General features: G+C 73.5%; 60 protein-coding genes, 1 tRNA gene, 1 pseudogene and 2 riboswitches (2 of these 64 running past the window's edge). Of the genes and pseudogenes, 22 read left to right on the top strand and 40 right to left on the bottom strand.

Going from position 1 to position 55273, the window contains the following annotated elements; all coding sequences use genetic code 11:
- On the top strand, positions 1–181 hold the final stretch of the coding sequence (locus H1D33_RS09395; RefSeq protein ID WP_181568442.1) for a DUF4180 domain-containing protein. It extends 188 nt beyond the left edge of the window; only the last 181 of its 369 coding nucleotides appear in the window; its start codon lies beyond the left edge, outside the window; its stop codon occupies positions 179–181.
- 111 nt (positions 182–292) lie between these two features.
- Here the strand turns inward: H1D33_RS09395 and H1D33_RS09390 are convergent, their stop codons facing one another.
- Together H1D33_RS09390 and H1D33_RS09385 are read right to left on the bottom strand one after the other, a co-directional pair.
- Complete coding sequence (locus H1D33_RS09390; protein ID WP_181568443.1) at positions 293–1135, bottom strand: SDR family oxidoreductase; 843 nt, start codon at positions 1133–1135, stop codon at positions 293–295.
- Positions 1136–1176: 41 nt separating this feature from the next.
- Positions 1177–1947: a lysophospholipid acyltransferase family protein gene (locus H1D33_RS09385; protein ID WP_181568444.1), complete on the bottom strand. Its 771-nt coding sequence runs from the start codon at positions 1945–1947 to the stop codon at positions 1177–1179.
- Positions 1948–2122: 175 nt separating this feature from the next.
- Between H1D33_RS09385 and H1D33_RS09380 the strand changes: the two genes are divergently transcribed.
- Together H1D33_RS09380 and cydB are read left to right on the top strand one after the other, a co-directional pair.
- On the top strand, positions 2123–3535 hold the full coding sequence (locus H1D33_RS09380) for a cytochrome ubiquinol oxidase subunit I (protein ID WP_181568445.1): 1413 nt from the start codon (positions 2123–2125) through the stop codon (positions 3533–3535).
- Positions 3536–3548: 13 nt separating this feature from the next.
- Complete coding sequence (gene cydB / locus H1D33_RS09375) at positions 3549–4547, top strand: cytochrome d ubiquinol oxidase subunit II (protein ID WP_181568446.1); 999 nt, start codon at positions 3549–3551, stop codon at positions 4545–4547.
- A gap of 76 nt (positions 4548–4623) precedes the next feature.
- Here the strand turns inward: cydB and H1D33_RS09370 are convergent, their stop codons facing one another.
- The 3 genes from H1D33_RS09370 to H1D33_RS09360 all read right to left on the bottom strand — a co-directional run bounded on the left by H1D33_RS09370 (position 4624) and on the right by H1D33_RS09360 (position 6726).
- Positions 4624–5316, bottom strand: a complete 693-nt coding sequence (locus tag H1D33_RS09370) for a hypothetical protein (RefSeq protein WP_181568447.1) — start codon at positions 5314–5316, stop codon at positions 4624–4626.
- A 72-nt stretch (positions 5317–5388) separates the two neighbouring features.
- On the bottom strand, positions 5389–5847 hold the full coding sequence (locus H1D33_RS09365) for a peroxiredoxin (protein WP_181568448.1): 459 nt from the start codon (positions 5845–5847) through the stop codon (positions 5389–5391).
- Between the two features lie 45 nt (positions 5848–5892).
- Positions 5893–6726, bottom strand: a complete 834-nt coding sequence (locus H1D33_RS09360) for a patatin-like phospholipase family protein (RefSeq protein WP_307755385.1) — start codon at positions 6724–6726, stop codon at positions 5893–5895.
- A gap of 75 nt (positions 6727–6801) precedes the next feature.
- On the opposite strand from H1D33_RS09360, the gene H1D33_RS09355 reads away from it, so the two are divergent.
- Positions 6802–7530: an SDR family NAD(P)-dependent oxidoreductase gene (locus H1D33_RS09355; RefSeq protein ID WP_181568449.1), complete on the top strand. Its 729-nt coding sequence runs from the start codon at positions 6802–6804 to the stop codon at positions 7528–7530.
- A 52-nt stretch (positions 7531–7582) separates the two neighbouring features.
- Here the strand turns inward: H1D33_RS09355 and H1D33_RS09350 are convergent, their stop codons facing one another.
- Complete coding sequence (locus H1D33_RS09350) at positions 7583–7708, bottom strand: MFS transporter small subunit (RefSeq protein ID WP_281370372.1); 126 nt, start codon at positions 7706–7708, stop codon at positions 7583–7585.
- On the bottom strand, positions 7705–9123 hold the full coding sequence (locus H1D33_RS09345) for an OFA family MFS transporter (protein ID WP_181568450.1): 1419 nt from the start codon (positions 9121–9123) through the stop codon (positions 7705–7707). Before H1D33_RS09345 ends, H1D33_RS09350 begins: the two co-directional genes overlap by 4 nt.
- A gap of 139 nt (positions 9124–9262) precedes the next feature.
- On the opposite strand from H1D33_RS09345, the gene pdxY reads away from it, so the two are divergent.
- The 4 genes from pdxY to H1D33_RS09325 all read left to right on the top strand — a co-directional run bounded on the left by pdxY (position 9263) and on the right by H1D33_RS09325 (position 13520).
- Positions 9263–10114, top strand: coding sequence for a pyridoxal kinase PdxY (gene pdxY / locus H1D33_RS09340; RefSeq protein WP_181568451.1), 852 nt, complete (start codon positions 9263–9265; stop codon positions 10112–10114).
- Between the two features lie 93 nt (positions 10115–10207).
- The gene (locus tag H1D33_RS09335; RefSeq protein ID WP_181568452.1) at positions 10208–10660 is read left to right on the top strand and encodes a helix-turn-helix transcriptional regulator; all 453 of its coding nucleotides are present in this window, start codon (positions 10208–10210) and stop codon (positions 10658–10660) included.
- 5 nt (positions 10661–10665) lie between these two features.
- On the top strand, positions 10666–11079 hold the full coding sequence (locus H1D33_RS09330) for a VOC family protein (protein ID WP_181568453.1): 414 nt from the start codon (positions 10666–10668) through the stop codon (positions 11077–11079).
- Between the two features lie 80 nt (positions 11080–11159).
- Positions 11160–13520: an ATP-binding cassette domain-containing protein gene (locus tag H1D33_RS09325; protein WP_181568454.1), complete on the top strand. Its 2361-nt coding sequence runs from the start codon at positions 11160–11162 to the stop codon at positions 13518–13520.
- Positions 13521–13627: 107 nt separating this feature from the next.
- On the opposite strand, the gene H1D33_RS09320 is transcribed toward H1D33_RS09325, so the two are convergent.
- The gene (locus H1D33_RS09320; protein WP_181568455.1) at positions 13628–14497 is read right to left on the bottom strand and encodes an aminoglycoside phosphotransferase family protein; all 870 of its coding nucleotides are present in this window, start codon (positions 14495–14497) and stop codon (positions 13628–13630) included.
- 98 nt (positions 14498–14595) lie between these two features.
- On the opposite strand from H1D33_RS09320, the gene H1D33_RS09315 reads away from it, so the two are divergent.
- Positions 14596–15591 (top strand): tyrosine-type recombinase/integrase, encoded by a 996-nt coding sequence (locus H1D33_RS09315; RefSeq protein WP_307755384.1) that lies wholly within the window; start codon positions 14596–14598, stop codon positions 15589–15591.
- Here the strand turns inward: H1D33_RS09315 and H1D33_RS09310 are convergent.
- Entirely contained in the window at positions 15588–16616 is a 1029-nt protein-coding gene (locus tag H1D33_RS09310; RefSeq protein ID WP_181568457.1) for a beta family protein, read from the bottom strand. The genes H1D33_RS09315 and H1D33_RS09310 overlap by 4 nt on opposite strands.
- A 481-nt stretch (positions 16617–17097) precedes the next feature.
- Between H1D33_RS09310 and H1D33_RS09305 the strand changes: the two genes are divergently transcribed.
- Both H1D33_RS09305 and H1D33_RS09300 read left to right on the top strand, forming a co-directional pair.
- The gene (locus tag H1D33_RS09305) at positions 17098–17748 is read left to right on the top strand and encodes a hypothetical protein (protein WP_307755383.1); all 651 of its coding nucleotides are present in this window, start codon (positions 17098–17100) and stop codon (positions 17746–17748) included.
- Positions 17745–17826, top strand: a riboswitch (ZMP/ZTP riboswitch). It overlaps the preceding gene by 4 nt.
- A gap of 13 nt (positions 17827–17839) precedes the next feature.
- Positions 17840–18732, top strand: a pseudogene (locus H1D33_RS09300) (bifunctional 5,10-methylenetetrahydrofolate dehydrogenase/5,10-methenyltetrahydrofolate cyclohydrolase).
- Positions 18733–18738: 6 nt separating this feature from the next.
- On the opposite strand, the gene H1D33_RS09295 reads toward H1D33_RS09300, so the two are convergent.
- A complete protein-coding gene (locus H1D33_RS09295; RefSeq protein WP_307755382.1) occupies positions 18739–19515 on the bottom strand; it encodes an endonuclease/exonuclease/phosphatase family protein in 777 nt (258 codons plus the stop codon).
- A 166-nt stretch (positions 19516–19681) separates the two neighbouring features.
- Between H1D33_RS09295 and H1D33_RS09290 the strand changes: the two genes are divergently transcribed.
- Both H1D33_RS09290 and H1D33_RS09285 read left to right on the top strand, forming a co-directional pair.
- Positions 19682–20464 carry a sulfite exporter TauE/SafE family protein gene (locus H1D33_RS09290; RefSeq protein ID WP_307755381.1) on the top strand — a complete coding sequence of 261 codons (783 nt, stop codon included), beginning with the start codon at positions 19682–19684 and terminating at the stop codon, positions 20462–20464.
- 383 nt (positions 20465–20847) lie between these two features.
- On the top strand, positions 20848–21258 hold the full coding sequence (locus tag H1D33_RS09285; protein ID WP_307755380.1) for a GNAT family N-acetyltransferase: 411 nt from the start codon (positions 20848–20850) through the stop codon (positions 21256–21258).
- Here the strand turns inward: H1D33_RS09285 and def are convergent.
- A complete protein-coding gene (def, locus tag H1D33_RS09280) occupies positions 21238–21747 on the bottom strand; it encodes a peptide deformylase (RefSeq protein ID WP_181568458.1) in 510 nt (169 codons plus the stop codon). The genes H1D33_RS09285 and def overlap by 21 nt on opposite strands.
- A 10-nt stretch (positions 21748–21757) precedes the next feature.
- On the bottom strand, positions 21758–22255 hold the full coding sequence (locus tag H1D33_RS09275) for a MarR family winged helix-turn-helix transcriptional regulator (protein ID WP_181568459.1): 498 nt from the start codon (positions 22253–22255) through the stop codon (positions 21758–21760).
- 50 nt (positions 22256–22305) lie between these two features.
- Here H1D33_RS09275 and pip point away from each other — a divergent pair, with 50 nt between their 5' ends.
- Positions 22306–23253: a prolyl aminopeptidase gene (gene pip / locus H1D33_RS09270; RefSeq protein ID WP_181568460.1), complete on the top strand. Its 948-nt coding sequence runs from the start codon at positions 22306–22308 to the stop codon at positions 23251–23253.
- A gap of 18 nt (positions 23254–23271) precedes the next feature.
- On the opposite strand, the gene H1D33_RS09265 is transcribed toward pip, so the two are convergent.
- On the bottom strand, positions 23272–24462 hold the full coding sequence (locus tag H1D33_RS09265) for a chorismate-binding protein (RefSeq protein WP_181568461.1): 1191 nt from the start codon (positions 24460–24462) through the stop codon (positions 23272–23274).
- 123 nt (positions 24463–24585) lie between these two features.
- On the opposite strand from H1D33_RS09265, the gene H1D33_RS09260 reads away from it, so the two are divergent.
- A complete protein-coding gene (locus H1D33_RS09260; protein WP_013286363.1) occupies positions 24586–24786 on the top strand; it encodes a DUF5999 family protein in 201 nt (66 codons plus the stop codon).
- A 94-nt stretch (positions 24787–24880) separates the two neighbouring features.
- Here H1D33_RS09260 and gcvP read toward each other — a convergent pair whose 3' ends face one another.
- Both gcvP and H1D33_RS09250 read right to left on the bottom strand, forming a co-directional pair.
- Entirely contained in the window at positions 24881–27706 is a 2826-nt protein-coding gene (gcvP, locus tag H1D33_RS09255) for an aminomethyl-transferring glycine dehydrogenase (protein WP_181568462.1), read from the bottom strand.
- 73 nt (positions 27707–27779) lie between these two features.
- A riboswitch (glycine riboswitch) is annotated at positions 27780–27870 on the bottom strand.
- 57 nt (positions 27871–27927) lie between these two features.
- A complete protein-coding gene (locus H1D33_RS09250) occupies positions 27928–28770 on the bottom strand; it encodes an NAD-dependent protein deacetylase (protein ID WP_246411511.1) in 843 nt (280 codons plus the stop codon).
- A gap of 167 nt (positions 28771–28937) precedes the next feature.
- Here H1D33_RS09250 and H1D33_RS09245 point away from each other — a divergent pair, with 167 nt between their 5' ends.
- Positions 28938–29588, top strand: coding sequence for an NAD(P)H-binding protein (locus H1D33_RS09245; RefSeq protein ID WP_181568464.1), 651 nt, complete (start codon positions 28938–28940; stop codon positions 29586–29588).
- Positions 29589–29640: 52 nt separating this feature from the next.
- Here H1D33_RS09245 and H1D33_RS09240 read toward each other — a convergent pair whose 3' ends face one another.
- The 15 genes from H1D33_RS09240 to H1D33_RS09170 form a co-directional block, all read right to left on the bottom strand.
- Positions 29641–30315, bottom strand: coding sequence for a DivIVA domain-containing protein (locus H1D33_RS09240; protein WP_246411513.1), 675 nt, complete (start codon positions 30313–30315; stop codon positions 29641–29643).
- A complete protein-coding gene (locus H1D33_RS09235; protein WP_181568465.1) occupies positions 30315–31472 on the bottom strand; it encodes a globin domain-containing protein in 1158 nt (385 codons plus the stop codon). The genes H1D33_RS09240 and H1D33_RS09235 overlap by 1 nt, the downstream gene beginning before the upstream one ends.
- A gap of 2 nt (positions 31473–31474) precedes the next feature.
- Positions 31475–31864: a group I truncated hemoglobin gene (locus H1D33_RS09230; RefSeq protein WP_181568466.1), complete on the bottom strand. Its 390-nt coding sequence runs from the start codon at positions 31862–31864 to the stop codon at positions 31475–31477.
- Positions 31865–32287: 423 nt separating this feature from the next.
- The gene (locus H1D33_RS09225) at positions 32288–32854 is read right to left on the bottom strand and encodes a MerR family transcriptional regulator (RefSeq protein WP_181568467.1); all 567 of its coding nucleotides are present in this window, start codon (positions 32852–32854) and stop codon (positions 32288–32290) included.
- 204 nt (positions 32855–33058) lie between these two features.
- Positions 33059–33523 carry a bifunctional nuclease family protein gene (locus H1D33_RS09220; protein WP_091056860.1) on the bottom strand — a complete coding sequence of 155 codons (465 nt, stop codon included), beginning with the start codon at positions 33521–33523 and terminating at the stop codon, positions 33059–33061.
- A 211-nt stretch (positions 33524–33734) separates the two neighbouring features.
- Positions 33735–34436 (bottom strand): transcriptional regulator FtsR, encoded by a 702-nt coding sequence (ftsR, locus tag H1D33_RS09215; protein ID WP_181568468.1) that lies wholly within the window; start codon positions 34434–34436, stop codon positions 33735–33737.
- 50 nt (positions 34437–34486) lie between these two features.
- Positions 34487–34939 (bottom strand): oxoglutarate dehydrogenase inhibitor Odhl, encoded by a 453-nt coding sequence (gene odhI / locus H1D33_RS09210; RefSeq protein ID WP_007071101.1) that lies wholly within the window; start codon positions 34937–34939, stop codon positions 34487–34489.
- Positions 34940–35156: 217 nt separating this feature from the next.
- Entirely contained in the window at positions 35157–35537 is a 381-nt protein-coding gene (gcvH, locus tag H1D33_RS09205) for a glycine cleavage system protein GcvH (protein WP_181572820.1), read from the bottom strand.
- A 55-nt stretch (positions 35538–35592) separates the two neighbouring features.
- Positions 35593–36576, bottom strand: a complete 984-nt coding sequence (locus H1D33_RS09200) for a DUF881 domain-containing protein (protein WP_181568469.1) — start codon at positions 36574–36576, stop codon at positions 35593–35595.
- Between the two features lie 10 nt (positions 36577–36586).
- Positions 36587–36919, bottom strand: a complete 333-nt coding sequence (locus H1D33_RS09195) for a small basic family protein (protein WP_007071104.1) — start codon at positions 36917–36919, stop codon at positions 36587–36589.
- Positions 36916–37863 (bottom strand): DUF881 domain-containing protein, encoded by a 948-nt coding sequence (locus H1D33_RS09190; RefSeq protein ID WP_181568470.1) that lies wholly within the window; start codon positions 37861–37863, stop codon positions 36916–36918. Before H1D33_RS09190 ends, H1D33_RS09195 begins: the two co-directional genes overlap by 4 nt.
- On the bottom strand, positions 37860–38495 hold the full coding sequence (clsA, locus tag H1D33_RS09185; RefSeq protein ID WP_181568471.1) for a cardiolipin synthase ClsA: 636 nt from the start codon (positions 38493–38495) through the stop codon (positions 37860–37862). The genes H1D33_RS09190 and clsA overlap by 4 nt, the downstream gene beginning before the upstream one ends.
- A gap of 308 nt (positions 38496–38803) precedes the next feature.
- Complete coding sequence (locus H1D33_RS09180; protein WP_181568472.1) at positions 38804–39274, bottom strand: MarR family transcriptional regulator; 471 nt, start codon at positions 39272–39274, stop codon at positions 38804–38806.
- Between the two features lie 48 nt (positions 39275–39322).
- Positions 39323–40510, bottom strand: coding sequence for a PP2C family protein-serine/threonine phosphatase (locus H1D33_RS09175; RefSeq protein WP_181568473.1), 1188 nt, complete (start codon positions 40508–40510; stop codon positions 39323–39325).
- 80 nt (positions 40511–40590) lie between these two features.
- Positions 40591–41337, bottom strand: coding sequence for an SAM-dependent methyltransferase (locus H1D33_RS09170; RefSeq protein ID WP_181568474.1), 747 nt, complete (start codon positions 41335–41337; stop codon positions 40591–40593).
- Between the two features lie 128 nt (positions 41338–41465).
- Here H1D33_RS09170 and H1D33_RS09165 point away from each other — a divergent pair, with 128 nt between their 5' ends.
- The 3 genes from H1D33_RS09165 (at position 41466) to H1D33_RS09155 (ending at position 43082) form a co-directional block, all read left to right on the top strand.
- Positions 41466–42347, top strand: a complete 882-nt coding sequence (locus H1D33_RS09165; protein WP_181568475.1) for a universal stress protein — start codon at positions 41466–41468, stop codon at positions 42345–42347.
- A gap of 64 nt (positions 42348–42411) precedes the next feature.
- Entirely contained in the window at positions 42412–42621 is a 210-nt protein-coding gene (locus H1D33_RS09160) for a phosphatidylethanolamine-binding protein (RefSeq protein ID WP_107157833.1), read from the top strand.
- The gene (locus H1D33_RS09155; protein WP_181568476.1) at positions 42618–43082 is read left to right on the top strand and encodes a hypothetical protein; all 465 of its coding nucleotides are present in this window, start codon (positions 42618–42620) and stop codon (positions 43080–43082) included. The genes H1D33_RS09160 and H1D33_RS09155 overlap by 4 nt, the downstream gene beginning before the upstream one ends.
- Positions 43083–43087: 5 nt before the next feature.
- On the opposite strand, the gene H1D33_RS09150 is transcribed toward H1D33_RS09155, so the two are convergent.
- Positions 43088–43294, bottom strand: coding sequence for a hypothetical protein (locus tag H1D33_RS09150; protein ID WP_181568477.1), 207 nt, complete (start codon positions 43292–43294; stop codon positions 43088–43090).
- Between the two features lie 126 nt (positions 43295–43420).
- Here H1D33_RS09150 and H1D33_RS09145 point away from each other — a divergent pair, with 126 nt between their 5' ends.
- Positions 43421–44074 (top strand): hypothetical protein, encoded by a 654-nt coding sequence (locus tag H1D33_RS09145; RefSeq protein WP_181568478.1) that lies wholly within the window; start codon positions 43421–43423, stop codon positions 44072–44074.
- A gap of 10 nt (positions 44075–44084) precedes the next feature.
- Here H1D33_RS09145 and H1D33_RS09140 read toward each other — a convergent pair whose 3' ends face one another.
- From H1D33_RS09140 to fdh, 9 genes are all read right to left on the bottom strand, one after another.
- A complete protein-coding gene (locus H1D33_RS09140; protein ID WP_181572963.1) occupies positions 44085–44270 on the bottom strand; it encodes a hypothetical protein in 186 nt (61 codons plus the stop codon).
- A gap of 66 nt (positions 44271–44336) precedes the next feature.
- Entirely contained in the window at positions 44337–44534 is a 198-nt protein-coding gene (locus tag H1D33_RS09135; RefSeq protein ID WP_091574389.1) for a hypothetical protein, read from the bottom strand.
- A gap of 45 nt (positions 44535–44579) precedes the next feature.
- Positions 44580–45380, bottom strand: coding sequence for a hypothetical protein (locus H1D33_RS09130; RefSeq protein WP_181568479.1), 801 nt, complete (start codon positions 45378–45380; stop codon positions 44580–44582).
- Between the two features lie 30 nt (positions 45381–45410).
- Entirely contained in the window at positions 45411–47174 is a 1764-nt protein-coding gene (gene selB, locus H1D33_RS09125) for a selenocysteine-specific translation elongation factor (RefSeq protein WP_181568480.1), read from the bottom strand.
- 4 nt (positions 47175–47178) lie between these two features.
- Positions 47179–48471, bottom strand: a complete 1293-nt coding sequence (gene selA, locus H1D33_RS09120) for an L-seryl-tRNA(Sec) selenium transferase (RefSeq protein ID WP_181568481.1) — start codon at positions 48469–48471, stop codon at positions 47179–47181.
- A 21-nt stretch (positions 48472–48492) separates the two neighbouring features.
- Positions 48493–48588 (bottom strand) — tRNA-Sec (locus H1D33_RS09115).
- Between the two features lie 45 nt (positions 48589–48633).
- Positions 48634–49785: an NrfD/PsrC family molybdoenzyme membrane anchor subunit gene (nrfD, locus tag H1D33_RS09110; RefSeq protein WP_181568482.1), complete on the bottom strand. Its 1152-nt coding sequence runs from the start codon at positions 49783–49785 to the stop codon at positions 48634–48636.
- Positions 49782–50828, bottom strand: a complete 1047-nt coding sequence (locus H1D33_RS09105) for a 4Fe-4S dicluster domain-containing protein (protein WP_181568483.1) — start codon at positions 50826–50828, stop codon at positions 49782–49784. Before H1D33_RS09105 ends, nrfD begins: the two co-directional genes overlap by 4 nt.
- The gene (gene fdh / locus H1D33_RS09100) at positions 50821–54147 is read right to left on the bottom strand and encodes a formate dehydrogenase (RefSeq protein ID WP_181568484.1); all 3327 of its coding nucleotides are present in this window, start codon (positions 54145–54147) and stop codon (positions 50821–50823) included. Before fdh ends, H1D33_RS09105 begins: the two co-directional genes overlap by 8 nt.
- A 331-nt stretch (positions 54148–54478) precedes the next feature.
- Here fdh and H1D33_RS09095 point away from each other — a divergent pair, with 331 nt between their 5' ends.
- Positions 54479–54805 (top strand): hypothetical protein, encoded by a 327-nt coding sequence (locus tag H1D33_RS09095; protein ID WP_181568485.1) that lies wholly within the window; start codon positions 54479–54481, stop codon positions 54803–54805.
- A protein-coding gene (locus H1D33_RS09090; protein ID WP_181568486.1) for a nucleotidyl transferase AbiEii/AbiGii toxin family protein crosses the window boundary here: on the top strand, positions 54802–55273 show its 5' portion. Its footprint extends 179 nt past the window's final position; 472 of the gene's 651 nt are visible here — the first part of the coding sequence; its start codon is at positions 54802–54804; its stop codon lies beyond the right edge, outside the window. The genes H1D33_RS09095 and H1D33_RS09090 overlap by 4 nt, the downstream gene beginning before the upstream one ends.

The following is a 55273-nucleotide window of genomic DNA, read 5'->3' as shown; positions in this document are numbered from 1 at the left end:
GGAGGTCATGCAGAAGTTCGTCAACTACCGGCTGCGCCTGGTGGTCGTCGGCGACATCTCCGCGCACCTGGCCGAAAGCGGCGCGCTGCGCGCCCTGGTCGCCGAGTCGAACCGCCACGACCAGGTGTGGTTCGTCCCCGACCTGGCCGCCCTCGACGTGCGCCTGGCCGCCGCCCGGTAACCCCCACGCGATCTTGCACTTTCGGCCCTCGTTATGAGGCGGTTCCGCCCGATACGCCCGGGCAGCAAGTGCAAGATCGCGGCGGCGGCGACGGGGACGGGGGTGCGGGGGTCAGCGCAGCCAGCCGGCGGTCAGGGCGGTCACGCCGAGGCCGTCGGTGTCGGCGAGCTTCACCGCGACGAACTGGCGGGCGGCGGTCGAGGTCTGCACCCGGGGCGCGGGCTCCGGGTCGGTGAGCGTCGCCACCACTGCCGCGGCGGCCTCGGCGGGGGACTGGGCGGCGGCGAACGCGGCGGCGCTGCGTTCGAGGTACGCGCGCAGCGCCGGCCCGTACGGCCCGGCGGCGGCGACCGCGGTGTCCCGGTCGAGCCCGACGTTGGCGACGAACTCGCTGGCCACCGCGCCGGGTTCGACCACGCAGACGCTGACGCCCACGGTGGCCGCGAGCGGGGCCAGGGACTCCATGAACCCCTCGACGGCGAACTTCGCCGCGCAGTACGCCTCGTTGAACGGCTGTCCGACGACCCCGCCGACGCTGGTCACGGTGATCAGCCGCCCGTTCGCGGCGCGCAGGTGCGGCAGGGCGGCGCGGGTGACGTGCAGGACGCCGAAGAAGTTGACCTCCATGACCGCCCGTACGTCGTCGACGGTCTCCTGCTCCAGCGTGCCGACGTGTCCGGCGCCGGCGTTGTTGACCACCGCGTCGAGCCGGCCGTGGCGGTCCACCACGTCGGCGACGCAGGCGGTGACCGAGGCCTCGTCGACGACGTCGAGCCGGCGTACCTCCAGCAGGTCACCGACCCCGGCGGCGTCGGCGGCGTCACGCAGCGGGCCGGCGCGTCCCGGGTCGCGCAGCGTGGCGACGGTGCGCCAGCCGGCGCGGGCGGCGCTTACTGCGGTGGCCAGGCCGATGCCGGTGGAGGTGCCGGTGATCAACACGACGGGTGCGCTCACGCCTGCCACGGTCTCACCCCGGCGGCGCCCGCGCCCGGGGTTCAGCCGGTTCGGTGCCGCCGGTGCGCGCGGCTGGGGTCGACCGGGCGGCCCGGGTCGACGTGGCGGGGCCGGTCGGGCTCGTGCGGGCGCAGCGGGGCCAGCGTGTCGGTGATCGCGTCGATGATCCGGTCGGTGGCGTGCCGGGCCGCGCCGGGCACGCCGGGGCGCAGGTCGCGCAGGGCCACCGGGGCGCCGAAGTGCACCCGGATCACCGGGCGGCGGCGCAGCGCCCGGGCCAGGCCGCGCAGCATGCCCTTGGGGGCGCGGTAGGGCAGCACCTCGTGCGATCCCCACTGGGCGACCGGGACGACGGCGGCGCCGCTGGCGAAGGCGAGCCGGGCGGCGCCGGTCTTGCCCCGCTCGGGCCACATGCCGGGGTCGAGGCCGATACGGCCCTCGGGGTAGACCAGCACCACCGAGCCGCCGGCCACCGCCTCGGCGGCGATCTCCAGGGAGCGGTGCACGGCGGTGGTGCCCCGGTCGACGCGGATGTGCCCGGCGCGGCGCATCAGCGCGCCGAGCACCGGGGCGCGGAACAGTCCGCCGGTGGCCATGATCCGGGGGGCGACCCGCCGGGCGCGGCAGGCGGCGGCGAGCACCACCGGGTCGAACGGGCTGATGTGGTTGGCCGCCAGGATCAGCGGCCCGCGGCGCAGGTCGGCCGGCACGTCGCCGGTGACCTCGAGGCGGCCGATCAGCGCCACGACGGCGTGGGCGAGCATCTGCGCGCCGCGCCAGAGCAGCGGCGCGCGCCAGGGGGAGGTGTCCATCAGTGGTGGATGGTCGCACGTCGCCAGGTGATCCCCGGGCCCGGGACGGGCCCTCCGGCAAAGGTGATCAGGGTCATTGGTCCCGGGTCGGTTCGGGACCTGCGGCCCTCACATTCTTACTACGACGCCGAGTAGTATTTACTACGTCTCGTAGTACGAAGGCTGGGGGTTTCAGGTGGACGCGTTGGACGTCGCCCGCTGGCAGTTCGGTGTCACCACCGTCTACCACTTCTTGTTCGTGCCGCTGACCATCGGCCTGTCCGTGCTGGTCGCCATCCTGCAGACGATGTGGCACCGCACCGGCAACGAGCGCTACCTCAAACTCACCAGGTTCTACGGCAAGCTCTTCCTCATCAACTTCGCGATGGGGGTGGTCACCGGCATCGTGCAGGAGTTCCAGTTCGGCATGAACTGGAGCGACTACTCCCGCTTCGTCGGCGACATCTTCGGCGCGCCGCTGGCGATCGAGGCGCTCGTCGCGTTCTTCCTGGAGTCCACGTTCATCGGCCTGTGGATCTTCGGCTGGGACCGGCTGCCCAAGCGGCTGCACCTGGCCGCGATCTGGGCCGCCGCCATCGGCACCAACCTGTCGGCCTACTTCATCCTCGCCGCGAACTCGTTCATGCAGAACCCGGTCGGCTTCCGGATCAACCCGGACAGCGGCCGCGCCGAGCTGACCGACTTCGTCGCCGTGCTCACCAACAAGGTCGCGCTGGTCACCTTCCCGCACACCCTCGCCGGGTCGTTCCTGGTCGCCGGGTCCCTGGTGGTCACCGTCGGGCTGTGGCACGTGATGCGCAACCGCGGCAGCGCCGACACCGGCGCCTACCGCTTCGCCACGAAGTTCGGCTCCTGGGTGGTGCTGGTCTCCTCGGCGCTGGTCGTGCTCACCGGCGACATCCAAGGCAAGATCATGACCGAGGTGCAGCCGATGAAGATGGCCGCCGCCGAGGGCCTCTACACCACCGAGAGCCCCGCCTCGTTCTCCGTACTCACCGTCGGCAGCCTCGACGGCAGCCGCGAGGTCTTCGCCCTCAAGATCCCCTACCTGCTGTCGTTCCTCGGCACCGGCGACCCGAACGGCACCGTGCAGGGCATCAACGACCTGCAGGCCCAGTACGCCAGCCAGTACGGCCCCGGCAACTACGCCCCGATCATCCCGGTCACCTACTGGAGCTTCCGCTTCATGATCGGCTTCGGCCTGGCCGCCGCCGCGATCGCCCTGCTGGTGCTCTGGAGCCAACGCAGGGGCCGCACCCCCACCAGCCGCTGGCTGCTGCGCGCCGGCCTGGTCATGCCGGTGCTGCCACTGCTGGCCAACTCCTTCGGCTGGATCTTCACCGAGATGGGCCGCCAACCGTGGATCGTCTTCGGCGAGATGCTCACCCGCAACGGCGTGTCCCGCAGCGTCTCGCTGACCGAGGTGCTCACCTCCTTCACCGCCTTCACCCTCATCTACGCCACCCTCGCGGTGATCGAGTTCAAGCTGCTGGTCCGCTACGCCCGCGCCGGCGTGCCGGACGTCGACCCGCAACCCGCCGACGACGACACCGACGACGCCGAGCGCCCGCTCGCGTTCGCCTACTGACCCGGAGCCCACCGTGGAACTGACGACCGTCTGGTTTCTCCTCGTCGCCGTGCTCTTCACCGGCTACTTCATCCTCGAAGGCTTCGACTTCGGCGTCGGCATGCTGCTGCCCGTGCTCGGGCGCGACGACCGGCAACGCCGCGTCCTGATCAACACCATCGGCCCGGTGTGGGACGGCAACGAGGTGTGGCTGATCACCGCCGGCGGCGCCATGTTCGCCGCGTTCCCCGAGTGGTACGCCACCCTGTTCTCCGGCTTCTACCTGCCGCTGCTGCTCATCCTGCTCGCCCTGATCGCCCGCGGCGTCGCCTTCGAATACCGGCACAAGCGCCCCGAGGCGTCCTGGAAACGCCGCTGGGACCAGGCCATCTTCGCCGGTTCAGCGGTGCCGGCCGTGCTGTGGGGCGTGGCGTTCGCCAACATCTTCCGCGGCGTGCCGCTGGACGCCGACCACGAGTACGTCGGCGGCCTGCTCGACCTGCTGCACCCGTACGCGCTGCTCGGCGGCCTGACCACGCTGGGCCTGTTCCTCACCCACGGCGCGGTGTTCCTCGCCCTCAAGACCACCGGCGACATCCGCGAGCGCGCCGGCGCCCTCGCCGTCAAGCTCGGCGCCGGCACCGCCGTGGCCGCGGTGGCGTTCCTCGGCTGGTCGCTGACCATCCGCTCCAGCGCCGCCGCCGTCGTGCTCGCCGCCGGCGCCGCGCTCGCCCTGCTCGGCGGCCTCGCCGCGGCCCGGGTACGCCGCGAGGGCTGGGCGTTCACCGGCACCGCCGTGGCCATCGCCCTGGCCGTGGCCACCCTGTTCGCCGCGCTGTTCCCCAACGTGCTGCCGTCCACCGCCGACCCGGCCGGCACACTCACCGCCGTCAACGCCGCGTCCACCCCGTACACCTTGAAGATCATGACCTGGGTGGCGGTGGTGTTCACCCCGATCGTGCTCGCCTATCAAGGTTGGACCTACTGGGTGTTCCGCCGCCGAATCGGGGTACAGAACATTCCGCAACACTGATGGACCTGTGGGCGCAGGGGTACGCGGGGCCGGTGCGAGGGGGTCGCACCGGCCCCGCGGGGCGTCCGGACCCCGCTCAGCGCGCCTCGCGCAGCTCCGCCAGCCGCGCCTCGATCTCGGCCAGCTCGGCGCGCAGCTTCTCCGCCTGCTGCTCCGCCTCGGCCCGCTCGGCGGCCAGGATCTGCTCCACCGCCTCCTGCACCCCCGGCACGTCCACCAGCGCCACCATCCGCAGCGCCTCCGCCGGCTTCACCACGTACGGCCGCGCGAGGGCCTTCGTGCCCTGCTGCGCGGCCACGGTCCACTCACCGTCGGCGTAGGCCAGCGTCACGGTCAACCCGGCCGGGCTCTTCGCCTTCGCCGCCTTCACCGCCCGCTTCGCCGGCTTCGGCTCCGCCTGCTGCTGCTCCACCTTCGGCTCCTCCCGCCGCGGCGCCGGCACCCGCGGCGTGTCCAGCACGAACTCCGGCTCCGCGACCGCCGGCGCGCTCGGCGGCTCCGGCTGCGGCTTCGCCTCGGCGGCCGGCTTACGCCCGGCGCCCCGCGGCGCGATCGCCACGTCGGCGGGGGAGAAGGGCAACTCGTCGCGGCCGAAACGCACCACCACGAACTCCTCCGACGCCGCCGGGTCGGTCAACTCCACCACCTGCCCGAGCTGCCCGGCCATCTGCCCGGCCGCCTCGGTGAACACCACCCGCGGTTTGCGGCCCGCCGCCAACGACTCACGGATCTGCTGGACCTCGTCAGTGGACAAACCCTGAACCGCCATCACGCCACGCCCTCTTCCGTACACCTGTCTGATTGCCGCCCTTGATACCAGGCCGGGGCGACAGCGCGACGATCAACCCCCGAGCGCCCGCAACGCCGCGTCGGCGTGCTCGTTCATGCTCAGCTCGCTGTGCACCACCGCCAGCACCCGCCGGTCCGCGCCGATCACGAACGTCATCCGCCGGGTGCTCAACGCGCCCAGCGGCAGCCGCCGCCGCACCCCGAACGCGTCGGCCACCGCGCCGTCGACGTCCGACAGCAGCGGATAGTCGAAGTCGTGCCGGCGGGCGAACTCCGCCTGCCGCTCCACCGCGTCGCGGCTGATCCCCACCCGCGTCGCGCCCACCGCCGTGAACTCCGCCGCCAGGTCCCGGAAATGGCAGCTCTCCGCCGTGCACCCACGGGTCATCGCCGCCGGGTAGAAGAACAACACCACCGGACCCGCGGCCAGGAACTCCGACAGCCGCCGCGGCGTGCCCGTCTGGTCCGGCAGCGTGAAGTCCTCGACCAGGTCACCGACACCGACACCCACCACAGACCTCCCACACCTCACGACCGATGCGGTGAGCCTAGGCGATCACACCCACACCGCCGCCACCTCGTCGGCCACGACCGCGGCCTGCGCGAACCCGGCACGCGCCGACGCTGCCCGCCGCGTCGGGTCCAGCACGTTACGCCCGATCGCCGCGCGCGCCGCCCGGTCCGGCGCCACCACCGCCACCCGCGCCCCCGCCGACCGCAACGCCGCCACCTGCGCCGACAACCGCGGCATCGGCCCCACCGCGGCGCTCGTCGGCGCCAGCACCACCACCCGTTCGGCCCCGGCGGCCAGGTCCGCGTTCACCGGCGACCGCACCCCACCGTCGACGTAGCGCCGCCCACCGATGGTCACCGGCGGCCACACCCCGGGCACCGCGCAACTCGCCCCGACCGCCTCCACCAACGACACCCCGCTGCCGGCGTCGAACACCACGAACTCACCCGAGGCCGCGTCGACCGCGGTGACCAGCAGCCGCCGCGCCGGCCACACCGCCGTGGGCAGCCGCGCCGCGATCACCGCCCGCCGCGACTCCTCCGACGGGGTACGCGCCGACAACGCCAACGCACCCACCCTCGCCCGGGCCCGCGCCGCGTCCCGACCCCGCGCCCCGGCCCACGCCCACCGCGCCAACACACCCAGGCCCAGCCGCGCCGGCACCTCGTCGCGCGGCGGGCGCAACTGCGCCTCGTACAGCTCCGCCGCCGGCACACCCGAGCACACCTGCGCCCCCACCACCGACCCCGCCGACGTGCCCACCACCAGGTCCGCCTCGTCGCACGCCACACCCCGCTCGGCCAGCCCGGCCAGCAACCCCAGCTCCCAGGCCACCCCGGTCACCCCACCGCCGCCCAGCACCAACGCCCGCCCCATGTGACAGTCCTCTCCGTCCCCGGTGGTCCCGCCCACGGTAACGTCGCCCCCACCGGCAGGGCAGGGGAGAACGCATTGACCTGGATCACCATCGTCACCGGTGGCGGGCGCGGCATCGGCGCGGCCACCGCCCGACGGCTCGCCGCCGACGGACACGACCTGGTCCTCGGCTACCGCGCCGACCACGACGCCGCCGCGGCCGTCGCCGCCGACGTGCGCGCCGCCGGCCGCCGCGCCGTCACCGTCGCCGCCGACACCACCGACCCCGCGCAGGTGGACCGGCTCTTCGCCGCCGCCGACCGGCTCGGCCCGCTCACCGGCCTGGTCAACAACGCCGGCGTCACCAGCCCCATCGGCCCGTTCACCGACCTGCGCGCCGAGGACCTGCGCGAGGTCGTCGACGTCAACCTCGTCGGCTACGTGCTCTGCGCCCAGCGGGCCGCCCGCCGGATGAACGCCGGCGGCGCGATCGTCAACGTCTCCTCCGCCGCCGCCACCCTCGGCAGCCCCGGCGAATACATCCACTACGCCGCCGTGAAGGCCGCCACCGACACCCTCACCGTCGGCCTGGCCAAGGAACTCGCGCCGCGCGGCATCCGCGTCAACGCCGTCGCCCCCGGCATCATCCGCACCGACATCCACGCCCGCTCCGGCGTGCCCGACCGCCCCGACCGCGCCGCCGGGCGCATCCCGCTGGGCCGCGCCGGCGAACCCGACGAGGTCGCCGGCGCGATCGCGCACCTGCTCGGACCGGACGCCTCCTACACCACCGGCGCGGTCCTACGCGTCGCCGGCGGCCTCTGACGACGACGGCGGCCCGGGGGACACCCCCGGACCGCCGCCCACCCGCCGACGCTCAGTGGGTGAACAACTTCGCCGCCGTGATCACCGTCTGCACCACGCCGTAACCCAGCAGCACGGCCACCACCAGCCACGACACCACCAGGCGGACCTGCTGCCCGCCACCGCTGCGCTCGTTCACGACCCACTCCGCTCCGCCGTCACCGGCTGCCCGTCCGCCATCTCGTCCCGGCCCGACGCCGGCTCGTGGAACCGCTGCGGCACCGGCCGGATCAGCAGGTTCGCCACCAACCCCACCGCCAGCACCCCGACCATCGTGAACAGCGCCGGCCGGTACGCCGACGCGGTCAACGAACCCGGCTCGCCCTGCGCGTCGAGGAACGCGTTGACGATCAGCGGACCGGCCACCCCCGCCGCCGACCACGCGGTCAACAGCCGGCCGTGGATCGCGCCCACCTCGAACGTGCCGAACAGGTCCCGCAGGTACGCCGGCGCGGTCGCGAACCCGCCGCCGTAGAACGACAGGATCACGCACGCCAGCAGCACGAACAACGCCGTCGCGCTCTGCCCCACCAACGCCAGCAGCAGGTACAGCACCAACCCGACGCCCAGGTACACCACGTAGATCGGCTTGCGGCCGATCACGTCCGACGTCGAGGACCACACGAACCGGCCGGCCATGTTGAACAGCGACAGCAGCCCGACGAACCCGCCGGCCGCCGCCACCGACACCGCCGAGGTGCCGTTGTCCCGGAAGAAGTCCTGGATCATCGGGCTGGCCTGCTCCAGGATGCCGATGCCCGCGGTCACGTTGCAGAACAGCACCACCCACAGCAGCCAGAACGAGCGGGTCTTCACCGCGTTCGCCGCCGACACGTTCGCGGTCGTCACCATCGGCTTCGCCGCCACGCTCGCCGGGTCGAACCCGGCCGGACGCCAGTCCGGCGCCGGCACCCGCACGTTGAACACCCCGAACATCATGATCACGAAGTAGCCGACACCCAGCGTCACGAACAACCACACCAGCGCCGACCCCGACGCCGTCGACCCGCTGTTCGACGGGTCGTACCCGGAGTCGAAGAACGACAGCAACTGCCGCGACAGGGGAGAGGCCACCATCGCCCCACCACCGAACCCCATGATCGCCAGACCGGTCGCCAGACCCGGCCGGTCCGGGAACCACTTGATCAACGTCGAGACGGGGGAGATGTACCCGATCCCCAGCCCGATGCCGCCCAACACCCCGTACCCCAGGTACAGCAGCCACAACTGCGACGTCGCGATGCCCAACGCGCCCACCAGGAACCCGACCGCCCAGAAACACGCCGAGACGAACATCGCCTTGCGCGGCCCGTTCGCCTCCACCCACGTCCCGGCCACCGCGGCCGACAACCCCAGCATCACGATCGCGATGCTGAAGATCACCCCGATCGCCGTCTGCCCGGTGTCGAAGTGCGCGATCAGGGAGTTCTTGTACACGCTCGTCGCGTAGACCTGCCCGATGCAGAGATGGATCGCCAGCGCCGCCGGCGGGATCAACCACCGGCTGTACCCCGGCGGCGCGACGGTGTGCCGACGATCGAGTGCGGAAAGCATCAGTGCTTCCTCCGTCCAGATGGCGAGAACACCTCGCTTCATGCCCCGCCCGTACGCTGCGCCCAAACCCACCCCGCGCCCGACGGTCGAAACCCTGAGCCGAACGGTCGACGCCCACCCCGGATGCGACGATGAGCAGGTGAAGATCCTGTCCATCCAGTCCTCGGTCGCCTACGGCCACGTCGGCAACTCCGCCGCCGTGTTCCCGCTGCAACGCCTCCGGCACGAGGTGTGGCCGGTGCTGACCGTGCACTTCTCCAACCACACCGGCTACGGCGCCTGGCGCGGCCCACTGCTCGCCCCCACCGACGTCGCCGAGGTCATCGCCGGCATCGCCGACCGCGGCGTGCTCGGCACCGCCGACGCCGTGCTCTCCGGCTACCAGGGCGACCCCGCCGTCGGCGCCGTCATCCTCGACACCGTCACCCAGGTCAAAGCCGCCAACCCCGCCGCGCTCTACTGCTGCGACCCGGTCATGGGCGACGTCGGACGCGGCATGTTCGTCCGCCCCGGCATCCCCGAATACCTCCGCGACACCGTCGTGCCCCGCGCCGACATCGTCACCCCCAACCAGTTCGAGCTGGAATTCCTCGCCGACCGCCGCACCGACACCCTCGACGACCTGCTCACCGCCGTCGACACCGTCCGCGCCACCGGCCCCGAACACGTCCTGGTCACCAGCGTCCTGCACGGCGACCTGCCCGCCGGGCACCTCGACGTCGTCGCCGTCTCCGGCGACGGCGCCTGGGCCGTCACCACCCCGCTGCTGCCGATCAGCCCCAACGGCGGCGGCGACGTCACCGCCGCCCTCTACCTCGCCCACCTCGCCACCACCGGCTCACCCGAGACCGCCCTGGAACGCACCACCAACTCCATCTACGCGGTCCTCGAGGCCACCCTCGCCGCTGGCACCCGCGAACTGCAACTCGTCGCCGCCCAGGACGCCATCGCCGACCCACCCACCCGATTCACCGCCCGCCGCCTGCGCTGAACGGCCCCACCGCGCGGGGCCGGCCCGCCCCGCACGGCGAAACACCGCCCCAGAAGGTGGCCGACACCCCCACCCACCAGCGAGGATGCACCCGTGCACCCCGACGATCCCGCGTTCGCCCAACGCCTGCGCGACCTCACCCGGCTGCGCCGCGTCCGCGACCGCATCGACCGCGAGTACGCCCAACCCCTCGACGTCGAAGCCCTCGCCCGCGGCGAACACATGTCCGCCGGACACCTCAGCCGCCAGTTCCGCCAGACCTACGGCGAATCCCCCTACGCCTACCTCATGACCCGCCGCATCGAACGCGCCATGGCCCTGCTGCGCCGCGGCGACCTCAACGTCACCGACGTCTGCTTCGCCGTCGGCTGCCAGTCCCTGGGCACGTTCAGCACCCGCTTCACCGAACTCGTCGGCGAGCCACCCAGCGCCTACCGCGCCCGACACGCACCCGACACGCCCGAACCACCCCCGTGCCTGACCAAACAGGCCACCCGACCGATCAGGAATCGAGAAGCCCGCACCGGCCCGCCACCACTAGCGTGACCACCATGACGATCACCATCCACTACGCGTTCCTGCCGCACACCGACGCCGACGCCGCCATCGCCTTCTACCGCGACACCCTCGGCTTCGACCTGCGCAACGACGTCGGCCAGGGCGACACCATGCGCTGGCTCACCGTCGGCCCACCCGAGCAGCCTGAGACCGGCATCGTCCTGCACCCCCCGGCCGTCGACCCCGGCATCACCGACGACGAGCGCCGCACCATCCACGAACTCATCGCCAAGGGCAGCTACGGCGCCCTCACCCTCGCCACCGACGACCTCGACGGCCTGTTCGACCGCCTCCAGGCCGGCGGCGCCGACGTCGTCCAGGAACCCACCGACCAGCCCTACGGCGTCCGCGACTGCGCCTTCCGCGACCCCACCGGCAACCTCATCCGCATCAACCAACGACGCTGACCGGAAAGGCGTACCGTACTCTGTACGTCAGCCGGCCCGCCGCGCGCCGGCCCGACACCGCACCAACCGGACGGAGACCCATGACCAAGGCCCACGCCGACAGCCACGACGTCATCCGCGTCCACGGCGCCCGCGAGAACAACCTGCGCGACGTCGACGTCGAACTGCCCAAACGCCGCCTCACCGTCTTCACGGGCGTCTCCGGCTCCGGCAAGAGCTCCCTGGTCTTCGGCACTATCGCCGCCGAATCCCAACGCCTCATCAACGAGACCTACAGCGCCTTCGTCCAAGGCTTCATGCCCACCCTGTCCCGACCCGAGGTCGACATCCTCGAAGGCCTCACCACCGCCATCATCGTCGACCAGGAACGCATGGGCGCCCACCCCCGCTCCACCGTCGGCACCGCCACCGACGCCAACGCCATGCTCCGCATCCTCTTCAGCCGCCTCGGCGACCCCCACATCGGCCCACCCAACGCCTACTCCTTCAACGTCCCCTCCGTCCGCGCCACCGGCGCCATCACCGTCGACCGCGGCCCCGGCAAGACCCAGACCAAGAAGGGCACCTTCAACCGCCTCGGCGGCATGTGCCCCCGCTGCGAGGGCCGCGGCGCCGTCACCGACTTCGACCGCACCGTCCTCTACGACGCCGACCGCACCCTCAACGAGGGCGCCATCACCATCCCCGGCTACAGCATGGACGGCTGGTACGGCCGCATCTTCCGCGCCAGCGGCATGTTCGACCCCGACAAGCCCATCCGCGACTACACCGAGCGCGAGCTGTACGACCTGCTGCACAAGGAACCCACCAAGGTCAAGGTCGAGGGCATCAACGTCACCTACACCGGCCTCATCCCGGCCATCCAGAAATCCATGCTGGCCAAGGACGTCGACGCCATGCAGCCCCACATCCGCGCCTTCGTCGAACGCGCCGTCACCTTCACCACCTGCCCCGACTGCGACGGCACCCGCCTGGCCCCCGAAGCCCGCTCCTCCAAGATCAACGGCATCAACATCGCCGACGCCTGCGCCATGCAGATCAGCGACCTCGCCACCTGGGTACGCGACCTGCACGACCCCTCCGTCGCCCCACTGATCACCGCGCTGGGGGACACCCTCGACTCCTTCGTCGAGATCGGCCTCGGCTACCTCAGCCTCGACCGACCCGCCGGCACCCTCTCCGGCGGGGAGGCCCAACGCACCAAGATGATCCGCCACCTCGGCTCGTCGCTCACCGACGTCACCTACGTCTTCGACGAACCCACCATCGGGCTGCACCCGCACGACATCACCCGGATGAACAACCTCCTGCTGCGCCTGCGCGACAAGGGCAACACCGTCCTGGTCGTCGAACACAAACCGGAGACCATCGCCATCGCCGACCACGTCGTCGACCTCGGCCCCGGCGCCGGCACCGACGGCGGCACCATCTGCTACGAGGGCACCGTCACCGGCCTCCGCGCCAGCCACACCGTCACCGGCCGCCACCTCGACGACCGCGCCGCCCTCAAGGACACCGTCCGCACACCCACCGGCACCCTGCCCATCCGCGGCGCCGCCACCCACAACCTGCGCGACGTCGACGTCGACATCCCACTCGGCGTCCTGGTCGTCGTCACCGGCGTCGCCGGCTCCGGCAAGAGCAGCCTCATCCACGGCTCACTCGGCAAACGCGACGACATCGTCACCATCGACCAGACCGCCATCCGCGGCTCCCGCCGCAGCAACCCGGCCACCTACACCGGCCTGCTCGACCCCATCCGCAAGGCCTTCGCCAAGGCCAACGGCGTCAAACCCGCCCTGTTCAGCGCCAACTCCGAAGGCGCCTGCCCCACCTGCAACGGCGCCGGCGTCATCTACACCGACCTGGGCATGATGGCCGGCGTCGCCAGCACCTGCGAGGACTGCGAGGGCAGGCGGTTCCAGGCCGCCGTGCTCGACTACCACCTCGGCGGCCGCGACATCAGCGAGGTCCTCGCCATGCCGGTCGGCGAGGCCGAGAAGTTCTTCGGCGCCGGCGACGCGCGCATCCCGGCCGCCCACGCCATCCTCGACCGGCTCGCCGACGTCGGCCTCGGCTACCTCACCCTCGGTCAACCCCTCACCACGCTGTCCGGAGGGGAGCGGCAACGGCTCAAGCTCGCCACCCGGATGGGGGACCGGGGCGGCGTCTACGTCCTCGACGAGCCGACCACCGGCCTGCACCTGGCCGACGTCGCCCAACTGCTCGGCCTGCTCGACCGGCTGGTCGAATCAGGCAAGTCGGTCATCGTCATCGAACACCACCAAGCGGTCATGGCGCACGCCGACTGGATCGTAGATCTCGGACCGGGCGCCGGCCACGACGGCGGCCGCATCGTCTTCGAGGGCACCCCGGCCGACCTGGTCGCGGCGAGGTCCACGCTCACCGGCGAACACCTCGCCGCCTACGTCGGCGCCTGAACGCACCGGGGCGGCGGCGCCGAACGCCGCCGCCCCGATCAGGCCCTCGTGGCAGATTCGATAATCTACATTATGTCAAGTGAACCGGATCCGGGCCTCCCCGCGCCTCACCCCGCCACCGGATCCGCCAGCACCGCGCCCAACACCCGCGCCTGCTCCTCGTGCGGCCCGCGCGCGAGCGTCACCAGCGCCTTCCACAACGCCCACCCACGCGCCCGCCGCCACGCGTCGGCCGGCAACCCGACCGCGTCGGAGAACACCGCGCGCTCCGCGCCGACGCACCACGTCCACGCCGGCACCAGGTCGCAGGCCGGATCGCCGACACCGCACTGCCCGAAGTCGATCACCGCGGCCAGCCGCCCGTGCGCGACCAGCAGGTTCCCGGCGCTGACGTCCCCGTGGCACCACACCGGGGCGTCCGGCCACGCCGACGTGACCGCCCGCGCCCACACCGCCCGGCAGGCGACCGCGTCGACCCGGTCACCCAGCACGTCGAGAGCCTGCTCGACCTCGTCGCCGTAGACGCTGGGGTGGCAACCCCGGAACGCGGAGTGCCGGCCGGCGACCGGACCGCCCTCGGTCGGGACCCGGCGCAACGCGGCCAGCAGGCCACCGAGGTCGCGCGCCACGGCGACGCGGTCGAGGTCGCCGGCGGCGGCGGCGGCCAGGGTGTCGCCGGGCAGCCACCGGCGCACCGACCAGGGGTACGGGTAGCCGGCGCCGGGCGCGCCGGTGGCGACCGGTTCGGGCACCGGGAGCGGCAGGTGGCGGGCCAGGATCGGCAGGCAGCGGTCCTCCTTGGCGATGCCGGTGGCGTAGCCCTCGGCGCTGGGCAGTCGGACCAGCAACTCGTCGCCGAGGCGGAAGGTCCGGTTGTCCCACCCCTGCCGCGCCACGGCGGTGACCGGCAGGTGGGCCCAGCGCGGGAACTGCGCGGCGACGAGGGTGCGGACGAGCGTGTCGTCGATCTCCACCATGGAACCCAGTCTGCGGGGCCCGGCAACCGCTTTCCGCGCCGCTCTCCCCCGGAGCGGCGACCCTGGCAGGAACGCGAGAATCATGCATAATATCCCTTATGCATGATAAACCGGACGAAATGGTCGAGACCCTGATCGAGGAGTTCCTGACCGCCCGGGCCACCCGCAAGCCCTCCCCCCACACCCTGGCCGCGTACCGCCGGGACCTGGACGCGGTGGCGGCGCTGGCGGCGGACCCCGGCGACGACGCCACTCCCTCCCCGGCCCGGCTGCCGATCACCGCCCTGTCCCCCCGGGTGATGCGCGCGGCGTTCGCCCGCTTCGCCGCTCCCCGTGCCGCCGCCTCCGTGCACCGCGCCTGGTCCACCTGGAACAGCTTCTTCACGTTCCTGGTGGCCGAGGGCGTCGTACCGGGGAACCCGATGCCGGCGGTGGGTCGCCCGCGCACGCCGCTCCCCCGCCCCAAGCCGCTGCGCGGCGAGGACACCCCGGAGGAGTTGCTGGCGGCGGTGGCGCGGTCCGAGGGACGCCAGCGTGACCCGTGGCCGGAGCGGGACCTGGCGGTGCTGGCGCTGGCGCTGTGCGCGGGCCTGCGCCTGTCGGAGCTGCTGGCGTTGCGGGTGTCGTCGGTGGTCGGGCGGGACGGCGAGCGGCGCGTCGACGTGGCGGGCAAGGGTGGTCGCCCGCGGACGGTGCCGATCGAGGCGGGTGTGGACCGGGTGCTGACCGGCTACCTGGAGAGCCGGCGGGCGCGGTTCGGGGGGCGCAGCGTGCGGCCGGACGGGCCGTTCCTGGTGGACCGGCGGGGCGAGCCGTTGCGGCGCGGTGGCCTGCAGTATCTGGTGGAGTCGTGTTACCGGCGGGCGGGCATCGGCGACCGGGTGCCGCGCGGGGCGCGGTTGCACGCGTTGCGGCACACGTTCGCGACGCGGTTGGCGGAGGACGGGGCGGGCGCGGCGGAGATCATGCGGTTGCTGGGCCACGCGTCGTTGGCGTCGTCGCAGACGTACATCGAGGTGACGGCGGGTCAGCAGCGCGCGGCGGTGGCGGCGAACCGCACGAACCGCGCCCTGTCCGGGTTGAGTGGTTTCTAGGTGTTCGGGATCGGGTGGCACAGGCCGAGTTGGGTCGAGACGTGGGCCAGATGGTGGGAGGTTCCCCAAGAGATCCACTGGCTGGGGGTGCCGGGCCCGGCATGGTGGGAGGCGCGTAGCGCGATCTGTTCATCACCCCAGGAGAATCGCCGGCCGACGTCTGGCCAGTGGTCGGCGGACACGAGGGCCTGGCACAGGTGGTGGATGGCCTGGTTGCCGTCGTTGTCGCCGTGCGCGCGGTAGGCCCACCAGACGTCGTGGTCGGTGTAGCGGAGGTTCGGGGCGGGCCTTCCTCGCCCTGAGGCCACTTGTGGATGGGTGATGCCGTAGTCGGCGAACGCGAGGCCGTGGTCGTGGAGGCGCCGCCACAGGTCGAGGTCCCACCGACGCAGCGGTGTCGGGCGGCCGGGTGGCAGGTGCGAGATGCTGCGTGGCATGGCGCCGGCGGCGAGGGCGACGGCTTTCCAGGGGTGGCGCTCGACCCGGTTGAGGCGTTTGTGGATCAGTGGTTCGACGCGGGTGAGATCGTGCTCGGAGCGGACCTCGGCGGCGTCGAGGATGAGCACGCACTCCGCGGCGGTCAGCTCGGTTGCGGACAGCAGGTCGCTCAGTCGGATGTCGATCTCGTCGTGGTCGATGTCGTCCTCGAGTCGGAGAACGGCGCCGTGACCGTGCAGCGCGGCGGCCTCGCGGATGTCGGCCATCCGTCCAGGGGTGTCGCGCAGGTGTGCGACCGGCAGGAAGGGTGTCCCCCACTGATGCAGGTCTTCGGCGATGTCGGGTAGGGGCCGGCGGATTCCGGAGGTGGGGTCGGCCAGGTGGCGGATGTCGACAGCGATAGCCATGTCCCGTGGGACGGTCCGTTGTGCCTGCCGGCTGAACGCGCGGGCGTCCTTGATCGGTCCGTTGTCGGAGGGGGGCACGTCGAAGACCGGGAGGATGTGTGGTGCCAGTTCGTCGTCGATGTTGCCGATGGCCTCGAGCTCGCCCTTGCGCCCCTTGAGTATCGGGTAGTAGTCCGCCATTGGCATCGCCCCACACGATCCGTCGACAGTCACCTTCATCAATACTGAACGTTGCGTGTTCGATCGGCAACAGAAAGTGCGTGCGGCGGGGTGGCAGGATCGGTCGGATGCGGGTGGATGCGGCGCGGGCAGTGGCGGTCGACTGGGTGCGGGAGCTGATGCGGGCCGATCCGTCGGTCGAGGGGGCGTTGTTCAGCGGGTCGACGGTGGGGTTGCCGGGTGAGGCGGTGTTGCCGGCGTCGTCGGACGTAGACGTGCTGGTGGTGCGGGACTCCGCGGGGCCGAAGGTGGGCAAGTTCCTCTGGCGGGGGGTGCTGCTGGAGGTCAGCTCGGTGACGTGGGCGCAGGTGGGTGACCCGGAGGACGTGTTGGGGTCGTGGGTGTTCGCGCCGTTGTTGCGTACCGATGGGGTGATCGCGGATCCGTCGGGGCGGTTGGCGGTGGTGCGGCGGCGGGTGGCGGCGGGGTACGCGGATCCGGTGTGGGTGCGACGGCGGTGCGCGGGGTGCGGCGGCGGGTGGAGGACGGGTTGCGGGGGTTGGATGCGGGGGCGTCGTTGGCGGATCAGGTGTTGGCGTGGGTGTTCCCGACGTCGTTGTTGGCGGTGTGGCCGGCGGTGGCGGGGTTGGTGGATCCGACGGTGCGGCGGCGGTACGTGCGGGCGGCGGAGGTGTTGGCCGCGCACGGGTTCGGTGGGCGGTATCCGGAGTTGCTGGCGACGTTGGACGGTGGCGGGGTGGGCGCGGGGCGGGTGCGGGAGCATCTGGCCGGGTTGGCGGTGGTGTTCGAGGAGGTGGCGCGGCTGCCGCGGGAGCGGTTCGCGTTCGGGGCGGATCTGGGTGCGGCGGGGCGGCCGGTGGTGTTCGGTGGGGGTGCGGAGTTGGTGGCGGCGGGGCGGCACCGGGAGGCGATGTTCTGGGTGGTGGTGACGTACGCGCGGTGTCTGGCGGTGTTGGCGGCGGTGGATCCGGAGCGGGAGCGGGTGTGGCGGCCTGGGTTTGAGGCGGTGTTGGCGGATCTGGGTGTGGGGTCGGTGGCGGATCGGCGTCGGCGGGCGGATGCGGTGCTGGCGTCGTTGCCGGCGTGGCAGGCGGTGGTGGATGCGGTGGCGCGGCGGGTTGTGGCAGGGTGAGGGGACGCGACTGGCGGCACGGGGATGGGTGAACCATCGGGGAGCTCGTCGTGGGGGTCGACCGCCTGGGCCTCCGCGGGCGGGGTGTCGCATGTCTTCTTCTTCGAGTTCGGTGTCCGGGGCGACCGCGCGGTTGTTGCCGGGTGGGCCGGTGGCGGATGAGGTGTTGGCCGAGGTGGCCGCGTCGGTGGCGGAGCTGCGGGCGGCGGGGGTGACGCCGGCGTTGGCGACGGTGCTGGTGGGTGACGACGACGCGAGCGCGGGTTACATCCGGATCAAGCAGCGGCAGGCGGCGGAGTTGGGGTTCGCGTCGCCGCACGTGCATCTGCCGGCGTCGGCGTCGCAGGGGGATCTGCATGCGGTGCTGGCGGATTTCAACGCCGATTCCGGGGTGCACGGGGTGTTGGTGCAGCATCCGATTCCGGGGGGTCTGGACTACGACCGGGCGTTGGCCGAGGTGGATCCGGACAAGGACGTCGACGGGATGCATCCGGTGAACATGGGTCGGTTGGCGTTGGGGTTGCCGGGTCCGTTGCCGTGTACGCCGGCGGGGATCGAGGCGTTGTTGGCGTTTCATCAGGTGCCGGTGTCGGGGCGTGAGGTGGTGATTCTGGGTCGGGGTGCGACGTTGGGGCGGCCGTTGGCGATGTTGTTGGCGCAGAAGCGGCCGACGGCGAACGCGGCGGTGACGGTGGTGCACACGGGGGTGGCGGACTGGCCGCGGTACACGCGGCGGGCGGAGATCCTGGTGGCGGCGGCGGGGGTGCCGGGGATCGTGCGGCCGGAGCATGTGCGTCCGGGTGCGGTGGTGGTCGGTGGTGGGGTGCGGTACGAGGGGCGGCGGTTGTTGCCGGATGTGGACGAGTCGTGTGCGGAGGTGGCGGGGCGATCACGCCGCGGGTCGGTGGGGTGGGTCCGACGACGGTGGCGATGTTGTTCCGTAACGCGGTGCGGGCGGCGCGGCGGTTGTCCGGGTTGGGGTGAGTGGGTTCAGCCGAGGTCGACGACGAGGGGCCGGTGGTCGGAGACGGTGGACGGCGGGGTGTCGACGGCGGTGACGGGTGGGAGCCGGTCGAGGTGGTGAGGGTCGGCGAGGACGTGGTCGAGTTGGACGCGGGGTTGTCCGGCCGGGTAGGTGGCGAGGCGGGCGAGGGGTCGCCAGTGGGTGACGGCGGCGGCGGGGCCGGCGGGGAGGTTGAGGTCGCCGAGCAGGATCCGGGGGCGGGCAGCGTGCGTAGGGCGCGGACGACGCGGCGGAGTTGCCAGATGTTCCAGCCGGGGACGAAGGAGAGGTGGGTGGCGGCGACGGTGAGGGGCCGTGGGGGTGTCGAGGACGGCGGCGAGCACGACGCGGGGTTCGTCGCGCAGCAGGAGGAGTCCGCCGCCGGGTCCGGGGACGTAGATGGGTGAGCGGACGGGTGCGGCGCGCAGGCGGGTGACGTGCCAGGAGCGGACGGGGTGGCGGCTGATGAGGCCGACGCCGTAGAGGGGTTCGCCGTGGCCGTCGTCGTCGTGGGTGAGGGGGCGGAACTGTTCGCCGGGGGTGCCGACGACGGCGGCGGCGAAGCGGTGGTGCGGGGCGTGCAGGGCGCGGGCGGCGTGGGCGGTGATGTCGAGGTGGCCGCTGCGGGTCTGGTCGCGGTCGACTTCCTGCAGGGCGAGGACGTCGGCGTCGAGGGCGGTGACGGCGGCGGTGAGCCGGTCGGGGTCGACGAGCCCGTCGGTGAGGGATCGGCCGTGCAGCAGGTTGAAGGTGGCCAGGCGCACCTGCACACCCTACGTCGCCGTGGCAGGCTGGCCGGGTGCTGAAGCTGTTGTGCTGTTCGATGGTGGTGTTCGTGGCGGTGGCGTGGGTGGGGTTGTGGTTGCGGCGGCGTCGGGGCCGGTGAGGCTGGCCACAGGTGTTCTCGCCGGTGGTGGCGGGGTGGGCAGAATGCGCGGCGTGGATGCGTGGGCGTTGACGACGTTGCTGTGTGTGGCCGCCCTGGCGGGGTGGGTGGACGCGGTGGTCGGTGGTGGTGGGTTGGTGTTGTTGCCGGCGTTGTTGGTGGCGGCGCCGGGGGTGCCGGTGGCGACGGCGTTGGGGACGAACAAGTTGGCGGCGATCTTCGGGACGTCGACGGCGGCGGTGACGTATGCGCGGCGGACGAAGCTGGACTGGGCGGTGGCGGGTCCGGCGGCGGGGTTGGCGGTGGTGACGGCGGGGGTGGGTGCGGCGTTGGCGGGGGCGGTGCCGGCGGGGGCGTACCGGCCGGTGGTGTTGGCGGTGTTGGTGGCGGTGGCGGTGTTCGTGGTGACCCGGCCGCGGTTGGGCACGGTGGCGGTGCCGTCGCGGCGGACCCGGTCGCGGGTGGTGGCGGCGGTGGTGGTGGCCGGGTTGGTGATCGCGTTGTACGACGGGTTGATCGGTCCGGGTACGGGGACGTTCCTGGTGCTGGCGTTCACCGCGTTGGTGGGTGCGGATTTCGTGCACGCGTCGGCGATGGCGAAGGTGGTGAACGCGGGGACGAATCTGGGCGCGTTGGTGGTGTTCGGGGTGGGCGGGCACGTGTGGTGGTGGTTGGGGGCGGCGATGGCGGTGTGCAACGTGGCGGGTGCGGCGGTGGGCGCGCGGATGGCGTTGCGGCGGGGCGCCGGGTTCGTGCGGGTGGTGTTGTTGCTGGTGGTGGTGGCGTTGGTGGCGCGGTTGGCGTACGACCAGTGGATGGTGGGTTGAGATGGCGGTGCGGGCGGAGCACGACCGGTCGGTGCTGGCTGGCCTGTTGGGTCGGGATCCGGTGTTGCACGCCTACCAGTTGGGTGATCTGGACGATTTCTTCTGGCCGTACACGTCGTGGTTCCGCGCCGGCGACGAGGTGGTGTTGCTGTATCACGGGGTGGAGTTGCCGACGTTGTTGGCGTTCGCGGCGCCGGATCGGGTGGCGGCGTTGTCGGGGTTGTTGGCGCAGGCGGCGCCGGTGTTGCCGGCGCGGATGTGGGCGCATCTGTCCCCCGGGTTGGAGGCGACGGTGGCGCGGTGGTTCGTGGTGTCGGAGGCGGCGCCGCACGACCGGATGGCGTTGACGGATCCGGGGCGGTTGGCGGCGGTGGCGCCGTCGGGTGAGCCGTTGGGTGCGGCGGATCTGGCGGAGGTGCGCGAGTTGTACGCGGTGGCGTATCCGGGGAACTGGTTCGATCCGCGGATGCTGGAGACGGGTCAGTACGTGGGGGTGCGGGAGGGGCCGTCTGGTGGCGGTGGCGGGGGTGCACGTGTTCTCGCCGCGGTGGCGGGTGGCGGCGGTGGGCAATGTGACGACGCATCCGGGCGCGCGGGGGCGCGGGTTGGCCGCGGGGGCGGTGGCGGCGTTGTGTGCCCGGCTGGCGGGGTCGGTGGATCACATCACGTTGAACGTGCGGTCGGACAACGCGGCGGCGGTGCGGTTGTACGGGCGGTTGGGGTTCACCCGGGTGGCGGGGTTCACCGAGTGCGCGTTGACGCGGCGGGTGTCGTCAGTGGCTGCGGCTGGGTGAGTCGAAGCGTCCGGCGCGGATCTCGCGTAGCGCGCGGCGGCGGGTGTCGCCGCGCAGGGTGTCGACGTAGAGGCGTCCGTGCAGGTGGTCGGTCTCGTGTTGCAGGGCGCGGGCGAGGAAGCCGCTGCCGGTGATGGTGAGTGGTTCGCCGTGCTGGTCGTAGCCGTGGGCGGTGGCGTGCAGGGCGCGGGGGGTCGGGAAGTAGAGCCCGGGGATGGACAGGCAGCCCTCGTCGTCGTCCTGAAGTTCGTCGGACACCTCCAGGGTGGGGTTGACGAGGTGACCGTGGTGTCCGTCGGCGTGGTAGACGAACACCTGGGTGTTGACGCCGATCTGGGGTGCGGCGACTGCGGCGCGTCCGGGCGCGCCGAGCATGGTGTCCGTCAGGTCCTGCACGAGGGCGCGTAGTGCGGCGTCGAAGGTGGTGACCGGTTCGCTGGGGGTGCGCAGGACGGGGTCGCCGATGATCCGGATCGGGCGCATAGTCATGCCCGGAAGGTTATCCGTTGCTTACCGCGCCCGGGGGTGGGAGCAGGCCGGTGTCGGCGATGCGTTCGCGTAGTGGGCGGCGGTGCAGCGCGTCGAGCACGGCGTACAGCTCGTCGGCCAGGGGCACGGGCAGTTCGGTGTCGAGGTGCCGCACGGCGGCGGTGGTGGCGGCCCATTCGGCTTCGACGGCGGGCAGCAGGGCGTGGGCGCGGTCGGTGAGGGTGACGATGCGGTGGCGGGCGTCGGCGCCGGGGGTGAGGGTGACCAGGCCGGCGTGGCGCATGCCGGCGACGGTCTGGCTGGCGGCGGAGTGGGTGACGCCGACGCGGGTGGCGAGGTCGCGGATGGGCAGCGGCCCGTCGGTGACGAGGACCCGCAGCACGGGTGAGTAGCGGGGCCGGTAGTCGGTGAGGCCGAGGTGTGCGTGCACGGCGGCGACGTCGGCGTCGAGGGTGTCCAGGACGTGGCGGAGCAGGGTGCCGAGGGCGTCGCGGTGGGGGGCGCTCACATCCGCTAATGTAACAGCGCTGTTGCATCTTGTCGGGGAGGGCCGCGCGCATGTATCCACCGATCGAGCCGTACGCGTCGGGGCGCCTGGACGTCGGGGACGGGCAGCGCGTGCACTGGGAGACCTGCGGCAACCCCGACGGGCGTCCGGCGCTGGTGGTGCACGGCGGCCCCGGCTCCGGCGCCGGCGCGTCGTGGCGGCGGCTGTTCGACCCGGCCGCCTACCGGATCGTGCTGTTCGACCAGCGTGGCTGCGGGCGCAGCACCCCGTCGGCCGCCGACCCGGGCACCGACCTGTCGGTGAACACCACCGGGCATCTGGTGGCCGACATGGAGGCGCTGCGCGCGCACCTGGGCGTCGAGCGGTGGCTGCTGTGCGGCGCGTCGTGGGGTTCGGCGTTGTCGCTGGCGTACGCGCAGGCCCACCCGGGGCGGGTGAGCGCGCTGGTGCTGTTCAGCGTGGTGGCCAACACCCGCCGGGAGATCGAGTGGGTGACCCGGGACATGGGCCGGGTGTTCCCGCAGGAGTGGGCGCGTTTTCGCGACGGGGTGCCCGCCGCCGAGCGCGACGGTGACCTGTCCGCCGCGTACGGCCGGCTGCTGAACGACCCGGACCCGGCGGTGCGCGAGCGGGCGGCGCGTGACTGGTGCGACTGGGAGGACGTGCACGTCTCGCTCGCCGGCGGGTACGCGCCCAGTCCCCGCTACGCCGACCCGGTGTTCCGCTACGGCTTCGCCCGGCTGGTCACCCACCACTTCGCGAACCTGGGTTTCCTGACCGACGGGCAACTGCTGCGCGACGCCGGGCGCCTCGCCGGCATCCCGGGGGTGCTGGTGCAGGGCCGCCTGGACGTCAGCGGCCCGCCGGACATCGCCTGGCGGCTGACCCGGGACTGGCCGGACGCCCGGCTGGAGATCGTCGAGTCCGGCGGGCACGGCGGCGGGCACGGCATCGGCGAGCGGGTGGTCGCCGCCCTGGACGCGTTCGCCGCGGCCTGAGCGGCGGCGGGCGGGGGCTCAGCGGGCGGCGAGCAGCGCCCGCACCGGGGCGGCCTTGGCGGCGGCCTCGGCGACCTCGGCAGCCGGGTCGCTGCCCCAGGTGATGCCGCCGCCGGCCCACAGGTGCAGCCGGTCGGCGTCGGCGACCGCGGTGCGGATGGTCAGCCCGAGGTCGAGGCGGTCGGGCGCGACCCAGCCGAGCGCGCCCATGCCGGCGCCGCGGCCGACCGGTTCGCGGGCGGCGATCTCGGCGAGGGCGGCGTGCTTGGGCGCGCCGGTGACCGACCCGCCGGGGCACACCGCGCGCAGCAGGTCGGCCAGGCCGAGGCCGTCGGCGGGCGCCGCCGACACCGTCGACTCGGCCTGCCACAGGTCGCACCAGCGGCGTACGGCGAACAGCTCGTCGACGCGCACCGAGCCGGTGCGGGCCACCCGGGCCAGGTCGTTGCGTTCCAGGTCGACGATCATCACGTGTTCGGCGCGTTCCTTGGCCGAGGCGAGCAGCTCGTGGCGGCCGGTGGCGGTGGCCGGGCGGGTGCCCTTGATCGGGCGGGTGACCAGCCGGCCGCCCTGCACGGCGATCAGTGTCTCCGGTGAGGCGCAGCCCAGCGTCCAGCCGGGCCCGGACAGGGTGCCGCCGTAGCGGGCGCCGGGCAGCGCGGCGAGGCGGGCCAGCGCGGCGCGCGGGTCGCCGGCGTATCCGGCGGCGGCGTGTCCGACGAGGTTGACCTGGTAGACGTCGCCGCGGGCGATGGCGGCGCGGACCGCCTCGACCGCGTCGGCGTGCGCGTCGGGCGTCCAACTGTCGTGCCAGTCCCCCAGCCACCAGCCGCCCGTCGGGGTCGGGCGCGGCGGCGGGGTGTCGGCGTGCCGGTAGACGACCACGGCCAGGTCGGGCAGCGCGGGGGCGGGGGTGGGCGCGCCGGTCGGCGCGCCGATGGCGGACGCGCCGGCGGCGGCGGACAGGAACAGCGCCGCCCCGCACACCCCGTGCGGGTCGTGGCGGCCGGGCCGGGTCAGGTCGTCGACGGGTACGCCGTGCGCGGTGAGGAAGCCCTGCGCCAGGTCGGCGGGGTCGCCGCCGTCGCCGAGGCGCCACTGCAGCCGGGCGGTCTCGACCAGCCGGGACCGGCAGGACGGCGGCGCTGCGGGGACGTCGACCGGCACGTGTGGGAGCGCTTCCACGACATCTGGGCGGTTTCGGCTCATCCGTTCAGCCGATTCTGGGTGAACAAGCCGCAACCTTGCTCGATGGCGCGCAGTTTCGCTTGGTACTGTGCGTCACTGGTCATGTGAACCATGACACAGTGCCCCCACAGTCCGGAGAACCCGATGTGTCAGCACCAGCCCACCTGCCCCTCCGCCGACGCGACCGACCGCGAAGCCGCCCGCGTCCTCGCCTGCTTCCCTGAGCAGGGCTGGAGCCTGCTCTGCAACGGCGTCATCGTCTTCGAGGACACCGGTGAGCTGCTCCCCGACGGGCGGACCATCGCCCCGCACCGGGGACCGGCCCGCCACGCCCTCGTCGCCTGAGCGATCACGCAGCGTCAGTGAGCGTACGCGCCGGCGGTGACCGTCGGCGCGCCGGCCGGGGCGGCGACCCACCCACCGCCCCGGCGCGATGCGCTCAGTCCTCCTCGAACGCCTCCGGCGCGGGACACGAGCAGACCAGGTTCCGGTCGCCGTACGCGCCGTCGACCCGCCGCACCGGCGGCCAGTACTTCCCCGCCCGGTCCGTCCCACCCGGGTAGGCGCCCACCGACCGCGGGTACGGGTGCGGCCACTCGTCACCGGACACCATCGCCGCCGTGTGCGGCGCGTTGGACAGCGGGTTGTCCCCCGCCGGCCACTCTCCCGAGCCGACCTTGTCGATCTCCACGCGGATCGCGATCATCGCGTCGCAGAACCGGTCCAGCTCGGCCAGGTCCTCGCTCTCGGTCGGCTCCACCATCAGCGTGCCGGCCACCGGGAACGACATCGTCGGGGCGTGGAAGCCGTAGTCGATCAACCGCTTCGCCACGTCGTCGACGCTGACGCCGCTGGCCTTCGTCAACGGCCGCAGGTCCAGGATGCACTCGTGCGCCACCAGGCCCTTGTTGCCGGCGTACAGCACCGGGAAGTGCTGCCGCAGCCGCACCGCCACGTAGTTCGCCGCGAGGACCGCCACCCCGGTGGCCCGGGCCAGCCCCGACGCGCCCATCATCCGCAGGTACGCCCACGGGATCGGCAGGATCCCCGCCGACCCGTAGCGGGCCGCCGAGATCGCCGGCCGCCCGTCGACGTGCCCGCCGACCGGGTCGCCGGGCAGGAACGGCGCCAGGTGCGCGCGCACCGCCACCGGCCCGACACCCGGGCCGCCGCCGCCGTGCGGGATGCAGAACGTCTTGTGCAGGTTCAGGTGCGACACGTCCGCGCCGAACCTGCCCGGCTTGGCGAACCCGACCAGCGCGTTGAGGTTCGCCCCGTCGACGTACACCTGACCGCCGGCGTCGTGGACCTTCGCGCACAACTGCGCGATGCCCGTCTCGTACACCCCGTGCGTCGACGGGTACGTCACCATGATCGCCGCCAGGGCGTCCCGATGCTTGTCGATCTTCGTGTCGAGGTCGACCAGGTCGACGTTGCCGTCGGCGTCGCAGCCGACCACCACCACCCGCATCCCGGCCATCACCGCCGACGCGGCGTTGGTGCCGTGCGCCGACGACGGGATCAGGCACACGTCGCGGTGCCCGTCGCCGCGGTCGCGGTGGTAGGCGCGGATCGCCAGCAGCCCGGCCAGCTCACCCTGCGACCCGGCGTTCGGTTGCACGCTGACCGCGTCGTAGCCGGTCACCTCCGCCAGCCAACCCTGCAACTGGCCGATCAGCGTCCGGTAGCCGGCGGTCTGCGCGTCGGGCGCGAACGGGTGCAGGTGCGCGAACTCCGGCCACGTCACCGGTTCCATCTCGGTGGTCGCGTTGAGTTTCATCGTGCACGACCCCAGCGGGATCATGCCCCGGTCCAGCGCGTAGTCGAAGTCGGCCAGCCGGCGCAGGTAGCGCAGCATCGCCGTCTCCGAGTGGTGGGTGCCGAACACCGGGTGGGTGAGGAAGTCCGAGGTGCGGGCCAGCCCGGCCGGCAGCGCCGCGTCCACCTCCCCGTCGACGCCGTCGACGCCGAACGCCGCCCACACCGCCGCAAGGTGCGCCGCCGTGGTCGTCTCGTCGCAGGACACCCCCACCCGGTCGGCGTCGACCAGCCGCAGGTTCACGTTGCGCTCCGCCGCCGCGGCCACCACCTGCGCGGCCCGCCCCGGCACCGTCGCGGTGACCGTGTCGAAGAACGGCCCGCCGGCGACGTCGACGCCGCCGGCGCGCAACCCGGCCGCGAGCCGCGCCGCCGCCCCATGGGTGCGCCGGGCGATCGCCCGCAACCCGTCCGGGCCGTGGTAGACCGCGTACATGCCGGCCATCACCGCCAGGAGCACCTGCGCGGTGCAGATGTTGCTGGTCGCCTTCTCCCGCCGGATGTGCTGCTCGCGGGTCTGCAACGCCAACCGGTAGGCCGGGTTGCCGTCGGCGTCGCGCGACACCCCCACCAGGCGGCCGGGCAGCATCCGCTCCAGGCCGGCGCGCACCGCCAGGTAACCGGCGTGCGGGCCACCGAAGCCCATGGGTACGCCGAAACGCTGCGTGGTGCCGGCGGCGATGTCCACGCCGATCTCCCCCGGCGGGCGCAGCAGCGTCAACGCCAGCAGGTCCGCCGCGACCGTCACCAGGGCCCCGGCGGCGTGCGCGGCGTCGACCAGCGGGCCGTGGTCGCGCACCGCACCCGACGCGCCCGGGTACTGCAGGTGCAGGCCGAAGAACTCCGCCGGCAACTCCTCGGCGTCCAGGTCGAGCACCCGCACCTCGATACCCAGCGGCTCGGCGCGCCCGGCGATCACCGCGATGGTCTGCGGCAGCGCGTCGGCGTCCACCACGTACACCGGGCTGGTGACCTTGGACGCGCGGCGGGCGAGGGTCATCGCCTCGGCCGCGGCGGTGCCCTCGTCGAGCATCGACGCGTTCGCCGTCGCCAGGCCCGTCAGGTCGGTGACCATGGTCTGGAAATTCAGCAGCGCCTCCAACCGGCCCTGGCTGATCTCCGGCTGGTACGGCGTGTACGCGGTGTACCAGGCCGGGTTCTCCAGCACGTTGCGGCGGATCACCGCCGGGGTGTGCGTGCCGTGGTAGCCCAGCCCGATCATCGACACGGCGACGGTGTTGCCGGCGGCCAGGGCGCGCAGCTCGGCGATCGCCTCCCGCTCACTGGCCGGCTCCGGCAGGTCCAGGGCGCCGTGCCAGCGGATCACCTCGGGGATCGCCGCGTCCATCAACTCGTCGACGGAGCTGTAGCCGACGGCCTCCAGCATCCGGCGCTCGTCGTCCGGCCCGGGGCCGATGTGCCGGTCGGCGAACTGCTCTGCGGTCATGCGCTGCGCTCCTTGTGGGGGCGAGGTCGACGGGTCGGCCTCCCCCTGAGTCGCGCTGACGCGCTCCACAGCGCCTGCCCACGTGGTCCTTTTGCCTGAGAGGTTCCGGGGAGAATCTGCCCCTTCGGCGCCGCCTGATCGACGGTCTCTCCCACGTGGGTGGTACCGGCAACCCCCACGCTACCAGCGGCCGTGTCACCGGCTCATGTCCCGGGGGTTGATCACACCGGGGCGGTCGCCGCGGCCAGCCGGGCCGCCACCGTGCTGAGGGTGGCGCCCAGCGGCGCGTCCACCCGCAGCGTGGCGTAGCCGTCGCCGCGCGTCGCCCCCTGGTTGACGATGCCCACCGGGATGCCGTGCTTCGCCGCGCGCAGCACGAACCGCCGACCCGACATGACCGTCAACGACGAGCCCAGCACCAGCAGCGCCCGGGCCCGCTCCACCAGGGCGAAACAGTCCGCCACCCGGGCGGCGGGCACCGTCTCGCCGAAGAACACCACATCCGGTTTCAGCATGCCCGTGCCGCACACCGCGCAGTCGACGGTGCGGAACCGGGCCGCCGCCTCGTCGGGCAGGTCCACGTCACCGTCGGGGTTGACGTGCGCCACCGCCGCGTCGAAGCCGGGGTTGGCCTCGCTCAACCGCCGGTGCAGCTCGTCACGACCGGTGGCGTTGCCGCAGTCCAGGCACGTCACCTCGTCGAGACGCCCGTGCAACTCGATCACCCGGGCCGCGCCGGCGGCGGTGTGCAACCCGTCGACGTTCTGGGTGATGATCCCGCCGAGCAGCCCGGCGTGCTGCAACCGGGCCACCGCCCGGTGCCCGTCGTTGGGCGCCGCCCGGGCGATCGTGCGCCACCCCAGGTGGCTGCGCGCCCAGTAGCGCCGCCGCGCGTCCGGCTCCCGCGTGAACGCCTGGTAGGTCATCGGGGTGTGCCGCCGCGCCGCGCCGCTGGGCCCCCGATAGTCCGGGATGCCCGACTCGGTGGACAGCCCGGCGCCGCTGAGCACCACCACACCCCCGGCGGCCACCAGCGACGTCAACGCCTCGAACGCATCACTCACCCGTCCATGCTGCCTCGCCCACCCCCGTACCTCCCACCCCGCACCCCACCCACCCTCGTCGATCATGAGGTTGGCGGGCGGCCCCGGCGGCGTGTCGCACCGCCAACCCCATGATCGACCCGGCCGGTCGACCGGCGGGGCGGACCGCGCCGCGCTACGTTGACCGCATGCGCGTCGTCATCGCCGGAGGCCACGGAAAGATCGCCAAGCTGCTGGAGCGGGAACTCGCCGGGCGCGGTGACACCGCCGTCGGGTTGATCCGCAACCCCGAGCACGCCGCCGCGCTGCGCGCCGCCGGCGCCGAACCGGTCGTCTGCGACCTGGAACACACCGACGTCGACACCCTCGCCGCCCACCTCACCGGCGCCGACGCGGTGATCTTCGCCGCCGGCGCCGGACCCGGCAGCGGCGCCGACCGCAAGGACACCGTCGACCGGGGCGCCGCCGTGCTGCTCGCCGATGCCGCCGCCCGCGCCGCCGTCCGCCGCTACCTGCTGGTCTCCTCCATGGGCGTCGACCAGCCGCCCGCCCCCGACACCGACGACGTGTGGGCGGCCTACCTACGCGCCAAGAAAGCCGCCGAGGACGACGTCACCGGCCGGGACCTCGACGTCACCGTGCTGCGCCCCGGCCGGCTCACCGACGACGAACCCGCCGGCCGGATCACCCTCGCCCGACCCGTCGCGCCCGGCGCCGTCAGCCGCGCCGACGTCGCCCGGGTGCTGCTGGCCCTGCTCGACACCCCCGCCACCGCCGGCCACACCGTCGAACTCGTCGCCGGCGACACCCCCATCGCCGACGCCGTCGCCGCCCTGTGAACCGGGGCCCCGTCCTGACGCCAGGCGTCAGGACGGGGCCCCCGCCTGCACCTCAGCGCTGGTGGCGCGACAACGCCGGCTGCGACCCGCCGGCCACCGGCGGCGCCTCCCCCGCGATGCGCTCCATCGTGCGCGCCAACTGCTCACTGCCGTCGTCGAGGTGCCGCGCCGCCGCCCGCATGTGCGACATCATCATCTCCCCGAAGATCCGCAACGCCTCCCGGGTCGCCACCGCGTCGTCGGCGTTCCGACCCGCCGCGCTGCGATACTCCACCACCGCCCGCTCGGCCTCCTGCCGCGCCTCCTCCGCCGCCGCCCGCAGATAACTCTCGTACTGCGTGCGCGCGTACTCGGCGACCCGCCGGGCGTAGTCGTGGGCCTGCGCGATGATCTGCTCGGCCTCCCGCTGCGCCGCCGACAACAGGTTGACCTCCTTCGCCGCCGGCATCGCCGGCGTGTCCGCGCTCGGGATCACCCCGTGCCGGTGCAACTCCAGATGGTCGTTGAGCCGCTCGTTCTCCGCCCGCAGGTTCGCCACCTGCGCGGCCAGCAGATCCAACTCGTCGGCCACCTGCATCCGGAACCGGTCCACGTCGGCCTGCTCGTAGCCGCGGCGGGTGAACGCCGCCGACCCGAACTCCCACCGCCGCACCCGGTCCGAGGTCAACCGCACCTGCACCGGCCCGGACACCTGCTGGGCGTCGTAACCACTGATCGGAGCCGTCATCAGATACCTCCGTCAGGGGCGGTCGCGGTACGCCACGCCGGCCCGTACCAGTGCTTGCCGAAACCCTCGTGGTGCAGCTGACCCGGCTGGTAACCGGCCCCCGTCAACGCCGCCACCGACTGACCCACCATCTCGTCCGATCCGCACACGTACACGTGCCGCGACCGCCAGTCCCCGTCGGCCAGCACCCGGTCCACCACCCGCGCCACCTCACCCGGGCGCTGCGGATCCGACCCCGCCACGTACGACACCCGTAACCACGGATGCGACGCCGCCACCTTGTCGATCGCCTCGCTGTCGTAGAACTCCGTGCGCGAACGGGCCCCCACGTACAGGTCCACCCGCCGCCCCGAACCCTCCGCCGCGACCTGCTCCACCAACGCCTTCACCGGCGCCCAGCCGGTCCCACCGGCCAGCAGCAGCAGATCCGACGACCCGGCCGGCCACAACGTCAACCGGTCCCCCACCGGCGCCGCCAGGTGCAACTGATCCCCCGCCGCGCACCCGTACACCAGCCGCGACGACACCACACCACCCGGCGCGGCCCGCACGTGCAGCTCCACCGTGCCGTCCGAGCGCGGCGCGTTCGCCGGCGAGTAGTACCGCCACGACCGCACCGCCGGATGCGACACCCCGATCGACTGGCCCGGGGTGAACGGCAACAGGTACTGCGGCCGCACCGTCAACACCGCCACGTCGAACGTGCGCCGCTCGTGCGCCAGCACCTCCGCCACCCACCACGGCGGGGAATGCGCCTCCGCCGCCTGCGCGGCCTCCGTCATCACCTGCGCGACCAGCCCGTACGCCGCGGCCCAGTCCGCGGCCAGCTCGTCGGTCCACGCCGCGCCGCTGAAGTGCCGCAGCGTCTCCAGCAGCGCCTCACCCACCGCCGGGTAGTGCTCGGCGCGCACCGCGAACTTGCGGTGGTCGGCGCCCAACTGCTGCAGGAACCCGACCAGCCGGTCCACCTGGTCCACATGCGACACGATGTGCCCCAACGCCGACACCAGGCGGTCCCGCTGCCCGGCCATGTCGGTGCCGAACATCTGCCGGGTGTCCGGGTGCGCCAGGAACAGCGTCGAATAGAAATAGAGCGGCACCTGGTCGCCGTGCCCGGCCACCAGCGACCAACTCTGCTTGAGCCGTGCCGCGTCCACGCTCAGGCGTTCCCCGCCGACACGACCTGCTCGCGCACCTGACCGAGCACGACCTGCACGTCGGCGATCACGTCCGCCGGCACACCCAACTCCACCAACGTCGCCGTCAGGTGCTCGCCGACCTTCGCGTAGTGCGCACCCGGAATGTTCAACGGCTGGTGCGCCTCGGCCAGCCCCCGACCCGCGTACTCGTTCGGGCCGCCCAGCACCACCGCCAGCATCAACGCCAGGTGCCGCCGCTGCTCGGGCATGTCCACCCCGGCGAAGTAGCCGGCCAGGTCGGGATCCGCCAGCACCTTATCGTAGAACAGCTCCACCGCGGCCTTCACCGCCGCCGCGCCGCCGATGCGCTCGTAGTGGGAGATCGGGGTGGTCTCGCTCGTCACCGTCATGCTCGGTCCTTCCGCCAGGGAGCCGCGGCAGCGCCGCGGCAGGGGCATCGCCAGCCGACGCGGCGTCACACACCGTGACGCAACACGCCGACGACCGAGACGGACCATAGCGCGCCCGCCGCCACACTTCACGCACGCCCTATCGGAATCCCGACAACCGTCAACCACGGACAGTCAACGCCGCCGCCCCCACCGGTGACCGACGCGCACCCAGCCGACCACACCCCGTCAAACCACACCCCGCACCGTCTCTTTCGGACACTGCGCGGACACCCACCGCCACCTGCGCACACCCGCCCCCAACCCACCGCCGGCCACCACCCGCCCACCGGCACCCCACCACACTCACCGTCCGTCACCGAAACGACGAATCGCGCCGGGCGAAACGCCACGACGCGATCCCGTACACGAGACGCCGATCGATCAGCCGGCCCGCCGACGCGCCCGACGCGCCGCCAACTCGTCACCCACCGACTCCACCTCGACCTCCACCTCCGGAGCCTCCTGCTCCGGCCCACCCACCGGCTCCGCCGGCAGATGCGACAACGAACCCTGGATCTCCTTGAACGCGCCACCGATCGCGATGCCGAACACCCCCTGGCCGCCCTGCAACAGGTCGACCACCTCCTCCGGCGACCGGCACTCGTACACCGTCGTCCCGTCGGAGATCAACGTGATGCCCGCCAGATCGTCCACCCCACGCGAACGCAACGCGTCGATCGCCTTCCGGATGTTCTGCAACGACACCCCGGCGTCCAGTAACCGCTTCACGACCTTCAACACCACCAGGTCGCGGAACGAATACAACCGGGACGTCCCCGAACCCGACGCGTCGCGCACACTCGGCACCACCAACGACGTCCGCGCCCAGTAGTCCAACTGCCGGTAACTGATGCCCACCGCCGAACACGCGGTCACACCCCGGTAGCCCACCTCACCGTCGGCGAACTGCTGTTCCGAACTCGGACCAGGATCTCGCGGCTCGTGCATCCGGACCAACCTCCCCGCCCGTGCGGCGCCGCGTCAGCTTCCCCGTCCGCGCGCCCCTCGACACGGCAACCCTAACGCCGACGAGCGCACTACACCGGCAGGAGACACCCGACACGCCGCGCCACCGACAGCACACACGGCGGCCAGCCGCCACCACCGTGACCGCCAACCGCCGCGCAACCCGACCCACCAGGCCGGCACCGCTCAACCCGCGAAGTCCTCCGGACGCACCTGATCCAGGAACTCCCGGAACTTCTCCACCTCGTCCTCCTGCTCGTCCGGGATCACGATCCCCGCCTCGCTGAGGACCTGCTCCGCACAACGAATCGGCGCACCCACCCGCAACGCCAACGCGATCGAGTCACTCGGCCGCGCCGAGACCCGCACCCCGTCACCCAGCAGCAGATCAGCGTAGAAGACGTTCTCCTTCAACTCGGTGATCTCCACCGCCCGCAACGGCGCCTGCACCGCCGCCAACACGTCCCGCAGAAGATCATGCGTCAACGGCCGAGCCGGCTTGACCCCCTGCTGCTCGTAGGCGATCGCCGTCGCCTCGACCGCACCGATCCAGATCGGCAGGTAGCGGTCCCCCTCGACCTCCCGCAGCAGGACGATCGGCTGGTTGCTGGGCAACTCCACCCGAACTCCGACCACGCTCAGCTCGCGCACCGCCGCCTCCGTGTCGTCGTCACCTTCGCACCGCGCCTTCCCTGCACCGTACACGGACCAGGACACGCAAGTCCCACGCGCTACCTGCACCACACCCCGACAGACAGGCTTACCCCGGCAAGCCTACGACACGCCCGGCCACGCCGAACCGCACGCGCCCACCCACGACGAAGGGCCGGACACCCCACGGCGCCCGGCCCTCCACCACACCTCACCGACCCAACGTCGACCGCAGCCCCACCCGCACCAACGCCGCGTGCAACTGCTGCGACAACGCCATCAACTCCCGAGCCGTCTCCGCCGCCCGCGCCCGCGCCGCCGGATCACTCTGCCGCGCCAACGGCGCCACCAACTGCGCGAACAGACCGACCTCCCGATCCGCCGCCGACCGGTACGCCCGCAGATGCCGCGGCTGGAACCCGTACGCCGCCAACCCCGCCACCGCACTCGCGATGATCAACGCATCCCCGTCGTACCACCCCGGCGGATCCGACACCAGCACACCGAGCCGCTCCAACTCCACCAGCGTCGACTCGTCGACCCCGCTGCGCGACAACAACTCCGAGCGACCCAACCGCACCTCGGACGACTCGACCGGCTCCACCGACTCCCGACCCGGCACCTCACCACCCGGACCGACCGCCACCAGATTCGGCCGCGACCGCCCCGACGACGCACCCGACGCATCCCACTGAGCCAACTGCTCCCGGATCACCCGCAACGGCAGATACTGATCCCGCTGCGCGGTCAACACGAACCGCAGCCGCGCCACATCATCCCAGCCGTACTTCCGGTAACCCGCCGGCGTCCGCTGCGGCTCCACCAGGCCCTCGGCCTCCAGGAACCGCAACTTCGAGATCGTCACGTCCGGAAACTCCGCCCGCAACTGCGCCAACACCTCGCCGATACTCATCAGCCCAGGCGAGCGCGCCGCACCGGACGGCGTCGAAGCCGCAGGCTCGTTCACCCCCGGCCGGCCTCCTCCTCCGGGCGCGGACCGGCGATGAACACCACCCGGAACTTGCCGATCTGCACCTCGTCACCGTTGCTCAACGTCGCCGCCTCGACCCGCTCCCGGTTCACGTACGTGCCGTTCAGGCTGCCCACGTCCCGCACCGTGAACGTGCCACCGTCACGGTGGAACTCCGCGTGCCGCCGCGACACCGTCACGTCGTCGAGGAAGATGTCACTGTCCGGGTGCCGCCCACTCGTCGTCACATCGTGGTCCAACAGGAAACGGGCACCCGCATTCGGGCCCCGCCGAACCACCAGCAACGCCATTCCCGGCGGCAACGAACCGGACATGCGGCTCGGCACCACATCGGTGTCCGGCCCCTCCAGCACTTCGTCGAGCGAACCGAGATTGAGCGTCGAAGTGACGTCGAGCGGGGGGAACTCGTCGTCTGGGCGCGTCATGGGACCACCTCACGGATCTGTTCGGTCGGCGTCGGGGAATGGCGGGAATGGCCGCCGGGCAAACCCACACCCGGCGGCTGGCTCCCCGTGCCCGGGAAGGCGCACTCCGCAACGCTCAAACTATTGGTTCTCGGTCGACTGGGCGAGCCTAGCCAGCGCCGAAATGCAGGGCAACCGGACGCGCGGAACCAACTCCGCCGCCCGGAACGACACGAACTCAGCTCTCGGTGAGCTCGCGATAAGCACCAGCGGTCAACAGCCCCTCGACCGCCGCCGGATCCTCCGGAGTGATCTCCACCAACCAACCCGCACCGTACGGATCGGTGTTGATCACCTCCGGCGTGTCGGCCAACGCCTCGTTGCGCGCCGACACCGTGCCACTCAACGGCGCGTAGATCTCCGACACGCTCTTCGTCGACTCGATCTCCCCCAGCGACTCACCGGCCGCCACCACCGCACCAGGGTCCGGCAGTTGCACGAACACGATGTCACCCAGGGCGTCCTGCGCGAAGTGCGTAATACCGACGCGGACGACACCACCGTCACCACCGACCACCCACTCGTGCTCGGCGGTGTACCGCAGATCCTCAGGAATCACCAACTGCGTCCTTCGTCCTCGGTGCACCGGGAGAAACCGGCGCGGCCGCGACCGGTCAGGAGACCGGCCGGGCGTGGTCCAGCCTGATCGGCGCGTGCAGCTGCGAAACCTCCACAACCTCACGATCCTCGGACGTCACGTTACCGCCGTTGTCCCGCACCGATGAGACCACCCCGCCCGGAATGTTCAAGGCCGTACGCATCGTCGCCGGATCACCGATCACCAGGATCGTGTACGGACCACTCAACCGGCGCCCGTCCACCACCAGACCACCACCGGACCCGTCCACGAAATACGTCGACGCGATGATCCGCACCGCGGCGCCGTCCACACCCTGGATCTGCATCGCCTCCGCGCCCGCGCCCCGCAACTCCTGCACCGCGTCCAGGATCCGCGTCGACGACATCGCCTTGTCCGACCCCGAGAACCGCACCTCCAGGCCCGGCCCCACCGCCGGCAGCGTCCCCGCCAGGATGCCCAGCTCGTCCGCCCGACGCGTCGCCTCCTGCAACGCCGCCTGCCGACCCTGCTCACCCGAACGCAACTGCCGCTGGCTCTCCTCCAACGCCTCGATGTCCTGCCGCAGCCGCCGCTCCCGCGAATCCAGATCCGACGAGATCCGCACCAGGTCCTCCTCCCGCGTCGCCGCGAGAGTCGGATCCGTCGACGTCGTCTTCAACTGCACCACCAGCGTGAACCCCAACAACGCCAGCAGCACGCCGATCATCGCCCCCGCCGACGTGAACCGCCGCGCCACCGGCACCCGCTCACGCTCCGGCCGCGCGGGCTCCGCCACCGCCCCCGGCTCCTCCGCCGGCGCCGGCACGTCCTCCCGCTCCACCGGCTCGGCCGGCTCCCCGGGCGCGACCGGCGCGACCGGCTCGGCCGGCTCCGCGGGCTCGACCGGAGCCAACGGGCTCAACTCGTCCGGATCCGGCGCGTCCGGACGCGGATCCGGCTCACCCGCCGGACCCGACGGCCGCCCCGGCACCGCCGGCGGCGGCCACCCCGTGCCCGTATCCCGCTGCTCCTCGCTCATCGCCACCAACCTACGCCCGGAACAGGTGCCGGCGGATCGCCGCCACGTTCCCGAAGATGCGCACACCGAGCACGACCACCACACCGGTGGACAACTGACCACCCACGCCCAACTGGTCACCCAGATAGACGATCAGACCCGCCACCAGCACGTTCGAGATGAACGACACCACGAACTGCTTGTCGTCGAAGATCCGGTCCAGCTTCGCCCGCACCCCACCGAACACCGCGTCCAACGCGGCCACCACCGCGATCGGCAGATACGGCTGCAACGCCGCCGGCACCGTGGGATCCAGATACACCCCCAGCACCACACCGGCGAGCAACGCCAGCACCGCGATCATCGGCCACCTCCGGAGCGACTGGGTGAAACCCCCGAACCGGACGGCTCGGGACTGGACGAACCCCCGACGGGCGAACCCGACGGACTCGGACTCGCCGGAGGCTCGGCGTAGCGTAGCCGTGGCTCAGGAGCGGCCGGGAGGGTGAGGTCGTCGACCTCCTTCACCCCGAACGACAACCCCGTCGTCCGCGCCACCTCCCGCATCAACGCCGCCGCCCGGCCGTCGTCGAACTTGTCCCGCATCGAACCCGGCCCGATCGCCTGCACCTCGTACGGGCTCGTCACCGGCCGGTAGTCCACCAGGATCGCCTCACCGGCCTGCCGGATCGTCGACGTCGCCGTCAACCGCTGCCCGTTGATCGACACAGCCTCCGCGCCCGCCGCCCACAGGCCGTTCGCCACCTTCTGCAGATCCGAGTAGAGCACCTGCGACGGCCCCGCCTCGGCACCCGTCACCGCGTCCTTGTCCCGCGGCGCGTCGGCCAACCGCACCACCACACCGTCCCCGCGCACCCGACCCAGGCCCGTACCCGCCTCCAGGCTGCGCAACTGCGACGCCTGCGAGCCGCTCAACGCCGCGTCACGCTGCCGGCCGACCTCCTCGCGCAACTGCTCCGCCCGCGCGGTCAGCCGATCCGTCTCCGTCTCCCGCTGCTTGATCTCGGCGATCAACCCGGCGCGCGCCGTCGCCCGGCTCGGCTCCTCGGCCATCGTCTCCCGGTAGGCCACCGCGAACAGGAACCCGATCAACGCCAGCACCACCAGGCTCACCGGCCGGCCCAGCACCTGCCGCAACCACGACACCGGACCCACCGCGCGCCGCGCCGCCGCATCCGCGTAACCCGGGTCCAACGGGTTGCGGAACAACTCGGTGAGGAAGTCCGGCGCGTACACCCGCGCCGACGGGTCACGCTCCCCCTCGCGCGGCGGCCGCGTCGTGGTCATGCCGTCGCCCCCGCCCGCCGCGCCCGCATCTCCCGCACCAGCCGGCGGGCCTGCACCACGTACATCCAGCCGGCGACCCAGTAGAGCACCAGGCCCCACCAGGCCAGCCCCCACCCGATCGCCCCGGCCGCGGTGGCCACGCCCGGCGCGGCGTCCGCCAGCAGCAGGATCGGGAACGCCGCCAGCAGCAGGAACGTCGCGGTCTTGCCCACGTAGTGCACCGGCGGCGGGCCGTAGCCGTGACGCCGCAGCACGCCGAGCGAGCCGAGCAGCAGCAGCTCGCGGGCCAGCAGCGCGGCGGTGAACTGCCAGGGCACCACCTCACGGGCGGTGAAGGCGAGCAGGGTGGCCAGGATGTAGAGCCGGTCGGCCAGCGGGTCGAGCAGCTCGCCCAGCCGGCTCACCTGCTGCATCCGGCGCGCGATCCAGCCGTCCACCCAGTCGCTGGTGCCGCCGACGGCCAGCACCACGACGGCGACCACGTCGGCCCGGACCACGAGGAAGAGCCAGAGGAAGAGCGGCACGCCCAGCAGCCGCACGAAGCTGATCAGGTTGGGCAGGGTGAGGACGCGATCGGCCGCGATCGTCGACGGATCCCCCGAGTGCTCCGCCGGAGCCGGCCCACGCGACACCCTCAACCCCCCTCCGCAGCACGGTCCGGCAGCCGTACGAGCGGCCGCCTGAGGAACGTGCGCGTTGCCGGCCGGTCAGATGCCGGCGCCCTTCTGCGATCCCGGGCTGGGACCTCCCCGATGCGGCCCGGGATCCACACGATCACGGGCCGGCCAGTTGCGCTGCCACTATATCGGGCTTCCCCGTCCGTCCCGGGCGCCGTGCTGCGCCGCTGCTCAGTGTCGTGACGGTGGCGACCGTCACAACCGCTAAGGCGTCCTAGGACACTAGCTGAATGCCCGGAGCCGGATCGGCCGACCGGGACCGGTCAGGCGGACCGGGCGGTCGAGTCGGAGCCGGTCTGCGGGGCCGTCATGGTGGCCGCCTGCCCGAACGCGAGCAGCGCCAGCAGCAGCTCGTGCTGCACCCGGTTGGGCATCCGGTCGAGCACCGCCTGCACCGCCCGGTGCCGTCGCTCCTGCAGCTCACGCAGGAGCGACTCGGCCGCGTTCGTGGGCAGCAGGCGCACCTCGCGGCGGTCCCGCGGGTCGGCCACCCGGCGCAACAGGCCCACCGCCTCCAGCCGGTCGCAGAGCCGGCTGGCCGACGACGGCACCACGTCCAGCAGCTCGGCCAGCCGGTTCACGTTGGTGTCCGGGTGGGACATGATCAGCGACAGCACCCGCAACTGGGTGGGCGAGACGCTGACGGTGTGCCGCGAGGTCGCCGAGTCGAGCACACCGATGAGCGCCTCGGCAGCCGCCTCGACGGCCGCGGCAAGATTCGGAGGTCGCTCCACCCGCTGTCCCCTGCGATCGTCTCGCTCGTGTTCGCTCCGCCGCTGCGGTCACTGCCCGACGACGTCGTCCGACCGGCTGGAACCGCGCCAGTCCAGGCAGACGACGACCGCGTCGTCGCGGAGATCCGCGTCGGCGTGGTACGCGTGCAGTTCGCGCATCACCGTACCAACTGCCTCGGTCGCCGGCTGCAACCGAGTAGACCGCATCGCCCGGGCCATCGCCCGATTCCCGTACGGCTCCTGCTCGTCCGGCTCCGCCGCGTACACCCCGTCACTGACCACGAACAGCCGGTCCCCCGGCTCCAGGCCGAACTCCTGCACCGCGTAGCGCGTCTCGGCGAACATGCCCAGCGGCAGTTGCTGCTCCAGCGTGACCGGCGTGACCCGGCCGCCGCGCAGCCGCAGCACGTGCGGCGAGCCGGCGTCCACCGCCCGCACCACGCCCTGCCGGTCGTCCAGCTCCAGCAGCAACGTGGCCACGTGCCGCTCCCCCCGGTGCTGGTAGAAGATCGTGTCGGAGGCCAGCTCGGCCTGCTCGACCAGGCTGCCGCCGGATCGGCGGGCGTTGCGCATGGCGTTCACGGTGACCGCGGTCAGCAACGAGGCGGACAGCCCGTTGCCGGTGCCGTTGAGCACCGTGACGGTGAGCCGCTCGCCGTCGACCGACCAGTCGAAGTGGTCCCCGCCCACCGTGTAGGCCGGTTCGAGCTGCCCGGCCAGCAGCACGTCGCCGTGCCGGACGCTGCGCCCGGGCAGCAGGTCCCACTGCATCTCCGCGGCCATGCTGAGCCGTTCCCGGCGGCGCGCCCGGCGGTAACGGTCGGTCTCCCGGTCGGCCGCCCGCATCGCCACCGCCAGGTCGCCGGCGGCGTCCTCGGCGGAAGCGACCGTGACCGCATCCGGCGCGTCCGGCAGTTCGACCATCAGCACGCCGAGCCGCTCCCCCCACACCGACAGCGGCAGGTAGGTCCGGCAGCGGCCGTCGTCCACGGTGTCCAGCACCGGTTGCTGGCTGCTGAAACAGCGCTGGGCCACGCCGTGGGCGCGGAGCGGGCCGCCGTCGGGCCGGTCCGGGTCCAGCACCGGCCAGAGGCCGCTGAACCGGTAGTCGGCGACGAACACCTCCGCCCGCACCGCGCCGAGCGTCTGCCGGAGCACCGCCTCCGCGGCCTCCGCCAGTTGGTCGGGTGGCGCCGTGCGCAGGGCACGCGACACCGGTCCGGACGCCTCCGGCATGTGCTCATCCTCCGATGACGACTATTGCTACAGGGCAAACATCATACGGAGGACCACCGACACCGGACGGGGGGTGGCCGTCAGCCGGGCGGACGCCGGGCCAACGCGCCGTGGAACGCGTCCGGGACCGGCTCCGGCTCGCCGACCGGCCGCCACCGGGCCACCGGCACCACGCCCTCGGCCGTCGGTCGCCAGCGGCCGAGCAACGGCGCGAACCGCTCGGGCGCGCGCATCCGGAACGCCGGGCCCATCATGGCCAACGCCTCCGGATGCCCGGCCAGCTCCTCGCTGTCGAAGTCGATCGCGAGCCAACTGCCCGGCGCCGCCGTCTCGTACAGCTCGTCGAGCGTGCGGGCGAGCGTGTCGTCGTCCAGGAACGCGGCCAGCCCGAGGAAGACCACCCCGACCGGACGTCGCCCCCACCCCGGCACGAAGCGGTGCAGCAGGGCCGGATCGAGCGTACCGATGTCGGTGGCGTCGCCCCGGCCGTAGCCGGCGCGGTCGCTGCCGGCCAGCAGGCACCGGCCGAGCCGGACCGTCTCCGGGTCCACGTCGGTGTAGAGGACCGTCGCCTCCGGGGCCACCTCGTGCACGTTGCCGCAGGTCGGCACGCCGGCGCCGAACACCAGGAACTCGTCGACGCCCTCGGCGGCGATCGCCCGCACCGCCCGGCCGAGGAAGTCCCGCAACGAGCGGAAGATCGCCGCACACGGCCCGTACGCCGACTCGAACGCCGCCGCCGCGGCCACGTCCACCGGACGGTGGTGCGCGCCGCCGAGCCAGTGGTCGATCATGCGGGCGGTGCTCGGCGCGTCCGGTGCGGCCATCGACGAGGCTCCCTCCCCTGGGCGCTGACCGCCAGCGTACCGACCAGCCGGGTCGGGCGGTATCAGCCCGGCGCGGTCCGGCCGGCCGCGATACTGGCGCCAGGGCGGCCGGCGACGGGAGGTACGGGGTGAACTCGGCGAACGGCGCGGCCGTGGTGGTGGGCGTGGACGGCTCGGAGCCGGCGGGCCGGGCGGTGCGCCTGGCGGCCCGGGAGGCGGTACGCCGCAACCGCCCGCTGCGGGTGGTGCACGCCTTCATCTGGCCCCTGCTGCGGGTGCCGGTGTCCGCGCCCCCGCAGGCGCCACCCGGGGCCGGCCTGCGCCACCAGGCCGAGCAGGTGGTCGGCGACGCGGTGGCGGCGGCCGAGGCGGAGTGCCCCGGGCTGCGGATCACCGGCGAGATCATCGACGGGGAGGCGGCCGCCGTGCTGCTCGGCGAGTCTCCCGGCGCGGCGCTGGTGGTGCTCGGCGACCGGGGCCTCGGCGGCTTCGCCGCGCTGGTGGTCGGCTCCGTGGCGATCCAGGTCGCCTCGCACGCCGACTGCCCGGTGCTGATCGCCCGCGGCGCGGCCCGCGACGCCGGCCCGGTGGTGGTCGGCGTGGACGGCTCGCCGCTTTCACGCGACGCGATCGAGTTCGCCGCCGGCACCGCGTCGTCGCGCGGCGCCCGGCTGCACGCCGTGCACGCCTGGACCCACCCGGGCTCGCGGGGCCCCGGCGACATGCAACCCCTGGTGTACGACGAGGGGCAGGTGCGCGATGAGGAGGACCGGATGCTGGCCGGGTCGCTGGCCGGCGTCGAGGAGCGCTGGCCGGACGTGCCGGTCACCCGCGAGGTGGTGCACGCCCGGCCGGTGGCGGCGCTCACCGCGGCCTCGCGCGACGCCCAACTGCTCGTGGTCGGCCGGCAGGGCCGCGGCGAGCTGACCGGGCTGCTGCTCGGCTCGGTGAGCCAGGCGCTGCTGCACCGCGCCGACTGCCCGGTCGCGGTGGTGCGCGCCCCCGGCTGAACGGTTGTCCGCGCCCCCGGCGGGTAGACGGTGCCGACAGCCACAGCGACCGGAGGAGGCAGCGATGCCAGGACCACGGCCGGGCAGCAACGCGTACGACAAGCAGCGGGCGCGCCTGCGCGACCGCGTCGAGCAGTCCGGGCGGGCCGCCGACCAGGAGGCGAACCGGGTGGCCAACCGGATCCTGCAGGACGACCGGGGCCAGCGGGGCGTCGTGCGGGGCGAACGGACCTACGGGCCCAAGGGTGAACGCGAACCGGGCGACCCGAAGTGAGGGCGGCACCCCTGGTCGACGGCGCCATCGCGGGCGCCGTCGGCAGTGCCGTGCTCAACGTGGTCAGCTATCTGGACATGGCGGCGCGGGCGCGTCCGGCCAGCACCACGCCGGAGACGACCGCCGGGCGCCTGGCCGACGTGGCGCACGTCGACCTGGGCCCGGTCGAGGAGGCGGCGAACCGCCGGGCCGGCCTCGGTCCGGTGCTCGGCTACCTCACCGGCATCGGCGCCGGGGCGGCGTTCGGTCTGCTCGCCGCCCGCCGGCGGATGCCGCTGCCGGTGGCCGTGACGCTGCTCGGCGGCGGGGTGATGGCCACCTCGGACAGCTCGATGACGCTGCTGGGCGTCACCGACCCGCGCACCTGGCGCCGGATCGACTGGCTCTCCGACCTGGTGCCGCACCTGGCGTACGGGCTGGCGGCCGCAGCCACCTGGCGGAGGCTGCGGCCGTCGTCGTGACCCGGTCAGCGGTCGCTGGCGTCCTCGGACACCGGCTCGCCGGCCGGGCCGTACGGCGACACCTGGCCCTTCGGCACCGGCCGCCCCGCGTCGGCGTTCGACGTGCCCCCGCCGCGCGACCGGTCGCCGCCCCGGGCGGCGGCCTTCCGGCTGTCCTGGCTGGTCGCGCCGAGGTCGTTGCGACGCAGTTCCTCCTGCTGCGGCTTGACCACAGGTCTCTCCTTCCGGTGGGAGCGCACGGCGCTGGACCGCGCACCCGGCCCGGGTACCCGTCGCCGCCCGGCGCATTCCGGCCCGGCGACGGGTCTGGGCCGGCCGTGCGTGGGTAACCGGGTGCAATGCCGGACGATCGGAACGTGGCGCGGGCCCTGCTGGACCGACAGTCCCGCACGTACGCGGAGGAGGCCGGGATCACGCTCGCGGACCGGCCCGGGCCGCTCTACCAGTTGCTGGTGCTGACCACGCTGCTGAGCACCCGGATCCGGGCGAGCGTGGCGGTGGCCGCGGCGCGAGAGTTGTTCGCCGCCGGGTGGCGCACCCCGCAGGCGATGGAGGCGGCGAGCTGGCAGGAACGGGTGGACGCGCTGGGCCGGGGTCACTACCGGCGCTACGACGAGCGGACCGCCACCATGCTCGGCACCGGCGCCCGGCTCTGCCTGGACCGGTGGCACGGCGACCTGCGGCGGCTGCACCGGGAGGCGGGCGCGGACCGCGCGGTGCTGCGCCGGCGGCTCACCGAGTTCCCCGGCATCGGCCCGACCGGCGCGGACATCTTCCTGCGGGAGGCGCAGGCGGTCTGGCCGGACGTGCGCCCGTACGCGGACCGGCGGACGCTGGCCGGGGCCCGGCGCCTGGGCCTGCCGGCGAACCCGGGCAGCCTGGTGGGGCTGGTCGGGGAGGCCGACTTCGGGCGGTTGGCGTCGGCGCTGGTGCGGGTGGCGCTCGGTGAGGAGTCGGCCGGCGAGGTGAGCCGCACCGCCGCGGCCGGTTGAGCCGGGTCGGCTACTTGGCCGGGCCGGGCCGGGTCAGGTGCCAGGCCAGCAGCGAGGCGAGCAGCGCGAGCAGCACCACGCCGCCGGAGATGCCGCCGCCCTCGCCGCCGCTCTCGCGGTGTCCGGTGGCGCCGAAGTAGATCACCGCCAGCCCGGCGAGCACGGTGACGAACGTCCGCAGTCCTCGGTCCTTCACGCCCCGCACGGTACGGTCGAGGCCGGCCCGCCCGGCCCGTTTCGGGGCACTTGTCCCCCATCCGGGTCAGTCCGTCTCCAGGTCGTCCAGGGAGATGGCGTGCGTCATCAGCCAGCGGGCCAGCGCCGCCATCCCGAACAGCCACAGCGGCGCCGACTCGGTGGTGCCGTTCGTGGCGAAGATGGCGAACCGCAGGTCCGGAGCCCGGTACGCCTCGATCCGCCACCTGTGGTTCTTGTCCCGCCAGACCGCGGAAGGGTCCATGGCGTCACGGTAGGTGACCGGGCCGGGCCGTCGTCGCCGGTTGGCTCACCAGTGCGGCACGACGCGGTCGCCGAGCAGCGCGCCGGGCACCGCCAGCAGCAGCGACACCGCGATGCCGCCGACCAGCCAGACACCGAATCCGGTCCAGCCGGAGCGACGGGCCCCACCGGCCGGCACGTCGGCGCGCCACCGCTCCCGCCAGGCCCACGCGAGCACCCCGAGCCCGAGCGGCAGCAGCCCGATCCAGAACCAGAACCAGCGGGTGCCGACCACCGGCGGCGAGCCGGCGACCAGCATGAGCAGCCAGCCGACGCCGAGCACCAGGGCGATCGTCGCGGCGGCGTCGGCGAGCGCGTCCGCCCGGGTGTCCCCGAGATGGGTGGTCGCGTCCCGGGCGCGTGGATCGGCCAGCGGGTCGGCCCGCCGGTCCGGCGCCACCCCGCCGTCCGGCTCCTCCGACGCGCCGGTCGCCTCCGGTGACGGGGAGACCACGTCCGGGTCCGGGTCGGCGCCGTCCCCGGCTTCCACACCTCCGCCGGACGTCGGCGGGGACACGTACGCGTACCGGAACTGGCCGTCGGGTCGGGCCCAGACCACGGTCGAGCCGCCCGACGCGTACCGGGGCTCCGGGCGGCGACCCCACGGCCCGGTGTCGTCCCAGCCGTCGGCGCGGGTCAGCGTGAGCACCCGGCCGGCCGCGAGGTCGCGCTGCAGGCCGGTCTCGTCGGCCTCGCGCGGCGCGGTCCACCAGGCCAGCGCCGCCCACACCAGCCAGCAGGCCAGCAACGCCACCGGCAGCGCCCGCCGGCGCAGCCACGCCCGGTCGACCCGACGCACGTCGATCATGCCGACACTCTGGCACCCGGTCGCAACCGCTCAGCCGGGCGGTCGGACCACCTCGCGGGCGTCGTCGGGCAGCCGCCGGGTGACGCCGCGCCGGTCCAGCAGCTCCAGCAGCGGCACCGCCACCCGGCGGGTGGTGCCCAGCGCCTGCCGGGCGGCGCTGAGCGTGAACGGCTGCGGCAGGCCGGCGAGGACCCGCACCGCGTCGTCCGGCGCGCCGGGCAGCAGCACCACGTTCTCCGCCAGCCGCAGCAGCGCGCCGGCGCGTACCGCGGCGCCGATCTCCTTCGGGCCCAGGCCGAGACCGGCGAGGTGGTGCGTCTCGGGGGCCTGGAACGGCCGGTCGCCGTACTCGGACCGGACCCGCTCCACCGCCCGGGCCACCGGGTCGGGCAGCGTCGGGGCGGAGGCGGCGGTGACCAGGCCGTCGCGCAGCCGCAGCGGCGGGCGCAGCAGCGCGGTCACCAGGGCCCGGTCGGGCAGGCCGAGGCGGTGCCGCAGCGCGTCCACCGGCACGCCGGCGGCGAGCGGATGCGCGGCGGCGTGCCGGGTGACCTCCTCGGTGAGCCGGCGGCCCAGCTCCCGCCAGTGCTCCGGGTCGGCCAGCCAGTCCCCGGCCACCGGCGTGGCGGTCGGCGGCACCCCCATCCGGGTGAGCTGCCCGGCCCGCACCAGCCGCCGCCGGCGCAGCTCCCCGGCCGGGTCGGGCCGCCCGTCCATGCCGGCCAGCACGTCGGCGCGGGCGGCCGCCGCGCCGCGGCGGCGCAACGGCGGCGGGTCGACGTCGAGCACGGTCACCCCGCCGGCCACGTGCCGCCGGCCGGGGTCGCGCAGCAGCGCCCGGTCGCCGATCAGCAGCGGCAGCGGGCGGGCCAGGCGCAGCCGGACGGTGTCCACCCCGAGCGGCCGGACCCGGGCCGGCACCGCCGCGGAGCCGACGTGCAGCATGAGGGTGGCCGGCAGGTCGGCGGCCGGGTCCCCGGTCAGGCGCACGTCGAGCAGGTCGGTGCGGCCGAACCGGCCGGGGCGCAGCAGCGCGTCGCCGCGGCCGACCCGGTCCCGGGGCAGGCCGCGCAGGTTCACCGCCACCCGGGCCACCGCGTCGACCTCGGCGCGTGCCTCGCCCAGCGCGTGCAGGCCGCGTACCCGCACCGGCTCCCCGGTGTCGGCCAGCTCGAGGGCGTCGCCGACACGCAGCCGGCCGCCGCCGAGGGTGCCGGTGACCACGGTCCCGCTGCCGCGCACGGTGAACGCCCGGTCCACCCAGAGCCGCACCGGGGCGTCGAGGGCCGGATCCGGCAGCCGGGCGACCAGGCGGTCCAGGGCGGCCCGCAGCTCGGGCAGGCCGGCGCCGGTGACGGCGGAGACCGCCACCGCCTCCACCTCGCCGAGCGACGTCGCGGCGATCTCCCGCCGGGCCCGGGCCATCGCCGGCGTCGGGTCGGCCAGGTCCGCGCGGGTCACCGCCAGCAACCCGTACGACACCCCGAGCGCGTCCAGCGCGGCCAGGTGCTCGGCGGACTGCGGCATCCAGCCCTCGTCCGCGCCGACGACGATCAGCGCGGCCGGGACCGGGCCGACGCCGGCGAGCATGTTCGGCACGAACCGCTCGTGCCCGGGCACGTCGACGAACGCCAGGGTGCCGCCGGAGGGCAGCGTGGTCCAGGCGAAACCCAGGTCGATGGTCATACCCCGGCGGCGTTCCTCCGCCCACCGGTCGGGTTCCATCCCGGTCAGCGCCCGGACCAGGGTGGACTTGCCGTGGTCGACGTGCCCGGCGGTGGCCACGACCCACACCGGCTCAGCCCGCCACGCGCAGGATCGCCGCGCGCACGCGGTCGTCGGCGGTCTCCGGCACGGCGCGCAGGTCCAGCAGGAGCCGGCCGTGCAGCACCCGGCCGAGGATCGCCGGGTCGCCGGTGCGCAGCGGCACGGCCCAGCGCTCGGGCAGGCTCAGCGCCCACGAGTCCAGCTCCACCCCGGGCGCGCCGCCGCCGCCGACGACCGCCGCCGCCGGCACCACCTCGGCCTTGCAGCCGTCGGCGCCGAGCCTGTCGCGCAGCCGTTCGGTGCGGGCGCGCAGCCGGGCCGGGTCGGCGTGCAGCGCGTCCCCGGTCGGGGTGGCCGGCGTGTGCAGGGTGGCGGCGAGCGCGGCGAGGGTGAGCTTGTCCACCCGCAGCGCCCGCGCGAGGGGATGCCGGCGCAGCCGTTCGACCAGGTCGGCGTCGCCGAGCAGCAGGCCGGCCTGCGGCCCGCCGAGCAGCTTGTCGCCGCTGGCGGTGACCAGGTGCGCGCCGGCGCGCAGCGTGCTCGCCGCGTCCGGTTCGTCGGGCAGCAGCGGGTCCGGCGCGAGCAGCCCGGACCCGATGTCGGCGACCACCGGCACGCCGAGCGTGGCCAGCTCGCCGACCGGCACGGCCGAGGTGAAGCCGGTGACCACGAAGTTCGACGGGTGCACCTTCAGCAGGAAGCCGGTGTCCGGGCCGATCGCGGCGGCGTAGTCGGCCCGGGTGGTGCGGTTGGTGGTGCCCACCTCGCGCAGCCGCGCGCCGGTGCTGGCCAGCAGGTCGGGCAGGCGGAAACCGTCGCCGATCTCGACCAGCTCGCCCCGGCTGATCACGATCTCCCGGCCGGCGGCGAGTGCGGTGGCGGCCAGCACCAGCGCGGCGGCGCCGTTGTTGACCACGTGCACGGCGGCGGCGTCGGGCACCGCCGCGGCGAGCGCGTCGAGCGCCTCCCGGCCGCGCCGGGCCCGCCGGCCGGTGGCCAGGTCGAGTTCCACGTCGGTGTGTCCGGCGGCGGCGACCAGCGCGTCCACCGCGGCCGGCGCGAGCGGGGCCCGGCCGAGGTTGGTGTGCAGCACGACGCCGGTGGCGTTGAGCACCGGCCGGGGCGTGCGGCCGGCCAGCGCGGCGAGCGCGGCGTCGCGTACCCCCTCGGGGGTGATCTCGCCGTCGCGGGCGCGGTGCTGGGCGGCGACGATCGCGGCCTTGACCCGGTCGCGGCCGAGCGTGCCGGCGGCGGCCGCCAGCGCCGGGTCGGCGAGCAGCACGTCGGTGCGCGGCACCCGCCGGCGCGGGTCGACCTCACGCATCGGCGCTCCCCCGGGACGGTTTGGCGGAGACGGACGGGAATCGAACCCGCCTGGCCCGGGTCCCGGACCACACCGGTTTTGAAGACCGGGAGGGGCACCAGCCGCCTGAACGCCTCCACCCGGCAGTCAACCACAGCGGCCCGGCGACCGCCCGGCGAGGTGTCAGGCCCGCCGGTCCGCGCGTTCGCGCTGCGGAACCACCGTGTACTTCGGGTCGCGCGCCGACGCGACGCCGCCGTGGAAGATGCCGAAGCGGGTGCAGACCGAGGCGGCGAGCAAGGCGCCGCCGGACGCCACGGAGAGCAGCCGGCTGCGGCGGCCCAGCCACGCGCCCGCCACCCCGGCGGCGGTGAGCGCCCGGCCGGCGCGCAGCAGCTTCCCGGGGGTGCCGTCGGCGTAGGGCTCGCTGAGCAGGCCGAGCCGGTTCTCCACCCGGTGCGCGCCCCACAGCTCCAGCGCCGCGCCGGCGACCGCGAGCCGCCGCGCCGGCCCGGCCTGCCCGGGCGGCGCGGCCACCAGCCCGACGCCGGCGCCGCTGGCCAGCGCGCTGCCCGCGAAGATGACCGGCAGTTCCGGGTACGCCTCGTGCCACGACGGCACCGCCGTGTCGGCCAGCAGCACCCCGGTGTACGTGGCCAGCGCCGGCGCGGTGACGGCGGCGGCCAGCCCGGCGACGTGCCCGGCCGGGGGCAGCAGCCGCCGGCCCAGCCCGAGCACGCCCCGCTCGGGCAGCCGGGGCGCGATCTCGGCGACCGCGGCCAGCCCGGCGGCCGGCCCGAACGCGCTGAGGATCCAGGTGCCGACGGACATCGGCGAGGTCACCTTCGCCACCCGCAGCATGTGGTGGAAGCGGCTCGGCCGGCCCAGGTCGTTGATCAGGAAGTAGGCGCTGGCGCTGACCGCCGCCAGCGAGGTGACCCGACCGGCGCGGCGCAGCGCGGGCCGCCCGGTGAGCTGCCCGCCGGCGGCCAGCAGCGAGGAGCCGGCGGCGAGCCCGCCGGTGAACAGGTAGGCGGCGATGTCCCACTTCCACACCGGCGGCTTGAGCACCGGCCGGCCGTAGTAGGAGGTGAACTCCGCCGGGGGGACGTTCAGTTGCTCACCGCCGCCCTTGCCGCCGCGTCGGCGGCGGCCGGTGGTGGGCGCGGTGTCGCGGGGCGGGTGCGGGGCCAGCCCGGCCTCGCGGGCGGCGGTGTCGGCGCGGCCGGGGCCGACACCGGTGGCCCGGCTGCCGCTCTCGGCCGGTACGCCGTCGGCGGCGAGCCGGTCCCGGAAGCGACGGAACAGGGCACCCACCGGACGGTCCGGGCTCACGACGATCCTCCGACGAACGCGGCGACGGTGGCCGCCGCCATGGCCAGCGCGGCCAGGCCGGCCCGCTTCCACATCTTCGGCAGGTCCCGGGTGGTGACCACCGGGTCCGGCGGCAGCCCGTACACCTCCGGCTGGTCCAGCAGCAGGAAGAACGCGCCGTCGCCGCCGACGCCGTCGGTCGGGTCGTGGCCGTAGAGCCGGGCCTCCGGCACGCCGCGCTCGTGCAGCGTGGCCACCCGCTGGGCGGCCCGGTCCCGCAGCTCGTCGAGCGGGCCGTACTGGATCGACTCGGTCGGGCAGGCCTGCGCGCAGGCCGGCGTCATGCCGGCGCCCAACCGGTCGTAGCAGAGCGTGCACTTCCACGCCCGGCCGTCGTCCTTGCGCTGGTCGATCACGCCGTACGGGCAGGCGGAGATGCAGTAGCCGCAGCCGTTGCAGATGTCCTCCTGCACCACGACGGTGCCGAACTCGGTGCGGAACAGCGAACCGGTCGGGCAGACGTCCAGGCAGGCGGCGTGCGTGCAGTGCTTGCAGACGTCGGACATCATCAGCCAGCGGAAGTCGGTGCGGCTCTCCACGCCGGTCCCCCGGCCGGGCGGCTGCGCGCCGGGCATGCCGAGGAACTCCGGCCCGGCCGCCATCCGGGCCGCCGCCTCGCCCCGCCCCGGCGGCAGACCCGGGTCGGTGCCGGTGTCGGGAGCGGTGGCCGCGCCGACCGCCGCCGACGTCGGGCTGCTGGTCACCGCGCCGGTCGGGTCGCCGGCGAACGGCGGCGTGCGGTGCCCCGCCGGGCGGGGCTGCTCGATGAACGCGACGTGCCGCCACGAGTTCGCGGTCAGCGCGCCGGTGTTGTCGTAGGACATGCCGAGCAGGTCGAACCCGGAGTCCGGGACGCCGTTCCACTCCTTGCAGGCCACCTCGCACGCCTTGCAGCCGATGCAGACGCTGGTGTCGGTGAAGAAGCCCATCCGGGGCGGCGCGGACTCCCAGCCGGCGTCGGGGGCCGGGTCGAGCGGTCCGTACAGGCTGTTGGCGTCAGGCATGGTCTTCTCCGTCGCGCGCCGCGGCCTCGGGCGTCTGCTCGTCGGTGCTACCGGCCGCGTTCTCCCCGCCCAGCACGTCGGTGGTCACGATCGGCACCTTCCGGTCCGCGGGCATCCCGGCGCGGCGCTGGTAGTCGCCGACCAGGTCGAGCAGGGCCGGCCCGGTGGGCCGGCGGCCGGGGCGGACGTCGCAGGTGCCGACCTTGCTCTCCTGGATCAGCACGTTCGGGTCCAGGGTGATGCCGAACAGGTCGTTCGCCGAGTCGCCGGTGACCAGCCCCTCGGTGCCGAAGTGGTAGGGCAGCCAGACCTGGTGGATGATCCGCCCGTCCACCCGCAGCGGGGTGAGCCGGTCGGTGACCAGCACCCGGGCCTCGATCACCGCGCGCCCGCTGACCAGGTGTGCCCAGCCGAGGTGCGCCAGCCCGGCCTCGGCGGCCAGCTCCGGGGACACCTCGACGAACATCTCCGGTTGCAACTCCGCCAGGCGAGGCACGGTACGGCTCATCCCGCCGGCCGTGTGGTGCTCGGTGAGCCGGCTGACCGTGAACACGTACGGGAAGACCTCGCTGTGCGGCTCCGGCGGGCTCGGGTTGATCCGGTTGACCGGATGCTCGTAGATCTTGCGGGTCGGGTTGGCCTGCTGGCCGTAGAGCGGGTTGCGCATCGGCGACTCGGCCGGCTCGTAGTGCGTCGGCAGCGGGCCGTCGAGCACGCCGCTGGGCGCGTACAGCCAGGCCTTGCCGTCGCCCTGCATGACGAACGGGTCGTCGCCGGCCAGCGCCGCCGGCCCGGAGGCGTCCTCCGGCGGCCGGTACGACGGCGGCTTCGTCTTCTCGAAGTCCGGCACGTCGTAGCCGGTCCACTCGCCGGCGTCCGGGTCCCACCAGACGTACTTCTTGCGCTCGCTCCACGGCCGGCCCTCCGGGTCGGCGGAGGCGCGGTTGTAGAGCGTGCGCCGGTTCGCCGGCCACGCCCAGCCCCACTCGGCGGCCACCCAGTCCTGCTCGTGGCGGGACTTGCGGCGCGCCGCCTGGTTCACCCCGTCGGCGTAGACACCGGTGTAGATCCAGCAGCCGATCGCGGTGGAGCCGTCGTCCTTCGCCTCGGCGAACGCGTTCAGCGGGCGGCCGGTCGCCACGTCGAAGCCGTTGATCTCCCTCAGCACCGCCTCGGCGCTCGGCTCGGCGTGCGGCCCGTGCGTCGGATAGTCCCAGGCCAGGTCCAGCAACGCCCGGTCCCGGGGCGCGGTGGAGGCGGCCAGCTTCTCCCGCAGCACCCGGCCCAGGTGGTAGAAGAACCACAGCTCGGAGCGGGCATCGCCGGGCGGGTTCACCGCCTTCTCCCGCCACTGCAGCATCCGCTGCGTCTGGGTGAACGTGCCCTCCTTCTCCACGTGCGAGGCGGCCGGCAGGAAGAACACCTCGGTGCGGCACTCCTCCGGCACGATCTCCCCGGTGGCGATCTCCGGGCTGTTCTTCCAGAACGTGGCGCTCTCGATCAGGAACAGGTCGCGGACCACCAGCCAGTCCAGGTTGGCCATGCCGAGGCGCTGGGCCCGGCCGTGCGCCGAGCCGACCGCGGGGTTCTGCCCGAGCAGGAAGTAGCCCTTCACCTTGCCGTCGATCATGTTCAGGACCTGCTGGTAGGTCCCGTGGTCGCCGGTCATCCGGGGCAGCCAGCCGTAGCCGAAGTCGTTCTCCGGCGTGGCCGCGTCACCCCAGTACGCCTTGAGCAGGCTCGCCGCGAACGCCCGCGAGTTGCCCCAGAAGCCCTTCTGGCCGGGGTGGCGGATGCTGTCGACCCACTTGTCGAACGTCGGGTGGTCGGCGTGGTGCGGCATCGGCAGGTAGCCGGGCAGCAGGTTGAACAGCGTCGGGATGTCGGTGGAGCCCTGGATGCTGGCGTGCCCGCGCAGCGCCAGGATGCCGCCGCCCGGCCGGCCCATGTTGCCCAGCAGCGTCTGGATGATCGAGCCGGTGCGGATGTACTGCACGCCGACGCTGTGCTGCGTCCAGCCGACCGAGTAGACCAGCGCGCCGGTGCGCTCCCGGCCGGAGTTCTCCGTCCAGGCGCGGGCCAGCTCCAGGAACTTCTCCTCCGGAATGCCGCAGACCCGGGCCACCATCTCCGGGGTGTAGCGGGAGAAGTGCCGCTTGAGGATCTGGTAGACGCAGCGTGGGTGCTGCAACGTCTCGTCCCGCTGGGTCTGCGCCGGCACCGGCTCACCGTGCGACTCGTGCTCCAGCCCGGACGCCGAGTCGCGTTCCTTGCCGGTGCCCCGGATCGTGGTGTTGCCCTCCTGGCCCTCGTACTGCCAGCTCGCGTGGTCGTAGGAGCCGGTCTCCGGGTTGTAGCCGGAGAAGAGGCCGTCCAGGTCCTCGGTGTCGGCGAACTTCTCGCTGACGATGGTGGCCGCGTTGGTGTAGGCCAGCACGTACTCCCGGAAGTCCAGCTCGTTGTCCAGGATGTAGCGCACCACGCCGCCGAGCAGCGCGATGTCCGTGCCCGCCCGGATCGGCAGGTAGGTGTCGGCGAGCGCGCTGGTGCGGGTGAACCGCGGGTCGACGTGGAAGACCTTCGCGCCGCGCTTCTTCGCCTCCATCACCCACTGGAAGCCCACCGGGTGGGCCTCGGCCATGTTGGAGCCCTGGATGACGATGACGTCAGCGTTGGCGAGGTCCTGCTGGAAGTCCGTCGCGCCGCCGCGACCGAAGCTGGTCCCCAGACCGGGGACGGTGGCGGAGTGTCAAATACGGGCCTGGTTCTCGATCTGGAGTGCCCCCATCGCCGTGAACAGCTTCTTGATGAGGTAGTTCTCCTCGTTGTCCAGCGTCGCGCCACCGAGGCTGGAGATGCCGAGCGTCCGGTTGAGCGGTCGCCCCTTCTCGTCGACGTCCTCCCAGGTCTCCGCGCGGGCGGCGAGGATCCGGTCGGCGATCATGTCGAGCGCGACGTCGAGGTCCAGGTCCTCCCACTCGGTCGCGTACGGCCGGCGGTAGCGGACCTTCGTCTGGCGCAGCGGGCTGGTCACCAGGCTCTTGCTGGCCGAGCCCTTCGGGCAGAGCCGGCCGCGGGAGATCGGGCTGTCCGGGTCGCCCTCGATCTGGGTGACCTGTCCGTCGGAGTGGAAGACCCGTTGCCCGCAGCCGACCGCGCAGTAGGGGCAGACCGAGCGGGCCACACCGTCGGCGGTCTCGGTGCGGGGGGTCAGCCCGGCGGAGCGCGCCGACTGCGCGGCCGCGCCGCGCCCCAGCGGATCGGTGCCGGTGAGCTGCCGGTAGACCGGCCACCCCTGGATGAACGTCTTCAGACCCATCCGGGCACCCCCTCCACGCCGAGCACGGGCTGACCCTCAGCACACTAGGCCAGCGTTCGGGCGCCCGCGAGCCGAGCGGAAAACAGCGCCGCCCCGACCGGAGGGCCGGGGCGGCGCTGGGCGTCGGTGTGCAGGTCGCCTCTCGGCGAGTGGCGCGACGCGGCTCCAGCCGAACGGTATTCCGCGAAGGCAATTTAGGTGAGGCCCGGGGACACTGGTCACACCGACGCTCTGCACAACGGTACCGGGAGGCGGGTTCTTCCGCCGGGCGTCGTGACCCCGGTCACCCACCGTGCAGACCTGGACGCCGGGCAGGGGTTACCCTGATGCCATGTCGGCCACCGCCAGCGCGTACCTCGCCCGGCCCGGGCGCCCCGCGGTGGTCGCGCGCACCCTGGCCGAGCTGACCGGCCCGACCGCCGGCATCGTCGAGCTGCCGGTGCGCCTGATGTGGAGCAGCGAACGCGCGTTCGACCTGGCCGACCCGGACGAACTGCTCTGGATGTACGAGAACGTGCTGCGCGAGACCAGCCGGGTGGACGACCTGCGGGAGCTGATCCACGCGGGCACGCTGCGCCGGGTGTGGCCGCTGCTCAACCTGCCCCGGGGCGTGCGCCTGGCCTGGGAGGGCCGGCACCGGAGCCTGCGCGCCGCGTGACGCACCCGCACGACTTCTACCGGGAGGTGGCCCGGGTGGCGCTGGCCGCCGCCGGCCCGCACCGCTTCGTGCTCGGCGGCGGGGTGGCCTGGGCGGCGCACGGCCTGGTCACCCGCCCCACCGAGGACGTCGACCTGTTCGCCGACGTGGAGGGCGCCGCCGCGGCGGCGGCCACCGACGTGCGGGACGCGCTGCGCCGGGCCGGCTACCGGGTGGACGAGTCCGACCCGGGCGGGCTCGGCGAGGTGTTCGACGGCTACGACCGCGACCTGCGGGACTTCGTGGTGAGCCGGGACGGCCGCGAGATCCGCCTCAGCCTGGCCCGCCTGGACCGGCACCGCAGTCCGGTGGTGATGGACTTCGGCCCGGTGATGGACGTGCGGGACCTGATCGCCAACAAGACCGCCGCGCTGGTCAACCGGCGGGAGGTACGCGACTACATCGACGTCTCCGCCGCGCTCGACAGGT

The organism is Micromonospora ferruginea, from assembly GCF_013694245.2.
GTDB lineage: Bacteria > Actinomycetota > Actinomycetes > Mycobacteriales > Micromonosporaceae > Micromonospora > Micromonospora robiginosa.
The sequence above is the reverse complement of the archived record's forward strand: the minus strand, read 5'-3'. Positions and strand labels throughout refer to the sequence as shown.

Excerpts from the sequence above, each read along its gene's own strand:
- H1D33_RS09385 (WP_181568444.1), bottom strand. The coding sequence starts at position 1,947 with ATGGACACCTCCCCCTGGCGCGCGCCGCTGCTCTGGCGCGGCGCGCAG.
- H1D33_RS09370 (WP_181568447.1), bottom strand. The coding sequence starts at position 5,316 with ATGGCGGTTCAGGGTTTGTCCACTGACGAGGTCCAGCAGATCCGTGAG.
- H1D33_RS09360 (WP_307755385.1), bottom strand. The coding sequence starts at position 6,726 with ATGGGGCGGGCGTTGGTGCTGGGCGGCGGTGGGGTGACCGGGGTGGCC.
- H1D33_RS09345 (WP_181568450.1), bottom strand. The coding sequence starts at position 9,123 with ATGCTTTCCGCACTCGATCGTCGGCACACCGTCGCGCCGCCGGGGTAC.
- H1D33_RS09330 (WP_181568453.1), top strand. The coding sequence starts at position 10,666 with ATGACGATCACCATCCACTACGCGTTCCTGCCGCACACCGACGCCGAC.
- H1D33_RS09325 (WP_181568454.1), top strand. The coding sequence starts at position 11,160 with ATGACCAAGGCCCACGCCGACAGCCACGACGTCATCCGCGTCCACGGC.
- H1D33_RS09320 (WP_181568455.1), bottom strand. The coding sequence starts at position 14,497 with ATGGTGGAGATCGACGACACGCTCGTCCGCACCCTCGTCGCCGCGCAG.
- H1D33_RS09315 (WP_307755384.1), top strand. The coding sequence starts at position 14,596 with ATGCATGATAAACCGGACGAAATGGTCGAGACCCTGATCGAGGAGTTC.
- H1D33_RS09310 (WP_181568457.1), bottom strand. The coding sequence starts at position 16,616 with ATGGCGGACTACTACCCGATACTCAAGGGGCGCAAGGGCGAGCTCGAG.
- H1D33_RS09290 (WP_307755381.1), top strand. The coding sequence starts at position 19,682 with ATGCGCGGCGTGGATGCGTGGGCGTTGACGACGTTGCTGTGTGTGGCC.
- def (WP_181568458.1), bottom strand. The coding sequence starts at position 21,747 with ATGACTATGCGCCCGATCCGGATCATCGGCGACCCCGTCCTGCGCACC.
- pip (WP_181568460.1), top strand. The coding sequence starts at position 22,306 with ATGTATCCACCGATCGAGCCGTACGCGTCGGGGCGCCTGGACGTCGGG.
- H1D33_RS09265 (WP_181568461.1), bottom strand. The coding sequence starts at position 24,462 with ATGAGCCGAAACCGCCCAGATGTCGTGGAAGCGCTCCCACACGTGCCG.
- H1D33_RS09260 (WP_013286363.1), top strand. The coding sequence starts at position 24,586 with ATGTGTCAGCACCAGCCCACCTGCCCCTCCGCCGACGCGACCGACCGC.
- gcvP (WP_181568462.1), bottom strand. The coding sequence starts at position 27,706 with ATGACCGCAGAGCAGTTCGCCGACCGGCACATCGGCCCCGGGCCGGAC.
- H1D33_RS09245 (WP_181568464.1), top strand. The coding sequence starts at position 28,938 with ATGCGCGTCGTCATCGCCGGAGGCCACGGAAAGATCGCCAAGCTGCTG.
- H1D33_RS09240 (WP_246411513.1), bottom strand. The coding sequence starts at position 30,315 with ATGACGGCTCCGATCAGTGGTTACGACGCCCAGCAGGTGTCCGGGCCG.
- H1D33_RS09230 (WP_181568466.1), bottom strand. The coding sequence starts at position 31,864 with ATGACGGTGACGAGCGAGACCACCCCGATCTCCCACTACGAGCGCATC.
- H1D33_RS09225 (WP_181568467.1), bottom strand. The coding sequence starts at position 32,854 with ATGCACGAGCCGCGAGATCCTGGTCCGAGTTCGGAACAGCAGTTCGCC.
- ftsR (WP_181568468.1), bottom strand. The coding sequence starts at position 34,436 with ATGAGTATCGGCGAGGTGTTGGCGCAGTTGCGGGCGGAGTTTCCGGAC.
- odhI (WP_007071101.1), bottom strand. The coding sequence starts at position 34,939 with ATGACGCGCCCAGACGACGAGTTCCCCCCGCTCGACGTCACTTCGACG.
- H1D33_RS09200 (WP_181568469.1), bottom strand. The coding sequence starts at position 36,576 with ATGAGCGAGGAGCAGCGGGATACGGGCACGGGGTGGCCGCCGCCGGCG.
- H1D33_RS09195 (WP_007071104.1), bottom strand. The coding sequence starts at position 36,919 with ATGATCGCGGTGCTGGCGTTGCTCGCCGGTGTGGTGCTGGGGGTGTAT.
- H1D33_RS09190 (WP_181568470.1), bottom strand. The coding sequence starts at position 37,863 with ATGACCACGACGCGGCCGCCGCGCGAGGGGGAGCGTGACCCGTCGGCG.
- H1D33_RS09175 (WP_181568473.1), bottom strand. The coding sequence starts at position 40,510 with ATGCCGGAGGCGTCCGGACCGGTGTCGCGTGCCCTGCGCACGGCGCCA.
- H1D33_RS09170 (WP_181568474.1), bottom strand. The coding sequence starts at position 41,337 with ATGGCCGCACCGGACGCGCCGAGCACCGCCCGCATGATCGACCACTGG.
- H1D33_RS09160 (WP_107157833.1), top strand. The coding sequence starts at position 42,412 with ATGCCAGGACCACGGCCGGGCAGCAACGCGTACGACAAGCAGCGGGCG.
- H1D33_RS09145 (WP_181568478.1), top strand. The coding sequence starts at position 43,421 with ATGCCGGACGATCGGAACGTGGCGCGGGCCCTGCTGGACCGACAGTCC.
- H1D33_RS09135 (WP_091574389.1), bottom strand. The coding sequence starts at position 44,534 with ATGGACCCTTCCGCGGTCTGGCGGGACAAGAACCACAGGTGGCGGATC.
- H1D33_RS09130 (WP_181568479.1), bottom strand. The coding sequence starts at position 45,380 with ATGATCGACGTGCGTCGGGTCGACCGGGCGTGGCTGCGCCGGCGGGCG.
- selA (WP_181568481.1), bottom strand. The coding sequence starts at position 48,471 with ATGCGTGAGGTCGACCCGCGCCGGCGGGTGCCGCGCACCGACGTGCTG.
- H1D33_RS09105 (WP_181568483.1), bottom strand. The coding sequence starts at position 50,828 with ATGCCTGACGCCAACAGCCTGTACGGACCGCTCGACCCGGCCCCCGAC.
- H1D33_RS09095 (WP_181568485.1), top strand. The coding sequence starts at position 54,479 with ATGTCGGCCACCGCCAGCGCGTACCTCGCCCGGCCCGGGCGCCCCGCG.